The sequence below is a fragment of the Nonomuraea sp. NPDC049269 genome (genome assembly GCF_043197155.1).
Classification (GTDB): domain Bacteria; phylum Actinomycetota; class Actinomycetes; order Streptosporangiales; family Streptosporangiaceae; genus Nonomuraea.
Genome location: NZ_JBICSO010000009.1, coordinates 56,835 through 113,646, shown reverse-complemented (window position 1 = coordinate 113,646; position 56,812 = coordinate 56,835). Strand labels below are relative to the sequence as shown.

The window sequence follows — 56,812 nt, the reverse complement described above, 5'->3', positions numbered from 1 at the left end:
GCGCGGGCCCTCTGGTGGGCCTGGGCGATGAGCAGGTACGGCATGGCGTAGCTGCCGCCGGACATCGTCGCGAGGTCGACCCCCCGGGCGAGGTGGCGCGCGGCCTCGCCCGGCCGCTCCAGACAGGTCTCGCCCCAGGAGAGCGGCGCGATGAGCTCCACGTGCGGTATCAGGGCGTTGTCCGACGCGCTGTCCATCAGCCATCCGGCCCGCCTGCTGTACGCCCGCGCCGCGGTGATGTCGCCGTCCTGCAGGCAGGCCAGGGCCAGCACGGCGTGCGTCGCGGCGCCGAGCGCCGGATCGGCCGTTTCCGACAGGAGCCCGACGGCTTCGAGCGCGTGCCCGCGCGCCTCGCCCGGGTCCGCCCGCAACACCGCCACGGAGGCGCGCTCCAGCAGGAGCTGGGCGCGTAACCGCCGGTCATGCCCGGTCTGTCCGGTTCGCGCGCCCAACAGGGCACGTGCCTCGTCCAGCCGGCCGAGCAGCCGCGAGATCACGGAGGAGAAGGCCACCGCCGCCGTGGCCACCTCGTGCGGCAGGTGGATGACCTCCTGCAGGATGCGCCGGCTCTCGGTCAGCGAGCCCATCACGCCGGTGCCCTTGGCCAGGCAGGTGAGCAGGTGGCCGCGGTACGGCACGAGGTCGTCGCGTTCCGGCAGCACCCGCAGGGCGTCGCGGAGCAGCCGCACCGCGGTCGCCGGCGCCGAGTCCAGGTACGCGATGCCGGCGTCGCCCAGCGTCCGGGCGGCCTGCTCGTCACCGTGCTCGGCGTACCGCTCGGTGTGATGGGCGAGCAACGCCAGCGAGCCGTCGTTGCGGCGCAGGTAGCCGGCGGCCCGGGCATGCGCCGCGACGCGCCAGCCTGGGCCACAGGTGTCGTAGGCGGCGCCGCGTACCAGCGGATGGTGGAAGGTGAACCGCGCGCCCGCCAGCGTGCCGAGACCGTGCCGGCACAGCTCGTCCACGGCGGTGGCGGCGCTCGCGGCGTCGAGCTCGGCGATATGGGCGATGACGACGAGCGAGGCCAGCTCCCCGGCGACCGCCGCCGCATGGGCCGCCCGGCGGGCCGTCGGCGTGAGCCGGTCCAGCTCCTCGCGCAGCACCGCCAGCAGCGTCTGCTCCAGGGCGAGCGCCGCCCCGGGCCGGCCGTCGGCCAGTTCCGTCAGGGTGTTGTCGTCGGCGTCCAGCAACGCGCGCAGGAACAACGGGTTGCCCCCGCTGACCTGGTACATCAACCGCCGCCTGCGCGGGTCCGCGTCCGACGGCATGAGCGACGCGACCGCGTCCTCGTCGAGCGGGGCCAGGCTCAGCCGGGCGACGGCATCACCCGCCATCGGTGGGATCATGCTCGACCGGCAGGCGATGGCCAGCAGGAATCCGGCGGCCGGCGGGCGACGACGGAGGAACTCGGTCAGCTCCAGCGACGGCCCGTCCGCCCAGTGCAGGTCGTCGAGCGCCAGTACGACGCCGCGGTCGGCGGCCAGGTGGGTCAGGAGCGCTCGAATGCCTCGGTAGGTGTGATAGCGGTCCAACCTGCCGCGATCGGTGTCGCCCGCCGCGCCCGCCGCGCCCGCTTCTCCCGCCGACAGCAAGGTACGCAGCGCCGCCTCGGCGAGCTCACCGGGTCCGGCATCGGCGGTCGGAGCGCCGCCCGGTGCGTCGTGCTCGTCGGACAGCCGGGTGAAGGCGTCTACGTACATACCGAACGGGACGAGACGCTCGAACTCGGTGGCGCTGCCGGCGAGCACGGTCCGCCCGGCCGCGTGCGCCCGCTCGATCAGGTACCTGAGCAGCCGGGTCTTGCCCACTCCCGGCTCACCGTCGATGAGGACCAGCCGGCATTCACCGGCCGCCGCACCGGCGATGGCCTCCTCGATCCGGGCCATCTCATGGGACCGCCCGACCAGCTCGGACCACGGCTGCCCGACAGATCCCCTCGCGGCCGACCTGTCATCGGTCATGGCATCCTCCGGTCCATCCGGCGATGACGCCAGGACCCGTCGCACGGTCAGTCAAGGGTGCGAGATGATGATCATATAGATTCAGGTCGCTGTCCAGGCGCCCGCTCACATGCCCCGGCATGCGGAGAATCGCGTTGTCCGGCACGACGGCCAGCGGCTAGGCTCGCTGACAGCGGATGATCCTTTTGAGGAGCTGAGATGGTCGGTCAACCGAGCACGCGCTGACGTTCTGGGCCACCCCGGCCTGTCACCGCGTGCCGCATTCCGACTGCGGCACAGCGCACCTTTCCCTGCCCAGATTCTGTGGGCGTTCTCAGCGACTCAAGGACACCCTGTGCCGTTCGTTTCTCCTGCCGTGCTCGCGCGCCCGCCGGCGCGAGGCCGTCGATGAAGGCATCCGACCCGCCTCCGCCGAGCCTGTGGCATGACCGCGACTTCCGCCGGCTCTGGATGGGCCAGACCGCCTCCCAACTGGGAGCTCAGGCCTGCCAGGTCGTTCTGCCGCTCGTCGCCGTGGTCGCGCTCAGCGCCGACACCCAGCAAGTCGGCATCCTCCGCGCCGTCCAGCAGGTGCCGATCCTGCTGCTCTCGCTCTTCGTCGGTGCCTGGGTGGACCGCCGGCGCTCCCGTGACGTTATGGTGCTGGCCGACTTCGGCCGGACCATGGTGCTGGCCGTCGTACCCGTGCTCCACCTCCTCGGCCTGCTCGACATGCCGCTGCTTGTCCTGGTCGCCTTCCTCGTCGGTGCGCTGACCGTGTACTTCGACGTGGCCTACCAGGCCTCCCTCGTACGACTGGTGAGACGCGGCCAGCTCGCTCAGGGCAACAGCGCACTGGAGGGCAGCAGGTCCGCCGCGCAGATCACCGGTTCCGCGCTCGGTGGCGCGCTGGTGTCGCTCCTCACCGCGCCGATCGCCATCGTGGCGAGCGCGTTCTTCTTCGCCTTGTCCTTCCTGTCGATCCGGCGGATCCGCCGGATCGAGTCGATGCCCGGTCCCGCCGTACGGCAGGACCGCGTGTGGCGGCAGATCCACGAGGGTTTGCAGCTCATCGTCAGCAACCCCTTGTTGCGCGCTGTGGGGATCGCCTCGGCTCTCTTCCAGTTCTCCTTCGCCGCCCTGATGACCATCTATCTGCTCTTCCTGCCGCGCACGCTGCACCTGCCGGGCGCCGCTGTCGGGCTCGTGCTGGCGGCGATGGGTCCGGGCGCGCTGGTGGGCTCCCTGCTGTCGGCCAGGCTGCCGAGGCGATACGGCTACGGCGTCGTGCTGGTGTCCGCCGCGCTGATCGCCGATGGCGTGATGCTCTGCGTCCCCGCGCTACGCGGCTCCTCCGCCGCTACGATCGCCGCGCTCATGGCGGTCAACCTGCTGTTCGGCGTCTTCAGCCAGCTGGTCGACGTCACCATCACGACGGTCCGCCAGGCCGTCACCCCGATCCCGATCCAGGGCCGAATCGTCGCGACGATCAACTTCATCGGCATGGGCCTGACCCCGCTCGGTTCCCTGCTCGGTGGCTATCTGGCGGGCGCGCTGGGGCTGCGTACGAGTCTGTTACTGACCGCCGTCACGCTGGCACTCTCTCCGCTGTTCATGGCCCGGTCTCCGCTCGCCCGCCTGGGAAGGGACCTTCCCCGTACGGCGGGCGACCCGGACGGCTGATTCCGGGTCAGCACGTCGGTGCTCAGTGAGCGAAGGCCGGCTGTTCAGTCGAGGATGGCGGTGGCTTCGATCTCGACCAGGTGGTCGGGGACGTCCAGTGCCGCAACGCCTATCAGCGTGGCCGGCGGGGCCGGGGTGACTCCCAGTTTCGCGGCTGCCCGGGAGATGCCTTCCAGGAGTGGGGGCATCTTGTCGGGGGTCCAGTCGACGACGTAGAAGGTCAGTTTCGCCACATCGTCGAAGGTCCCGCCGACCTCGGCCAGGGCGGTGCCGATGTTGAGGTAACTCTGCTCGACCTGTGCGGCGAGGTCGCCTTCGCCGATCGTGACTCCCTCGGCGTCCCAGGCGACCTGTCCGGCGATGAAGATCAGCTTCGACCCGGATGCGATCGACACCTGCCGGTAGACATCGATCGTGGGCAATCCGCTGGGGTTGGCAAAGGTGATGGCCATGGTCCTGTCTCTCCTGCTCTCTTGTGGTTACTCAGGCACTATAGGAGACTGGCTGCTGACGTGGAAGAACGCACTTTTTCGTGACTGGAGAACCTCATGGTGACCAAGCAGCTCACAGGCTCGCCCGAGGATGCGGACCTGGCGCGTGCGGGCTCCTTGGCGCGGGAGATCTTCTCGGACGTGGCCAACAAGTGGGCGTTCCTGATCGTCGAGGGTCTCGGTGATCGCACCCTGCGCTTCAGTGAGCTGCGGAGTGAGGTCGAGGGCATCAGCCACAAGATGCTCACCCAGAACCTGCGCATGCTGGAGCGTTACGGCCTGGTCGAGCGCACCGTGTACGCCACCGTCCCGCCGCGGGTCGAATACACCCTCACTGAGCCGGGCCAGGCCCTGCGAGCGACGGTCGACGGGATGTGCGGCTGGACCCGCCGGTACTTCGGTCACATAGAGGCCGCCCGCCGTCGCTTCGACGCCTGACTTCCGCGGCCAACTCAGAATGGTCGGCCACGGTCACCGATGGAGGCGGATGTCCTCGATCGCGATGTCCAGCAGCCGGCAAGCCTGCTCGTCGTCATCGTGGTGCTCGGTGGCCAGTGAGCTGGCGTTGATGAGCGAGAGCAGGTCTTCGGAGAGAACGCCGGGACGTACGGCGGCCGCCTGTTGTGCTCGTTGCAGGAGTTCGCGCGCCGCATTGGTGATCATCGCCTATGGCAGGTCCGCTGACAGCTGGCGGCAATCGAGGCGTTCGGCATCGACATGGCTCGCCGGCACTGGGATCTGGGTGGATATGTCGGTAAGTCGGGTGACCAGGTACGTGGTCAGAGCCAAGAGCGTCAGGCTGTGGCCTGCGGGTGTCCGTACGCCCATTCCTCGAAGGTCGTGAGCGGGATGCCGAAGGCCCGCGCGTACTCCGGGCGGGCGGGTTGGCCGACCACGTTGAGGAATTCGTGTGATGTGACGCCCCAGCCTGGCATGCCCGCGGCGACAGCCTCCTCCATGGTCATGTCGGGTGTGGTCAGCTCGGTTCCCCAAGCGCGGGAGAGGACCTTGGCGATGTCGGTCATCGCCAGGCAGTCAGGGAGAGCCGGGTGTCGGGCTTCAGCACGGTCACCAGGCCACCTTCGAGGCCGCGGGGGAATAGGGACGCCACGGACGGAGGAAGTTCTCCATGAAGATCATGAAATGCGTTCAAGGCGGCCGCGGGTCAACATCATCGACTCGCGACAGGCCCGACGATCATCGCTACCCTTCGACAATGTCATCCCCTTACCGATCGCTTGGCGTGGTAGCGCTCGCGACAATCGTCTTGCTCACCACACCCTCGATCTCGCAGGCGCACCAAGCGCCCACGGTCGCGGAGGATCGCGTCTTACGGGTCTACGACAACAACATCGAGAACCTGGTGAGAAACAACGCCGACGGCACATGCACCCGAATCTCGGGCCCGGACCACCTCACGTCGATGCTCGTCGACGACAACGGTAAGACGGGCACCTCTGACGTGAAGGCTCCCGATCTCCTGATCGTGCAACAGGTGCGTGGCACTGGACAGGCCACGGCATACGCCGACCAGCTCGGGGCCAAGTTCGGCTATCCGGCGGGCACCTACAAGGCGCTCGTGGCCTGGGACGACCCCGAGGAGTGGGGCAGTACGCACAAGTGCAGCCAACAGGCGCTCGGCGACCTGAAGAAGAAGCAGACCAACGGGATCATCTACAACACCAGAACGCTGAGCCTCGCGGCAGGCGACATCTCCAAGTACTGGAGTGCGGGCTGGTTGAAGCCTGGAACACCGTACAACGGCGGGGCCGGGTGCACTCTGTACAAGCCGCCGGACAACGACGACGGCGCCACCAACGACTACAAATGGAAGCGCACCAGCGCGATCGCGGCGAAGTTCACGCTCAAGGAAACGGGGACGACCGTCTTCGCCGCGACCATGCACCTCCCGGAGGAGAACGGGGGGAACGCCTGCGCGGGCGATGGCTACACGGGCATCGCCAATTCCGGCATCCACGTCGGCGCGGACGCCACCACTCTGATGAACGCGTCAACGATCCGTGTGATCGGGATCGACGCGAATCGCACGGGCATCGCCGCCACAACACTCGGCGGTTTCGGCATGACCGGCTATGGAGCCAAGGCGACCGACGGGTCCAGGAAGATCGACTACCTCTTCGTCAAGGGCACCGTGCGGTCGTCGAGCGTTGATCACACGGTCGGCAGTACGAAGTCAAACCATCTCGCGCTGTACGGGTTCATCGAGTTCTGAACCCCCACGGCGCCGGTAAACGCTGGATCAGGCCAGATCGTGGCTGAGGTGAACAAGCGGAGCAGTGCCCCAGAAGCCGACCGGCCGGAGGAGTAGTCCAGTGGCGTTTCCCCAGGCGCGGGGGTCCGCCGGGCGTCCGAGAGTCCAGGTGAGGCGGAAGCGCAGCACGCGAGCTCTCTACACCGGTGTACTCGTTGCGGTCCTCTCGCCGGTCGCCTGACGGTAGCCGTCGAGGGTGGCCGGGACGCCGGTGTGGGGCACCCCGGCCAAGTCGACTTGGTCCGTGGGATGCGCAGGACCAGGCCGTCTCCGGGCGATCCGTTGAGATGTGGCTGTGCACGATATCTGGCCTTTGGGCACGATAGTTGGCCACAACGCTGGGCCTCGATACTGACCGGTGCGACGCCCAGCCGTAGGTGGCGGACACGCCGTTGGCCTGCCCGTGCTCTTCCCAGGTAGAGGCCTCCGAGGAGGCCGGTTCCAGTCCGCGTCCAGCTCTGACTACAGACACGGCGCCTGGCCCCCGGCCGACCACACCCGGTCGAGCCAGGCCGGCAAGCGATCACATGATGGGCATGAGCTTGCCGCCGGGCCGGCGGGACTGGCGGAGCTCGGCCGCCTCCTGGATCTGGTCGAGGGTGTAGGTGCGGGCGACCGATACGACCAGGATCTTTCGCCGGCCAGCCGGGCGAACTCGCCCAGCAGGTCGAAACGCAGGTCGATCTGGGTGATCCGGACACCCAACCCGGCTGCGGCGGCGAAGTCCGAGACGGTGAGGACGTGGTCGGGTCCCCGGCCGGCTCGATCAGGGCCGGCAGCGAGCCGCCGACGAGCTCTTGCGCCCGCGCGAGTTCCTGTTGCGACGCGTCGGGGTGATCGCCGCCAACCCGGCACCGGCCGAGCGCGACCTGATCAAGCTCGCTGAGTCCAGCGCGAAGAGGAGCAGCGCCCACCCCGCCCACCGCTCCGGGACCGGTCCCCGAGGAATGGGCGCATACTGGGCGCGCTCAGGACATTCCGTCCCATCCGCAAGCGGAACTCAAGGAGGATCATGTCCGCCACGATCAGGATCGCCGCCCTGGCGGTGGCCGCGTCCCTCTCTCTCGTCCCCGCCGTCGCTCCCGCCGCCTTCGCCGCCGCCAAGCCCAACCTGCGTGCCTGCTACGACGGCAACTGCAAGATCACCATCACCAAGAAGGTCTCGTTCCCGGTCGACCCCAGCTTCGGCATCACCAGGCTGACCCTCTCCTTCAAGGCCGGCCGCGTCTACGTGAAGGACAGCGGGCCGGGCGTGCGAGGCTCGGGGTACTTCGACGAAGGCGGATCGAGCACGATCAACGGCATCCTCATCTACGACCTGTCGGTGTCCAAGAAGAAGGCGGTACTGGTGCTGACGACGGGCTGAGACGCCCTGTGCCTCCGGTGACCGTCCGGCTGGAACGTCCGGGGCCGTCCGATCGTCATCTGAGAGGTGCGGACGCGCGGGCGATCTACCAGGTCGGACAGGCCGCGCTCCACGCGCTGGCCCAAGTGCTCGGCTTCCTCGGCTCGGCCAAGGGCGCCTCCACTTGGGACCTTTTGGGAGGCGGCCTGATCGCCGACGCCCGTCGAGCACAACCGGCTGCGCTTCGCCGACGAGGTCGCCTGGCACGCCCGGCGGGCCCTGGACGTCTTCTCCCGCGAACTCGCCGACATCGGCGTCTCCGCACGCGTCAGGCTGCCGGAAGTGGACACGCGGTGGTTCGTCGACACGTTCTTCGACAACATCATCACCGATGTGATGAAGCACCAGCGCATCGAGAACACCTGCGCCGAGGGCGAGCAGACGTCCCGATGGATCAAGGACATGGAGGTGCACCTGCGGCACCGTTGTCCAGACAACGATCGCAGCTGCTGGCCAGGGAGGAGGAACTGCTGCGTGGGGCGTCGAAGCGGGCGCCTTGGCATGGAGCTTCCTGGAGCCGAGAGACGTCCGCGGCCCGGCCGCAGACGCCCTGTTCACCTACGGTTCAGGGGATGTAGATGAGGAAGTAGTAGCCCGCCTGACGGTACCGGTCACCTTCGTACCAGCGGCAGGAGGCGAGCCCGGTGTACTGGCCGTTCTCGGCGGCGTCCAGGAGGCCCACTTCGCAGTCGTCCATGGTCGTGTAGTGACTGGAGTAATACCAGTCCGGCGGCAGCGGCGCCAGGACGTGCCTTGCGGCCGAGGCGGACGCGGGTGCGGCGCCGGCCAGGACGGTGGCGCCCAGAGCTGTCGCGAGCAGGGCTGCGGCGGATAAATCACGGATCTTCACGGAGGCTCCTCGACGGCCGGGGTGGGAGGACACCTTCAGATCAGCACTGATCGTCGGGAATGGGAAGCCTCCGTTTTCCATATCCCGGTCGTATGACCCCCTGCCTGTAACGGAATGTCGCCAGATCCAGGACGCCGCCTTCCTGCTACGCCGCGACGGGCCACGAGTCCCCGGCTTCTTCTACCGTCTCCGCCGCACACGATCCTCGACGAGCACTCAAGCCCTCCTCGACGAGGCTGCCGACTCTGGTTAAAGGGAGGCAAGCAGTCACACCCCGGCACCCCTTCCGCACCTGAGCCTGCCAAGCAAGCACAGTTCGTGATCATTAGCTTCGGATTCGCGCACGCCTCGCTACCGAGGGCCGGCCTTGACGTCGATGCCTGACGTGCACTCGACGCCCATTCGGTCATTGGGCCGCCGGAGGTGTGGGTGCGGGCGCCCGGCGGCGGCCAATGGCTACCGTCCCCCTGACAGGCTCGTCCTTATGGGCGCGGCCTAACGGGACTGCGGACCGCATATCGTCCGGCGAAACGCCCCAGGAGGTGCGATTTGCAGGCGGCCGCAAATCCTCATCGTCGAGGACGAACCCCCTGATCCGGCTGGACCTCGCTGAGCTGCTCACCGACGACGGCTACCAGGCGGGCGACGGCGAGACTGCGGTCTACCTCGCCAGGCCGTTGGCTTCCCGATATCGTGATCATGGACATCAAGCTGCCGATCTGTGACGGGATCGGCGCCGCCGCGCGGATCCACGCCGAGCGACTGGCACCGATCAGGGTCCTCGCCGCCTTCTTCCAGCGCGACCCCGTTGACAAGGCGCGAGTCGCGGGCGGCTACGCCCACCTGGTCAAGCCGTTCACCGTGGTTGAACTCCGGCTGCGAGGGAGGTCGACCGTGTCCCAGGCCGAGGGCTACCTGAACGGCCGGTTCGGCCTGTCGACGGGATGGCGGACTGGCAGCAGGATACCGCCATCGATCAGTGGATGCTGATCTCCCAGGTTGCCGCATAGGTCGTTGCCGGCAACGTGGTGCGAGATGCCGACGGTATGCCTGCGCCGGCCACGACCCAGATGGGTCCCGAGACGATCATCGTCGACGCTTACCTCACGATCTGCGACGAGCAGGCCGCCCGCCAGGCCTTCGAACTGACCACCACGGCCACCGTCCTCGACCTCCGGCCACGCTCCGCCGGGCTTGTCCCGCACCACACCTTTCGAACCGAAGCGCCACCAGCTCATTCACCTGGCAGGGCGTAGGGGAAGTCCTGCCCGACATGGGACAGCCATTCCTGCCAGGCAAATCGGGCGCAAGCAAGCGTACGATCTGCCGGATCGCCGCTGGCCCATTTTGGGGGCACCTGGTTGAAGGTCCGAGGCCAACTACGGTCTCAGATCGGCCAACTAGCGTGCTCAGCGACATGAGACACGTCACCTTGGATGGGAACGGACAGTAGTACAAGGCGCTACTGCCAACGTCAAGGCGTCCGGACAGAGGTTGTCTGGCGTCACTGAACATGACATCGGAGCCTGCGGGCTGACCTGGGCACTGTCATTTAGATCAGCATCTCATTTGTTCGACTGAACGACGTTCAAAATGACAGTACGATCCAAGCCCTGCGTGGTCAGTAGGCGCCGGGTGCCGCGGCGCCAAGGACCAGCCGACGAAGGTGCTGCAGGGTGATCATGACGTTGGCACGACGGTTTCGGGGTGGGTGCAGACCCCGGCTGTCAGGTGTCTCGTCCGGTCGTCCACACCACGGCGAGTCCGTCGTCGTTTCCCACGCCCCAGACCGTGGTGGAATCGGGCTGCCGGGCGATCGCCGCCAGGTCCGCCGGCAGCCGTAGGGTGGTCCGCTGCCGGCCGGACACATGCGTGAGCCGCCGCGCCGGCCAGTTGTTCAGCCACAATCCGCCACGGCCGTCGGGGACCAGTTCGCGGCCCTGGGGCTCGTCTTCCGCCGCGCCGAACCGCCACGACCAGCCGGATCCGTTCCAGCGCATCAGGAGTGGCTGGACGTGGAAGTCGTCGCAGTCCTGTCCGCACCAAACGAGCTGACCTGCCACCCATACCTCGCGCGGGCCGAGCACCGCGAGGTCGGAGATGCTCAGCGACGGCTGCGGCTCATACTGGTCGGCGTAGGGGATTCGCGGCAGAGGGATCTGAGGTGAGGGGAGGTCGTGCCAGCGCACGCCGTCCCAGCGAGCGAGCCTCGGCGCCCACCTCTTGGCTGAGTGGTCTTCCTCGGCACCCGGCCTGGTGCCGGCAACCCACACCTCGCCGTCCCCGCCCGCCGCGACAGCAGCCGGTTCCATCTCCAGCTTCCGTATGCTCGGCCTTCCTGCGGTCCACTGTGTGAGCACGGACCTCTCCTGCTGCTCCAACCGGGTCAGAAGCCAGAGCTCGTCGCCCGCCGTCGCCGCTGCGGTGCCCGGCTCTCCCTCCAACTTGGTCTCCGCCCACTTGCCCGCCGCCCCGTCACCGCCGTTCCACCGTGCCATGCAGGGCGGCTCCGTGACGAACCCCCCGATCACCGGTTTTCCCTCGTTCTTCCCCGTCACCCAGACGGTCCCCTCAGGGGAGGCGGTCACTTGGGTGAGCGTCTCGGCGCAGGCAGGGGCGGGAATTTCCTGCCAGGTCGTGCCGTCGTTGCGCCACACCACCCCGACTGCTGTGGGGCAGTGGGGTTCGGGGGGCAGGGATTTCGTGCCGACCACCCAAACGGTGCCGTCCTCCAAGGCGACCACGTCGTTCAACGTGGTGTTGTCCGCGAGCGTGGCGATCATCCGCCATCCCTCCTTGGCGGTCGTCCCCTTGGCCGGGGCAGGGGCAGGAGTCGAGGTCCTGGCGCAGGTGGGGAGCGGGGCCGCGCCGGCAGCGGGAGCAGGAGCGGGGGAACAGGCCGTGAGCCCGAGGAAGATGGCTAAGAGCAGTGGGAGGATGGCTCGCATCCGGATCACGCTACAGCGGAAGTCCTGCCGGGGGCCGGGATAGATTGACGGACAGCGCCTCGGCGGGCCACCGCGAAATGCGTGACCTTGAAACTCGACCGCATGCGGGTCACCTGTATCCCCGGCACAAAGCGGACAGACACCCGAAGTAGGCCGAGGTGCACCAGCTCCACCTGGCCGTTGACGAATCAAATGAATGGTCTTTTAATTCACTCATGGGGCGTATCGCTGGCGTCACCGCCGCTGAGACGCGGGTGCGGCTGCTGCAAGCCGCCGCCGAGGTGTTCGCCGAGCGCGGGTACGAAGGCACGCGTGTGGCCGACATCGCCGCGGCCGCGGGAGTGAGCAACGGCGCGTTGTATGCGCACTTCGGGTCGAAGGCCGAGCTGATGGTGGCCGCGCTGCGCGCGCACGGGCCTCGACTGATGGCGGACCTGTTCGCCGCCGATCCCGACCGGTCGATCGCGGAGCTGCTCGTCGCCGTCGGCCGCCGGCTGCCTCGCCGTCGCGAAGCCTGCGGGTATCTCATCGTCGAGGCGTTGGTCGCGGCCCGCCGCGACGAGGAGGTCGCCCAGCCGATGCGTGACTACGTCGGCGAGCGCGCTGACTGGCTCGCCGGGCTCGTGGGGGTCGCCGAGAGCGGTGGCGAGCTCGACCCCGCGCTGTCGCCGAACGCGCTCGCCCACTTCTGCCTCCTGATCGCGATGGGCAGCGCGCTCATCAGCCCGGATCTGCACGCGGTGAATGACGAGGAGTGGACCGCGCTGCTCACCCGTGTCGTCGCCGCGCTCGCGCCCACCGAGCCCACAGCACAAAGGGGAGCACAACAGTGAAAGTGCGGATCAGCTCCGAGCGATGCCAGGGGCACGGTCGCTGCTACGACCTCGCCCCCGACCTGTTCGGTGAGGACGACGAGGGCTACGGGCAGGTCATCGGCGAAGGCGTCGTGCCGCCGGACAAGGAGCGCGCGGCGCGCTTGGCGGCGTCCAACTGTCCCGAACGCGCGATAGAGATCCTCTAGGAGGCTCGCATGACCGTCGACGACCGCTTCGGCCAGGACTACCGGGAAACGCTGGAAGAGCGGTCCCACGGTGCCCGCAACGAGATCATCACTGGGCCGGTCACGGACTGGGCGACCGACTTCTCCCACGCCGAGCCCGAATGGGCGGCCGACCCGTACCCCATCCAGGACGAGCTGCGGGAGCGCTGCCCGATCGCGCACACCGAGCGGTTCGGCGGCGGGTGGCTGCCGACCCGCTACGAGGACGTGGCGGCCATCGCCTACGACACCGAGCACTTCTCGTCCCGGGCGATCATCATGAGCAACTTCCGTCCGCCCCCCGAGATGGCGCCCGTGGGGGGTACGCCGCCGATCTCCTCGGATCCGCCCTTCCACCACCACGCGCGCAAGTTGCTGCTGCCGGCGTTCACCAAGTCCGCCGTCGCCAAGCGGGAGGCGGCCACCAGAGCGTTCTGCCACACCCTCATCGACGCGCTGGAGGGGCAGGACGTCGTCGACGCCGCCCGTGACTATGCCCAGCACATTCCGATGCGGGTCATCGCCGAGATGCTCGGCTTCCCGCCCGAGGACGGGGCGCGCTTCCGGGTGTTCATCGAGAACGCGCTCGAAGGGGTCAACCTGCCGCCGGAGGAACGCCTCGTCCGGGCGCAGAAGCTGTTCGACTACCTGCTCACGCAGATCCGCGACCATGTCGACCACCCGCGTGACGACCTCACCACCTACCTGATCAACGCCGAGCTCGGTGGCCACAAGCTCGATCCCTCCCACGTGGCCGGCACGATGGCGCTGCTGCTCATCGCCGGCATCGACACGACGTGGAGCGCGATCGGCGCGTCGCTGTGGCACCTGGCCAAGACTCCCGCCGACCGCGAACGCCTGGTCGCCGAGCCTGGACTGCTGCCGACCGCGATGGAGGAGTTCCTCCGGGCCTACGCCCCGGTCACGATGGCGCGGCTGGTCAAGGAGGACATGCAGTGGCGCGGTGGCGACATGAAGGCCGACGACTGGATCCTGCTGTCGTTCCCGGCGGCCAACCGCGATCCCGCGCAGTTCGAACGGGCGGGTGAAGTCGTCATCGACCGTGAGGTGAACCGGCACGTCGCGTTCGGGCTGGGCATCCACCGCTGTGTGGGCTCGCATCTGGCGCGCATGGAGTTGCGGGTCGCCCTGGAGGTCTGGCTGGAGCGGATCCCGGCCTTCAACCTGGCCGACCCGGCGGCCGTGACCTGGGCGACGGGTCAAGTCCGCGGGCCACGTACCCTCCCGATCCGCATCGGGGTGTGATCGATGAGTAGGTCCTGTCGTCTCGTACGCGGTCGTCTAAATTTTTTCCGCGGGTGTGTCGGATGGCGTCGAGCGCGTTCGTAGCCAAGGTGAGAGGCCGGCAACGGGCCGGTCGCCACTCACCTGGCAAGGAGCGTGCACACCGTGGACCAGGAGATCGTGAGCGCCACCCTGACCGTCGCCGTGCCCGCCGCGAAGGTGTTCGCGGTGCTGGCGGACCCGACGGCCCATTCCGCGATCGATGGCACCGGTTGGGTTCAGGAAGCTGTCAACCAGGCGCCGCTGACCGAAGTGGGGCAGATTTTCCGGATGGCCATGTATCACGCCAAGCATCCAGACGGTGACTACCAGGTGGTCAACAAGGTCCAGGTGCTCGACCCGCCGCGCGCCATCGGCTGGCTGACGGGGTATGACAAGGGCGACGGTCATCTGGAGTTCGGCGGCTGGATCTGGCGTTACGACCTTGCGCCGCTCGGTCCGTCCGAGACCGAGGTCACGCTCACCTACGACTGGTCGGCGGTGCCGCAGTTCAGACGGGAGTTCATCCAGTTCCCGCCGTTCGGCCCTGAGCATCTCACCAACTCGCTGCACCACCTGGCCGAGCTTGTCGCCGGTAGGTGATGACAAGGTGCCGGCCGTCAGCCGCCGGGCTTGGTCAACTCCACGCCGTCGAACCGGAACACCGTGACGCGACCGGGGTAGTCGGCGACCGCCAGGAGCCGGCCGTCGGCGGAGAAACCAACCGCCTGGTACCAGGCCGACCATCTACCGGGTACGGCGAAGCGCGGCTCCAGCGGCTGTCCGGTCGCGACGTCGTGGACGATGACCGGGCCGCCATCGCGGGCCCCGGCGAGCAGGGTCCCGTTGGGTGACAGCGCGAAGTCCTGAAACCGCTCGAATCCGTCCCGCTTGTCCTCGATCGCCCAGCACAGGGCGCCGGAATCCACCGAGACGCCGAAGCACCCTGACATCGCACCGCTCGCGACGAGGATCTGCTCGGTCCTGTCGAACGCCAGTTTGTCGAACCGGCGGTTGATCCCCTGGAATCCCGCCGGGTAGGGGAACCGGGCGGCGAGCACTCGCTGACCGGTGTCGACATCCCAGATCTCGAGGTCATAGTCCGTATCGCGGTTGTCCGGGTCGTGGGTGAGGCCGAGGAGCCGGCCCGACGGCGACAGCGCGGCGGTGGTCTGGAAGCGCTTGCCCGCTGGAAGATCGAGGCACGAACCGCCGTCCGGGCCCAGCACGCGCAGCGCATGATCGCTGTCGACCACGACCATCCGCCGGCGGGCCGTGTCCCACCCTGGTCGGGTGTGGGGCAGGGGCTGGACATGGCCGGTGGCGAGCGCCACCGTGTAGCTCACCTCCGCCATGCTGCTCGTGTTGCGGACGGTGAACGTCAGGTGCGATCCGTCCGGTGCGAAGGCCACGGTATGGATGAGTGAGTACTGATACGCCTCGGTGTACAGCACCCGGCGGGCGCCGGTCCGCAGGTCCACTGTCTGCACATCGGCGCCGGCCTGACCGGTCTGGCCGGGGATGCCGCGGGCGACCGCGACGGTGTGGCCGTCCGGGTGCAGGGCGGTCGTCACGACGCCGTTCGTCGCCCGCGTCGCGCACTGGGCGACGACGTCGCCCGGTGCGGTCGCGGCGACGTCGCGGAGCAGGGCGTACCCGTCACGCATCTTCTCGGCGACGACCTTCTCCAGGGCCTCGCGCGCCGCGCGAGCATCATCGAACGGCTTCGCGCGCCCCTGAGGCTTCCCGGTGCCGGTCCACCAATTCCGGTGCAGCTCGGCCCCATCGGTCCGGAGTTCCAGGTACTTGGGCTTCGAGGTACCGGGATGAGTCAGGAGAATATGATCACGATTCACACGCGGCATCGTAGAGGCCTCCGATGCCGAGCAGGTCGCGAATCACTGTCATCGGCAGGTGCGGAGCATGTTGAGCAAGCTCACCTTCTCCTTCCGCGTCACGAAGAGCCGGTAGTGATGCTTCACCGTGATCCATGAGGTGGCGTACCGGCACCAATAGCCGCGGCGCGGCGGCCGCCAGCTCTGCGGCCCCTGGCCGCCCTTGGCGATGTTGGCGGAATGGCTGACCACTATCAGCTCGGGGCGGGTGAGGTCGTTGGCGAACGCGCGCCGCCGCGCCTGGCTCCATTTACTGGCGCCGGAGCGCCAGGCGTACGACAGCGGTACGACGTGGTCGACGTCCACCTGCTTCTCGCTCTTCAGCCGCTTGCCGTCGTACGGGCTGTACCAGACGCCCTTGACCGGCTGGCAGGCCGCGTTCCTGCGCACGTGTCGCCCGTCACGGGCCAGGACCACTTCTCGTGTCCCGCACCTGCCCCTGTGGTGCGCCCATCGGGGTTGGAAGCGCCGGTGGCTGTAACCGCGGATCGACAGGGGCCTGGCGACTTTCAGCTGGGCCAGCATCCTGCGGGCCACCGCCTCGGCGCCGGCTTGTGGCCGCTTGCCGGCGTCGGCGGACGCCTGCGGGGGAGCGGTGACAGCGGCGATCGGGATGGTCAGAAGGGTGAGTGCGGCGACTTGGATCGGCCGCCTCAAGAAGATCATGGTTCCAGCCATACCAGTCACTCCCCGCCGACGGCAGTGATATTCAAGAACGCGACTTACTCGCCAAGCGGAACTCGGCCCGCAGGCCCGCCGGTGCCAGGCGTCCGCAGAACTCGGGTTCCGCGGCGACCGCGTTCGGCGCGTGTAGGTGAAAGCGCTGGGCGATACGGGAGGTGGTGAGGGTGAGCTGGCGCATCGCCACCGCGGCGCCGAGGCAGTAGCGAGAGCCGGACCCGAACGGCAGGTACGTGCCAGGCGCCGGCCGCGCCGTCTCCCATCGAGCCGGGTCGAACTCGTCCGGCTGAGACCACCAGCGAGGGTCGCGGTGGATCAGGTACGGAGTGCACAGCACCTCGTCTCCCGGTCGTAACCGCCACTCGCCGAGCGTGATGGCGGTACGCGCGACCCTGGTCATCATCCACGCCGGAGGAGACAGCCGGAGGGTCTCCTTGACCACGGCCTCGGCCAGCGGAAGCCGCCCGTGCGGCGCGGCCCCGGCCGGCGGGCCGGCCTCGTCCGCGAGGTCGGCGGCCAGGCGCGGGCGGATGGCGAGTTCGCGGACGATGGAGGTCAACGCCGCCGCGGGAATGCCGTGCCCGCCGATCAGGATGCTCCACAACGTGGTGGTCACCGATTTGTCGGTCATCGTCGGATGTGCGCTGAGCAGTACGTCGAGCAGGTCGCGATGTGGGCGGTAGAAGTCGACGTCGTGGTCGGCGACCCGGCCGACGCCACGTCGCCGAGCGGGCTCGGCGCGTCTGGCGGAGACCAGCCGGGTCAGCGTCTCCATCGTGCGGCGGTGAACGCGGGCGAATCTGCGGTTGCGCGGCAACGGAACCCACGCGGGGAGCTGGTAGTCGGCGTCCTCGAACGGCAGCAACGCCGCGTGGTTGGCCGCGAGCAACTCGGGGATGCCCGGCGCGTCCTCGCCGAGGCACAGGTCGGCCACGGCGTGCCCGGCGAAGTCGAGCATCACCGGCAGCACGTCGACGTCGCGGCCCGCCGTCCGGTCGAGCACGGCGTCCAGAATCGCGACTGTCCGGCCGTCCATGCCCGCGGCCGCGGCATCGCCCAGGGCGGGCCGCACCACGCGGCGCGCCCGCATCCACGGGCTGATCATCTCGCCGGCCGCGTGCAGCGCCGACGAGCCGGCGAACGGCGTCAGCTCCGTGACGTAGTCGTGATTGGTGGCGGTCAGAACCTGATGGGTGAGCCGCGGGTCGATGGTGAAGACGACCCGCTCGTCGAAGGAGAACACGTCGCCGTATTCACGATGGTGGCGGCGGAGAAAAGAAATGCGGTCCTTGTCGTACGCGACGACGTTGCCCAGCAGCCAGTGGCCGCGAGGCCCTGGTGGGCGTGCCGTGTCCAACTGACGGGGTCTGTTTACTTGCCGTGGTGGTAGGGCCAGTAGATGTATCGGCCGCTGACCCGAGCCTTGCCGACAAGGCGGGCAGCCACCTGACGCAGCAGTCGCACGACTTTCTCACCGTCCTCACTGATCGAACCGGATGACGTGACTATGAATCACGTTTTTGGCCCGGTCAATCGTCGCCGCAGAATGTATGGGCGGGGGTTGTTTTCGGCTATGTCGTTATCAACCTTTCGACCGATCGGCCGCTGTAGCGGCTGTGGCTCGCATAGTAGGTTGCTTCAGTGCTGAAATGCCTACGACGTAAGGTCGTTTGGTTAGCCGTCGCCGGAGTCGTCGCCGCCGGGTCGCCGGTCGGACTCGGCTCGTCGTTCGCGTACGCCTCTGATTCGGGTAACTCCGTCATCGTCTGGGACGGCAACGCCCAGACAGCGATCTGGGACATCGCCGGTCAGCAGCCGCAAGTTCAGGCGCGCAGCTTCGCGATGGTGCACGGAGCCATTTACGACGCGGTGAACGCGATCGCCCGCACTCCCTACCAGCCCTACTTGATCGCACCGGCCGCCAACGGTGCCGAGTCGACGGACGCGGCCGTCGCGACCGCGGCCTTCCGCGTGCTGGACGCGCTGTTCCCGGCTCAGCGGGCGAGGTTGACGACGCAGTACGACGAGTCGCTGGCCGCGATTCCCGATGGCGGCGCGAAACGACGCGGCATCACCGTGGGCGCGCAGGCGGCCGACGCGATGATCGCCGCGCGGGAGAACGACGGGGCGTTCGGCAGCCAGACCTGGACCGTCGGCACCCAGCCTGGCCAGTGGCGCCCGGCGCCTCCCACCTTCGCCTCCGACGGGGCATGGGTCGGTTACGTCAAACCGTTCCTCATCCCCAGCGCGTCCATGTTCCGCACGTCCGGCCCGCCATCGCTCACCAGCCGCCGGTACGCCCGGGACTTCAACGAGGTCAAGACGATCGGCTCGGCGACCAGCACGCTCAGGACGGCCGACCAGACGCAGGCCGCGATTTTCTGGCACGATCGGCATCTGGCCGAATGGGAGATCAAGCGTCAGCTCGCGACGACGCAGCGACTGAACACGCTCCAGACGGCGCGGATGTTCGCGATGGTCGATCTGGCCGAAGCCGACGCCACGATCGCCTGCTTCAACGAGAAGGCGGCGTGGAGCTTCTGGCGGCCGGTCACCGCGATCCAGCTGGCCGACACCGACGGCAACCCGGACACGGTGGCCGATCCCAACTGGATGCCGCTGCTCGTCACGCCGCCGCACCCCGACTTCACGTCCGGACATGCCTGTTTCACCGCCGCGAGCATGTCGGCGTTGGCCTACTTCTTCGGCCGGGACGACATCTCCTTCAGTGGGTACAGCGCCGACTCGGGCACCACCCGGCACTTCCGCGGCTTCTCGCAGGCGCTCGCCGAGGTCGTCAACGCCCGCGTGTGGGGCGGCATCCATACCCGCACGGCCGACGTCCAGGGCGCGAAGATCGGCGGCCAGGTCACCGCCTACATGGCCGGCCACTACTTCCGCCCGAAGAGGTGACGACCCCGGCGACGCCGCCGGGGTCGCGTGCTCGTGTGGTTCGGTGCGGGCGGATGCCGGACGTCGGTGGCCGTCAGCCCGGGGAGCGCTCGGCCTGCGGCGGAGCCCAGAAGCGCTCGTAGTTGCCGACGGTCGACAGCGAGCGCGGTTCGGCCCGATCGAGGTACAGGACGCCGTTCAGGTGGTCGGTCTCGTGCTGGGCGATCCGCGCCGGCCAGCCGGACAGCTCCACGTCGTACGCGCGCCCGCCGCCGTCGAGAGCCGACAGCCGGACCCGCGCGTGGCGCGGCACGACGGCGGTCAGCCCCTCGACGCTCAGGCATCCCTCGTAGAACGCGTGGTAGCGGGACTCCAGAGGGGTGACGACGGGGTTGACGAGTTCCAGCGGAGGCTGGGGCACGCGCTCCCGCGCCGTGGCGATCTCCGGCGGCACGTCGGCGGGGTCCTCGATGACGGCCAGCGCCAGCGGGATGCCGATCTGCGGCGCGGCGAGCCCCACCCCGACGCCCGGCAGGTGCCGGAACATCGCGTCGAGCAGCTCGCGCAGTAGGCCGTCGGGGAGCTGGCCGTCGTACGGCTCGGTCGTGCGGCGCAGCACGGGGTCGCCGGCCTGGGTGATGGACCAGGGGCGGGGCGCCGCCAACAGGGCGTGCACCCGCTCGGCCAACTCCTCGCCGCCGCTCATCGGGGGCCACCGGTGGCGTACTGGGGTTCCATACGCAAGGGATCCTATCGGTCAGTAGTCGCTCAGCAGACGGTAGACCACGCCCGGGCCGAAGTCCCCATTCCCGATCTGGAAGGTCTTGATTTGTGAAGGAGATCACTCTTATAGTCGGAATGATGCACCTTTCATACGACTTAGAGGCATTGTGAGGTTTTCCGTCCTGTCGGTGTGGCTGGTTGAGCGGCTGCACATCGATCTCTGCCGTCTGACCGGGTCCATCTGTCGCTGATCGCGCTCTGACGTAGCGCTTGATCCCCTCGACCCCGTACCACCCCCTTTCTGCATGCCCTCTTAGGCATGCCGTCTTTCGGAGCCTTCCTCATCGTGAAGAGATTCTCTTTCTCCCTGCAGCTGCTGCTGGGCCTGGTCGTGGGTGTGGCCCTCGGCTTCGCCGCCCGCATCTGGGACCTCGCCTGGCTGGCCACCACCCTGACCGAAGTCGGATCGATCTTCGTCCAGCTGCTCAAGCTGGCAGTGCCGCCGCTGGTGTTCACCGCCGTCGTGGTCAGCGTCGCCAACCTCCGCAACGTCAACGGCGCGGCTCGGCTGGCGGGCAAGACGCTGTTCTGGTTCCTGGCCACCGGGCTGATCGCCGTCATCGTCGGCATCGGCCTCGGCTTGATCATCAACCCCGGTCAGGGCGTCACCCTGAGCACGGCGGGCGCGAAGGCGCCCGAGCACGTCGGATCCTGGGTCGACTTCCTCACCGGCATCATCCCGACGAACATCGTCACGGCGTTCACCGAGCTCAACGTCCTCCAGATCGTCTTCCTGGGGATCGTCCTCGGTGCGGCGGCCCTCGCGATCGGCGAGAAGGCCGAGCCGTTCCTCACCTTCAGCCGCTCGATCCTCGAACTGGTCCAGAAGGCGCTGTGGTGGGTCATCCGCCTGGCCCCCATCGGGACCGCCGGCCTGATCGGCAAGTCGGTCGCCACCTACGGATGGGACCTGCTCGCGCCGCTGGCGAAGTTCGGTCTCGGCGTCTACGTCGGCTGCTTCATCGTCCTGCTGGCCGTCTACCCGGCGCTGCTCTCGCTGGTCGGCAAGGTCAACCCCATCACGTTCTTCCGCAACGCCTGGCCCGCGATCGAGCTGGCCTTCGTCTCCCGCTCCTCGGTCGGCACGCTGCCGCTGACGCAGAAGGTGACGATCGAGCGTCTGGGAGTCGACCGCGACTACGCCTCCTTCGCCGTGCCGTTCGGTGCGACCACCAAGATGGACGGCTGCGCCTCGATCTACCCGGCGCTGGCGGCGATCTTCGTGGCGCAGGTGTTCAACGTCCACCTGGGCGTCGGCGAGTACCTGCTCATCGCGTTCGTCTCCGTCGTCGGCTCGGCCGCGACGGCCGGTCTGACCGGCGCGATCGTCATGCTCACGCTGACGCTGAGCACGCTGGGCCTGCCGCTCGAGGGCGTCGGCCTGCTGCTGGCCATCGACCCGATCCTCGACATGATCCGCACCGCGACCAACGTCGCGGGACAGATCGTGGTGCCGGTCCTCGTGGCCCGTGGTGAGGGCCGGATCGACGAGGCGGTGCTCAACGCGCCGCCGCAGCCGCTCGACGAGGCTCCGGCGAGCGCGCCGCGCACCTCCGGCGAACCAGCGATCGCCTGACCAAGCCTGACCAGCCTGACCAGCAGACGGGGCCGCCCACGCGAGGGCCGCCCCGTCTGTTCATGTTCCGGCAGGCGCTCCCGGTGGTCAGGTTCGCACGATGACGGCGCTGTCGATCCCGTTCCACGCGAGGTTGGCGTTGTCCAGCAGGAGCTTGTCCACGTCGATGGAGTGCTCGCTGGCGTCCGCCGGGTCGGCGACCTTGAACGTCGTGGGATGGACGGAGCCGTCGGCGTGGACCACACCGCCGTAACCGGTGATGGTCACATAGTGCCGGAGGGTGGGCGTCGAGCTGTTCCACCACGGCAGTTTGCCGGGGATCACGAGGACCATCACCGGTCTGCCGCGCGACAGGGACGTGACGATCCGGTTGATGCCCGCCTCATACGTCTGGCCGTTGGAGACCGCTATCTCCTCCCACTTGTACTGCCAGTCGGAGGCCGGGATGTAGGAGTTGATGACGGCGGGGATCCTGCCCGGCATGGTGGCGCCGAACAGTGTCTCGCCCGTCTGCAGCTTGTCGGCCAGCTCCGACTGCGGCGGAGCCGAGATGCCGATGGTGGCGAGCGTGGTCTGCACGGCGCCCGGGCCGCACCAGTTGCCGCGCTCCTGCTGCTTGGCGGAGAGTCTCATGTCCAGAGCCCGTACCGGGAGCTGCCACGTCCCCGCGATGCCGAACTTGGCCTCGGTGACGACGTAGGGGCGCCTGAGGTCGGTGAACGCGGTGTAGCACGCCCGGCTGGCGTTCGTGGTCATCGTCGGGCACGAGTCCGAGATGTCCGGACCGTCGCCGCCGAACCAGAGCCGCAGGTTGACCTGGAAGTTGGTGTACGCGCCCGGATTGATGAAGGCGACGGCGCGAACCTGGGTGCGGTTGCCGTTGAACTCGAGGCACACCTGGTAGGCGGTGCCGTTGTGGACGCGGGTCTCGCTGCAGGTGGTGTTCAGCGTGGTCGGGTATTCGTGCCAGATCCCCGCCTGCGCGGGGAGCGCCGGGACGGTGATGACCGCGAGTGCCGTTCCCATCAGGATCGTGAGTAACGCTCTGATCATTCTTTGCACGGGTATGTTTCCTCGTATATCGGTTCAGGCCGAAATGCTCAGGGCTAATGGATGGCGAGCCGGTACAGCCGCTCGTTGATCTTGTAGTAGAGGTTGCCGAAGCCGTCGGCCGTCAGCCCTTCCGCACCCGAGACCGTCAGCAGCACGGTCAGCGCCTTGGTCGACTTGTCGATCTTGAAGATCTGGTCGCCGGCCGTGCCGTACACGTGGCCGGGATCCTGGGCCACGGTCAGCAGTTCCCCGTCACGCCAGGCCAGACTGGACTTGGCGGCGTAGTCGGGGTCGGGGAACAACCGCGTCGCCGTGATCGCCTCGGGCCGGGCCGGATCGAGGGTGAGCAGTGAGCCGCCCGCCAGGCCCCAGAGCTCGCCGTCCACCTCCGTGAGGGCCGTGACGGCCTTGGGCGCCGTCAACGGGAGCGGATACGGGCGCACGGCACCGGTGGCCGGGTCGTAGGAGAACAGCGTGGCCGACGCTCCCGGCGCGTAGACGGGGTCGACGCCCAGGGCGCCGCGCGTGGAGGTGCCGCCGAACACCTTTCCGCCCGCGTAGGCCAGCGAGACGACGGCCTGGTTCGGCACCACGCAGATCGTCCGCCCGGCCGTGCCCTCCTTCCACATGGTCAGGGCGCCGCTGCGCTTGCCGTACTTGGGCACCGTGCCCATGTAGACGGTGCCGTCCGGCCCGCCGGCGAGCGCGTACGGCCGGTCCTGCGGCGGCGGCCCGTTGCCCGGCTCGCAGTCGTCGGCTTTGTCGCCCGCCTCGCCGCCGGTGTACCGGAGTGTGGGCGGCCAGGGACTTGCGGGGTTGTAGCTGTAGAGCTTGGCCGAGGGATAGGCGCCGATGTAGAGCAGGCCGTTGTGCGCCAGCAGGCTGTCGGTCTGGCTGAGCCCGTTGAGGGTCTTCGTGTCCGGCCGGTTGTCGTCGCCGTCGCCTCGCAGCGGGTCGTAGATGCCGGTCCCGCCGGTCAGGTAGCCGCCGGTGTAGACACGGCCGTCGGGTCCCGCGCCGAGCGCGTTGATCGCGGCGGGCAGTACGGGGGTGCCGGCGACGACTCTGCTGCTCCAGGCGCCGCTCGCGGTGTCGTACTTGAAGATCCTGGTGCCGTCCGAGGCGGCGCCGAGGCCGACCAGGGTGCCGTCGGCCCAGGTGTAGCCGGTGACGTCGAGTCCGGGCCGGACGGAGGTCGCCTGCACGGATCCGGTGGCCACGTCGTAGGAGTGCAGCAGGCCGTCCTTGACGAACCACACCTTGCCGTCGCGGGCCGGCGAGTGGTGCAGGTCCACGTCGGTGATCGCGGCGTCGGTGGTGGCGGCGTACGAGCCGTCGGCGTTGCGGGCGACACGCAGGACGAGCAGCGTGCGGTCGATCCAGGCGAACAGCCTGCCGCCGGTCCAGGTGAGCCCGCCCACCATGGAGTTGTGCGCGTAGGCCGCCGGAAGCAGGCTGTCCACCCGCCCCGTGACGTTGTCGAACCTGACCAGCGCGGCGTTCGTGCCGGTGCCCAGGTACGTGGCGTTGGCGGCCGGGTCGTGGGCGATGCTGCGCACGTACTGCGCGCCGGTCACGATGGGCACGCTCCCGATCGTGGTGAAGGCGCCGTTGTCGTACTTGAAGTAGCGACCGTCGTTGTAGGTGCCGCCGTACACCTTCCCGCCCGCGCCTGGCTCCAGGTCCCAGATGAAGGAGTAGCCGCCTTCCGCCCGCCCGAGGTCGGTCACCGTGGACTGGCCGGGGACGTGCCGGTAGAGCTTGGAGTTGGGATAGGTGCCCAGGTAGACGCTGCCGTCGGTGGCCGTGGCCGCCGCCCAGCCGCCGACGGTGGGCGTGTCCGCCGAGTCGGGAATGGTGATCTTCCGGGTCACCTTCTCGGTGGCCACGTCGATCACCGCGAGCTGCGGGTTGGCGTCTTCGGTGCCGGTGTAGAGGGCGTACGCGCTTCCGCCCGCGAACGTGGTGGCGTTGGGCACGCTGCTCTCGATCTGCACGCCCAGATCGGTCACGTCCTTGGTGATCAGCACCTCGTCCCAGTAGGCGGTGCCCACGTCGGCCACCCCTGAGTAGATGAGGGCCGAGACCGTGGCCGTGCCGGTGGGCGCGACCCCCGAGGCCGTGACGCGGTTCCACCGCCGGCCCGTCACCGCCGCGTTCGCGCCACCGGACAGGAGTTTGCCGGAGGCGTCCCTGAAGCGCAGATACAGCTGCGCCGTGCCGCTGTCGGCCCAGACGACGGCGTTCAGGGTGTAGCGCGTCCCCGCCGCGGCGGGCAGGCCCGGCAGGCTCTCCCTACCGTAGGCGGCAGCGGGGTCGGTGTCGGTGACGCGCGCGGTGGTGCGCCCGTCCCAGGCCACGGCGTCGACGCCGCCGGGGCTGTGCGAACCGCTCCAGCCGGTGAGTCCGTCGTCGAAGCCTCCGTTGGCGATCCGCAGGTCGGCCGCGGACGCCGGTGCGAACGGCGCCGCGAGCAGCGTCACGAGGAACGCCACCGCCACCGCCCCGCGCAGGGCGCGCCTCACGCGCCTCCGCCTGTCCTGCGGTCGGGCCGCCGTCTGGCGTGCGGCTTGATCCGCCACGCTAAGGGGCCCTCCTCGGAAATCTGCACAGCGCCACCTCCACGGTGTGTTCGTTTGTGCTCGATTACGGTCATGACCGTAACTTCGCGAACGTGGCGCGTCAATGCCCTGTACGTGTCAGCGGCACCGAAGTATGAGGCTCACGGGTGCCGGGGCGACGCCGCGGGCTGCGGGATCTCCGGCGAATCGGCCCGCCTGCGCCGGATGAGGTACTCGGCGGTCGCGAGGGCGGCGGCACCGAGCAGTACCTCGCTGACAGTGGAGATGAGACGGCTGGCCAGGGCCACCACCGCGGCGGCCGGAGCGGGCAGTACCACGGTCAGCGCGGCCGTGAGCACCGCCTCGCGGACGCCGATCCCGTCGGGGATGAACACGCTGGCGATGCCGATCGAGGTGGCGAGCGTGAACGCGCCGACACACAGCATGAGTGAGCGGGGCGGAGACGCCCCCATCGCGATGGCCAGGGGCCACAGGTGCAGCCCGGTGACCACCCATGACAGGCTCTGCCAGACGATCGCGAGCCGCACTCCCCGGACGGAGGCGGCCGTGGCCGCGGAGGGGCGGCGCAGCAGCCGCAGCAACAGCGCGGAGCCCTGGTTGACGATCTGCGGGCGCACCAGGACGAGCACGATCAGCACGGCGGCTCCGCCCAGCCACGCCGCCCGCGCGCCCAGGAGCTGCACGCCCGCGAGCAGCCCGACCGTGAACCCGCTCAGCAGCACCAGGCTCATGACCAGCGCCGCCGTGGTCATCAGCCTGCCGAAGGTGACGCCGTTGGCCGTGGCCACCTTGGCGGTGGCGATCATGCCGGGCACCCGTCCGGGCACGTACTTGGACAGGAAGCCGACGAAGAAGATCCGCACCACGCGCGGCTCGCTGACCGGGGGGCCGATCTCCAGCAGCACGACGCGCCAGCCGAGGAACCCGAGCGACAGTCCCGCCATGCTCGCCAGCAGCGAGCCGCCGAGCAGGAGGCTGATCTGCCCGGCGTCGCGCTGGGTGAGCAGGACGCCGACCACGCTCCAGTCCAGCCGGGACATCGTCCACGCGATCGCGGTCACGACGGCGAGGGCGAACGCGGCGACCAGCGCCAGCTTCACCGGACGCGGCAGCCGGGGCAGCCTGATCGATCTCACTCGCGCGTCCCGGCCGACGGTGCCGGGGACAGGCCCGTCCTGATCGGCTCTCCCCGCCGGCGGCTCAGCTCGTAGGCGACGCGCAGCAGCCCCACGCTGGCGCCGAGGAAGAAGGCCGTGTGGAAGCAGAGCTGCATCCAGCCGACCCACAGCCCGAAGCGGGCGCCCCGGTAGCGGCGGGCGAAGCCGATGAAGGCGCGGTTCATCCAGAGGAACACCGCGAGCGTCGCCGCCGGCACGGCCAGCAGCCAGGGGCTGACGAGCGCGAGCGGCAGGGTGAGGAACGTGGCCGTCGCCGAGGCGGAGGAGACCCGGGGCGGTTTGCGCTTGCTCTGGCCCGTTCCGATCATGCTGAGCTGGAAGCCGACCTTGCCCTCACCCCGCAGCCGCCGCGCCCGTACCATGATCACCGGCAGCGTCGTGGACCGGACGAACCGCTCCGTCAGGCACCCCCAGAACCGGTCCTCGTCGTCGGCCTTGGTGACCACGGAGGTGGTGACGACCAGCCGGTAGCGGGCCGGGACGCGCGTGCCGAACTCGAAGTCCTCGCCGTCGCGCAGCCGTTCGTCCAGCCCGCCCGCCTCCTCGAAGACGTGGCGCGGGATCAGGGTGCAGGACAGGAACGTCGCCGTGGTCTGGCTGCGCTCGTAGTGCTCGCACAGAACGCGATAGCGTTCGACCGGGCCGTCGTCGTACAGCGGCTCGATGTCGTAGATGCCCTGAACCATGCCGCAGTCCGGCGTCTCCCGGTACGCCTTGACCGCGTTGCGTATCGCGTCAGGGGCGAGTGCCGTGTCGGAGTCGACGAAGAACAGCAGCGGAGCCGTGCTGCCGGCCACCCCGAGGTTGCGGGCCCCCGCCGGCCCCTGGTTGCGTGGCGACTCGACGATCGTGCACGGGAAGCGCCGGGCTATCTCCAGCGAGCCGTCGGTGCTGACGTCGTCGACCACGATGACCTCGACCGGGCGGTAGGTCTGCGCGTACACCGACTCCAGGCAGGCCCGCAGGGTTTTGCGCTTGTTGTAGTTCGGCACGATGACCGCGACGTCACCCCGCCAGGCCATCTCGTCAGGCATATCCGTTCCCTTTCGTCGGTCGGGTCGTGCCGGTCAGGACACCGACACGACCATGCGCTGGGCCCGATGGTCGGACAGCCGCTCGGCGCCGGGCAGCTCGTAGCTGTGCACGGTCACGTCGGGACTGGTGTACAGCCAGTCGATCCGCCACAGCTCGGCGGTCCCGGCCAGGTAGGTCGCCGGATAGAGGGACGAGAGCGCGGGCGTCCTGTCGATCAGCCGCTCGGGGAGCAGGCGGCGGATGCCCATCGCCGGGGAGGTGTTCAGGTCGCCGGCGAGCACGACGGGATGGGGGTTGGCCGCGACGTCCGCGCCGATGGCCCGGTAACTCGCCTCCCGCCGCAGGGTCTTGCTGAAGGCGACGTCCCGGGACTCGGCGTCGTACAGCCGCCATTCGAGCGGGGGCTGGGCGATCTGGGGGTCGTAGAAGGAGATGACCGTGCCGTTGACGTCGATGTCGGTGCGCAGCGTCTCGACCGTGTAGCCCTCCGGCCAGCTCCGCAGCGCCTCGGGGATCTCCTTCTGGTCGGACGGCAGCCAGGGGCGCAGGTCCAGGCCGCGATGCACGACGATCGGGAACCGCGAGAGCGTGATCTGCTCGCCGGACACCGCGACCTGGTAGCCGGGGAACTCGCGGCGCAGCTCGGCCAGCTTGTCGATGCGCATCGCCAGGTCGGCGGTCCAGCGCTGGGACCACATGTCCCCGGCCTGGGTGTTCACGTACAGGTACTCCGTCAGCAGGTAGACGTCGGCGTCCAGCTTGTGGAGGTAGCCATAGAACTCGGGTGAGTACCGGTCGCCGTCGGCCGTGCGCCAGTCCTGGTCCCAGAACTCGGTGTTCCAGGCGGCCACGGTGATGGCTCCCGGGCCCGCGGGCGGCGGCGTGTACCAGAGAGTGGCGTAGTTGACCCCGCTCGACCCGGCGCCCAGCACCGCGGTGACCACCAGCAGCGACATGATCCGCCAGCGCACCGGCCGGGCCAGCGGCGCCACGACCAGCAGCAGCGCGGGAACCACCAGGAACAGCGGCGGCGGTATCAGCTCGATCGGGGCCCACAGCGAGGTGCGCCCGCTGGCCAGCAGGTGGCAGAGCACGAAGAGCAGCCACGCCACCGAGGCGGTCACGACCAGCTTGGTGCCCCAGCACCAGCGCCGCCGCGGGCGGATGAAACGCCTGACACGTTCCGCCCAGGACCTTTCCGGCTGGGGCGGCATGGCGGTGAGCCGCTGCTCGGTCACCGCGTCCCCGTCGCTCATCAACACCATCCTCGGTGGGTGGGCCGGTGTCGAACGTACTGAGGAGTTCTTGTCGCATCCTTGTCAGTTCGGCGCGACAAGAAAGGGGCAAGCCGCCGTGCCTAGCGTGAACCGGACGCAAGGTCTGACACGGCCAATGGAGCGCATCATGAGTCGGGAGCACCCCCTAGTCTCGGTCATCATCCCCAGCTACAACCGGTCCGACGTGTTACGACTCTGCCTGGATGCGGTGGAAGAACAGACCTATCCGCATATCGAGGTCATCGTGGTGGATGACTGCGGCACTGAGGACGCTGCGTCGGTGGCCGCGTCCAAGGGCGCCAAGGTGGTACGCACCGAGGTCAACGGCGGTCCGACCCCCGCGCGCAACCTGGGCGCCGAGCATGCCACCGGGGAGATCCTGTTCTTCCTCGACGCCGACATCGCCCTCGACCCGGACGCCGTGGCGAACGCTGTGCGGATCTTGGAGTCCCGCCCGCGGATCGGCGCCCTGGGCGGCATCCTGGGGCCCGAGTCGCTGGTCTCCCAGAGCCTGGCCGCCCAGTACCGCGCCCTGCAGATGCACCGCTGGTGGATGCCCGCCCACCGGCCGACGCTCGAGCTGCACGCGGCGGTGCTCGTGGTCCCCGCCAAGGTCTTCGCCGAGATCGGCCCCTTCGATCCGCGGCTGCGTGAGACCGTCTCCTCCGACTACCGCATCCGCGTGACGCGGTCGTACGAGGTGAAGCTGAGCGACGCGATACGCGGCCGCAAGGACCACGACGCCACCGTGGGGACGATCCTGCGCAAGGTGCTCCGCCGCGCCCGCATCAGCGCGCTGGACTGGCACAAGGGGGAGACACCCGGGGACTCCGTGCCCCGCGCGGTCGGCGGCGTCCTGCTGCTCGCCGCCGTCCCGGCGCTCGCCCTGCCCGTGGTGGCGGGCCGCGCCGGCGCACTCGTCCCGCCCGCGCTGGTCGCCGCCGCCATAGCCCTGGACGCGGGCACCTACCGCGCCGCCTACACCCAGCGGGGACTCGCGTTCGGCCTGTACTTCGCCGGCGTCCACCTCGCCGTCACCTTCACCGGCGCCCTCGGCGGAGCGCTCGGCGTCCTGCAGCGCTTCGCGCTCGGCCGCCGCCTGGAGAAGCCCGCCCGCATTCCCGCGGCCCAGGACTGAACGGCCATGCGGATCATCGGCTTCGGCCGGACGAGGGGAGAGGAGCGCTGATGACGCCGCAGGTACGGCCACTGGTCTCGGTCATCGTGCCGAACTACAACTACGCCCGCACGCTCGACCTGTGCCTGAGCGCGCTGGAGCGGCAGACGTACCCGCGCATCGAGGTGATCGTCGTCGATGACCGCAGCACCGACGACTCGGTGGAGATCGCCCACCGGCACGGGGTGCGGGTCGTGGTCACCGGCACCAACATCGGCGCCCCGGCGGCGCGCAACCTCGGTGTCGAGCACGCGCGCGGCGAGGTGCTGTTCTTCCTCGACTCGGACCTGGCGCTGGCCGAGGACGTGGTCGAGCACGCGGTGAACCTGCTCACCGCCGATCCCACCCTGGGGGTGGTGTGCGGCACCTACGACCCGGAGCCGCTCATCCCCGACGGCCTCGTCGAGCGGTACCGCAGCCTCCAACTGCACTACTGGATCTCCGGTGACGAGGGCGAGATCACCACGATCTACTCCGCGCTGTTCGCCATGCGGGCGGAGGTCTTCCGCGAGGTGGGCCCGCTGAACCCCGCGCTGCGCCACAGCGAGAACGCCGAGTACGGCCACCGCGTCACCCAGCGGTACCGCATCGTGCTGGACAACAGGATCAGGGGCAGGCACGACCATGACGACCGGCTCAAGGTGGTGCTGTCGAAGTTCTTCCACCGCGCGCGCCTGCACATCCCGCTGTACCTGCGCCGCCCGGACTTCAACGGCGGCCCGGCCAACAGCAGCCGCGGCTGGGGCTCGCTCGCCGCGCTGTTCGCCGTGCTCACCGCGCCGCTGCCGGTGGTGCTCGGCCCGGCCTGGCTGGCCGCGCCGGTCGTGCTGCTGGCCGGCTCGATAGCGGCTGACCTGGGCATGTACCGCTTCGTGTGGCGCTACGCCGGCCCGCGCTTCACCCTGTACTTCACCGCGGTGCACTTCCTGGTGAACGTCACCGTCGCGGTGGCGGTGTTCGCCGGCGCGGCCCAGTGTCTGCTGTCCAGCAGGTTCCGTCGCACGTACGATCTCACGTCGGCCGAGGTGTGAGCGATGACCGAACAAGGGCCCCTGGTGTCGGCGATCGTACCCAACTACAACTACGCCGCCTCACTGAAGCTGTGCTTGGGCGCGCTGCGGGAACAGACCTACCGGCCGATCGAGCTGATCGTCGTGGACGACGGCAGCACCGATGACTCGGTCGAGGTCGCGCGGCGGCTCGGCGTGCGGGTGATCCGCACGGAACGCAACATGGGCGTCGCCGGTGCGCGCAACCTCGGCGTCGCGCACGCGAGCGGGGAGATCCTGATATTCGTGGACTCCGACGTGGCCCCCTACTCCGACGCCGTCGAGGTGGCTGTTGGCATGTTGGCCGCCGATCCCGGGCTCGGCGCGGTGTGCAGCATTCACGATCCCGAGCCGCTGATCCGCGACAGCCTCGTCGAGGAGTACCGGGCGCTGCAGTACCACTACTGGACGGCCAGCTCCGAGGGGCCGATCTCGTTCCTGTTCCCGGCGCTGATGGCGATGCCGCGCCGCGTGTTCGACGACATCGGGCCGTTCAACACCCGGCTGCGCGAGACCGAGGAGGTCGACTACGGCCACCGCCTCACCCAGCGGTACGAGATGGTGCTCACCACCGCGGTGCGGTCGCGGCACGATCACGACGACAAGCTGTTCAAGCTGCTGCGCAAGCTGTACCGGCGGGGGCGCGCCCGGGTGCCGCTGTACGCGCGCCGGCGGCGCTTCGCCCGCGGGTTCGAGACCTCCAGCCGGGCCGGCGGCAGCCTCGCCGCGCTGGCGGCGGTGGCCGCGTTGCCGCTGGCGGTCCCGTTCGGCCCGGCCGGCGCCGCGCTCGCGGTCCTCGCCCTGGCCGTGTCGCTGCTGGCGGACCTCGGCATGTACCGCTTCGTGCTGCGCAGGCGCGGGCCGCTGTTCCTGCTCTATTTCGGCGCCGTGCACTTCCTGGTGAACGTGACCATCGCCGCCGGGGTGGCGGCCGGGGTCGTCCGGTGGCTGTGCTCGGCGAGGTTCCGCCGGCTCTACGACCCCGACCTGACCATGCGCCACTCGGCCACCGGCGAGGCGGCCACGTGACGGCTCCCCTCCGGGCGCCCGACGCCACGCAGGCCGCGACGCGCCGCCGCGATTCTCGGCGGGAGCGGCGGAAGATCCCGCTGGTGCTGTGCGCGGCGATCGCCTGGCTGGTGTTCGTGGTGTCGCACCGTGTCCTGTCCGGCCGGGTGTGGTGGTGGCAGATCCCCGAGCTCGTCCCGCCGCTGGCGTTGGCGGTCGTTCCCGTGGTGCTGCTCGTCGCGGCCCTGGCGGCGCGCCGCGCGCGCCGGGCGGCCGCCGTGGTGGCGCTGGCGTCCTTGATGCTGGGTGGGGGCGCGAGCGGGCTCAACCTCGCCTCGCTGTGGCACCGCCCCGCCCCGGCTCCATCGGACGCGATCAAGGTGTTCTCCTGGAACACCTGGTACTGGGACCAGTCCGTGCCCAGCGCGATGCCCCCGCCCACCGGCACGCCCCCACGGGACGTCGCCGCCTTCTACCGCTACCTCCGCGCCCAGGACGCCGACGTGCTGCTGCTGCAGGAGTACGTCTACTTCGGCGCGGACTCCCGGCCGATTCGGGTGAACGACCTGGACCGGCTGCGCCGGGAGTTCCCCGGGTTCCACATCGCCGCGGCGAGCGAGATGGTGACGCTGTCGCGGTTCCCCATCGTTCTGGAGCGCGGCCTCGACCTGCGTCCTGAGGCGGAGGACAGCCGGGACACGCCCGTGCCGCCCGGCTCCGGCTGGCCCGGCTTCTACACGGTGAAGACGCTGCGCACGGACCTGCGTGTCGGGAACCGGACCGTCTCGTTCTACAACTCCCACATCAACTCGCCGGTCGACCCGTCCGCGGGCGGCCTCGACCTCTTCAGCCTCAACCGCACGCAGCACGAGGCACGCAAGGCCAACCTCCGCGCACTGGCGGCCGACATCGAGGCGAACCCGCTGCCCGCCGTCCTGGCCGGGGACTTCAACGCCTCGCCCGCGATGGGCATCCTGCGCCTGGTGCCGGGGCGGATGGCCGACGCCACCCCGGCGCTGCGCTCGCTCTACCCCGCCACCTGGGACGACCGGTGGCCGTGGTGGCGGATCGACTGGGCGTACACCACGCCGGAGATCACCGTCCACGAGTATCGGCTGGTCCGCTCGGACGGCCTGTCCGACCACAGCGGGCAGCGGCTGGTCCTCTCGCTCAGCCGGTGACCTGGGCGTACAGCAGGCCGGGCCGCCCGGCCGGCCGGGTCAGCGGGTCCGGGCCGGCACGCAGGATCGTGAGATGCAGCGCACGCAGCTCCGGACCCGGCTCGATGCCCAGGTGGTCGGCGAGGTAGCCGCGCAGGCGGGCGTACAGGGCCACCGCCTCCGCGCCGCGTCCGAGGGCGTACAGGCCGCGCATCAGCATGCTCGCCAGGGGCTCCGCGAGCGGGTAACGCGGCACCAGCGGGGTCAGCTCGGTGACCACGATGTCGGGCCGGCCCAGGCTCAGGTGCGCCTGGGCCCAGGTGCCGATGGCGCCGACGAACTGCTGCTCGATGCCGTACCGCATGCGGGCGGCCCACTCACCCGGGATGCCGGTGAGCGGCGCGCCGCGCCACAGTTCCATCGCCTCGGTCAGCAGCCGGGTCCGGGTGAAGTCGTCGCAGGCGCGTAGCTGCGCCTGCTTGGCCAGCCGCCGGAACCGGTAGGCGTCCACCCGCTCGGGGTCCACATCCAGCGCGTAACCGCCGTTCCGGCGCTCGATGGAGATCCGGGTCGCGGTCAGCGCCTGCCGCAGGCGGGTGATGTGGGCGTACAGCGAGTCGGTCGCCCGGTCCGGCGGATCGTCCCAGACGCGCTCGATCAGTGTGCGGAGCGACACGGGGCGGTCGGCGTCGATCGCCAGGGCGGCCAGCACCGCGCGTCGCTGCGGTGGACCCAAGGGGACGCGGCGGTCACCGACGGTCACCTCCACCGGTCCCAGTAAGCGGACGTCCATCGCCTTCCTCTCACAATCGTTGTCACAGGTGGACGGCCGTCGCCAGAGACGGGTGGTGGACGAGCACGAGCGTCACACCCAGGGTGGCGGCCCACAACATCGAGTTCGCGACCATGACACGGTCGCGCAGCAGCACGCGCACCGGGTCACCGCCCTCCTTGTCCAGGAGCTGCATCTGCAGGTACCGGAAGAGGGCGAAGAGCGCGAAGGGAGTGGACAGCATCATCGCCGTCTGGCCGTGCTCCGGGCCGAACGGCCCCTCGTCACGCAGGTACATCAGGCCGGAGACGAGGGCGAGCACGGAGGCGATCTGCAGCAGCCAGTTGGTCAGCTCCATCGAGTAGCCGCGCAGCGCGGGCCGGTGGACGGCCCCGCCCTCCAGCAGTTCCTGGCGGCGCTTGCCGATGAGCAGCAGCAGGGACATCGAGAACACCGTGATCAGCAGCCAGGAGGGCACCCGGTCCCCGGTCACCTCGTACCCCTGCACGACGCGCAGGACGAAGCCGGCCGCGACCGTGCCCACGTCGACCAGCGGAATGTGCTTGAGCAGGCGGCTGTAGGCGACGTTGAGCACGAGATACACCAGCACCGGCCAGGAGGACACCGGGTCCCGGGCGACGATGGCCGCGAGCACCGCCAGCAGGACGGCGCAACAGGCGCCCGCGGTCAGCACCCCCACCCGGCCGGACGCGACGGGACGGTCGCGCTTGACGGGATGCAGGCGGTCGCGGTGCCGGTCGACGATGTCGTTGAGGATGTAGACGGCGGCGGAGGCGACCATGAACGCCACCGTGGCCCAGATGATCCCGACCACCTCGGCCAGGGTGGGGGAGGGCGCGCCGATGAGCGCCACGGGCACGAGAAGGATCGCCTTGGCCGCGTGGGACGGGCGGATCAGGGCGGCCAGGTCCGCGACCAGGCGGGTGCGGGTTTCCACGGGCCGGTCCGGCGTCGCTTCCGGACGCTGCGGGCTCTCTGGGACGTCAGCCGATTCGACAAGGCGCATGCTTTACCCCGATAGCTCAGAAGAAGACCTTCGCCAGCGACAGCGCGCCCTGCCGCCACGCGTCACGGCTCGTCGCACCGCTGCTCGATGAGGCGGCCGTGCGGTGTTCCCGCCACCATGCGTACGTGCGGAGAATGGCGTCCTGATTGGACAGCCGTGGACGGAAGCCGAGCCGTTCGCGGGCCTTGTCGATGCTGACATAGGAGTCGGCCAGCAGCTTGCGCGCCAGCCGCCCGTACACCGGGGACAGCCGGCTGCGCTCCAGCAGCCGGAGCCCGGCCAGGGCCGGTCCAGCGGGCAGCGAGACGACCCGCTTGCCGTGGCCGGCCGCGTCGAGAACCGTCTGGAAGTCCTCACGCAGCGTGCCGAACTCGGCGGCGGCCAGGTTGTAGGTGTCGTCGGCGACGTCGGCCGGCGCGTCGAGCACGATGGCCACGGCGTCCACCAGGTCCTCGATCGCGAACATCTGGATGCGTTTGTCCCCGCTGCCGAGCACCGGGAAGTTGCGGCCCTCCTCGGCCCACTCGAAGAGCATCGCGAACAGGCCCATCCGTCCGGGACCGAGGAAGGTCTTGGGGCGCAGGATGGGCACGCACATGCCGTCGGCCCGGTACTTCTCCGCCAGCTCCTCGGCCGCGGCCTTCGCCCTGGTGTAGGGGTCGACCGGCGCGCGCGGATGCTCCTCCGGCGTGGGCACGAGCGTCGGCAGCCCGTACACGGCGGTGGAGGAGATGTGCACCAGCCGCGCCACGCCGGCTTGGCGCCCGGCCTCCAGGACGGTGCGGGTGCCGCCCACGATCAGGTCGTGGATCTGCTCGGCCGGGTAGCTCGGCAGCGCGCCGGCGCAGTGGACGACCGCCTCCGCCCCGGTCATGGCCTCGGTCATCAGTGACAGGTCGCGTACGTCGCCGATCCGGTGCCCCGCCGTCAGCAGCGGGTCTTCCTGGGGGCGCAGGTCCACCCCGAGCACGTCGTGGCCGTCGAGCACGAGCCGGCGGGCCAGGTGGCCGCCGAGCATCCCGGCGCTGCCGGTGACTACGACCCGGCGGGCCATCGCGATCCCACCTTCTCTCGCACGAATCCCGCGAGCAGCCGCGGCAGGCCCTTGGCCAGCGTCTTGTCGAGGCTGTCCAGGAAGTACTCGACGTCTTCCTGTTCGATGGCGAGGGTCGGCGCGACGACGAGGGGGTTGTCGGCGTTCGGGCTGTAGTACGAGACGATGCCGTGCTCGCGGTAGAGGTCGGCGATGACCGAGAGCGTGATCAGCTTGGTGCGGAACTGCGGGTCGCCGGAGAAGCCGGGCGCGAGCTTGGCGGCCAGGTCGAGGACCTTGGGCCCGCCGCACAGGAACACGCCCCACAGTGCGCCGACCCCGCTCACCCGGCCGACCACGTCGGGGTGGCGCTTGTGGATGGTCTGCAGGCCGGGACCCAGGATGCGCTCGATCTGCCGGGCCCTGGCGGGATAGTCGTCCTCGACGACGATGTTGACGGCCTCGATGGCGGTGGCGGTCTCCTCGCCGAACCCGTAGTAGGTGGTGCTGTGCAGGATGACGTCGGAGAGCCGGTCGTAGGCCTTGCGGAAGACGGGCTCGCGGGCGGTGTACCCGGCGATCGACGCCTTGCCGCCGCCGAGGGACTTGGAGTAGACGAGGAGGTCGGGCAGCAGGTCGGGGTAGCGCATGAAGTAGAAGAGGCTGCCCGTCTTGCCCCAGCCCGTGTAGACCTCGTCGAAGATCAGCATGATGTCGTTCGCGTCGCAGAGCCGGCGCAGCTCGTACAGGTCGCTCTCCGACCAGCAGCGCATGCTGGACGCGCTGAACGGCTCGGCCATGATCGCGTAGACGTCGCACCCGCCGTCGGGGGTGCGGGCGGCCTCGACGGCCGCGCGGACGGCCGCGATGTCGCCGTAGGGGTAGACGACGATGCCGGGGAGACCGGGGAAGCGGAAGGAGTTCTCGGACGATCCGGTCAGACTGCCCGCGCCCAGGGTCTTGCCGTGGAAGCTGATGTCGGAGCGGAGGATGGTGTCGCGGCGCCCCTCATGGTACTTGTACGCCATTTTGACGGCGCCCTCGTTCGCCTCGGCGCCGGAGTTCGGGAAGTAGGAGATGTTCAGGTCGCCCGGCAGCAGTTCGGCGATGTTGTGGCTGAGGGCGGCCACGTACGGCGAGAAGAACGCCTTGTGCACCTCCATGCGCCGGCTTTCGGCGAAGCGGCGCCGCGCCTGAAGGATGCGGGGGTGGTTGTGGCCGTGGTTGAGTACGCCGACGCCGCCGGTGACGTCAAGTACCTTGCGGCCGCCGCGGATCTGGATCCAGGCGCCCTCGGCGCTCTCGACGAGTTCCCGGCCGAAGCCGAAGGAGGTCATGAGGTTGACCTGACTGCGGCTGACGTACTTTCTGTACAGCTCTTGGACCTGTTTTACCGTGAAACTTTCACACTCGTCCACGCCGATCAGTTCAGACACGTGCGCCCTTCCCCGTTCGCGCGAATTCGGCTGGTGCCCGGCCTTCTTCTCGGCGGTGAGAAAAGGTGAGACATGTCGCCAACAATGTCGAATCCGCCTATACCCCGAACCATACAAATTTGTGTAGGTCGGCGGCGGGCTGCGCGACGGCGAAGGAGAAAAAGCGGCCGGGGGCGGATCGCCGGATATTTATCAGTCAGATCTCGCGGTGAACGTGGATGATTTCCCACGTGCGGGGCGGCAGGCCCCTCGTGGTCATGTAGGCGGGCGGGATCCAGACGCCCCGCCGCGCCCGCCGGACGGCCTGCGCCTGGTCCTCCTCGGTGTCCTCCTCCCTGGCCCGCTCGCGGGCGAACAGGCGGAGCAGGTCGTGCATGCGGTACCGGTCGTGGCCGTACGCGTCCAGAAGCTGGGCTTCCGCGAGGTGGTCCAGCAGGTCGGCGGTGCGCGGCTCGGGGCGGTCGGCCAGGGCGGCGGCGGCCGCGACGCTGATGCCGCCGCCGGTGCCGGTGCCGCCGAGCAGGCTCAGCAGCCGGAACATCCGGGAGGACTCGGCGTCCAGGCTCCGGTAACTCATCATGAAGTACGCCCGTACGGCCTGGTCGTCGGCCTGGAGCTCGGACAGGCGGCGGTCCTCGACCGCCAGCCGGTCGGCCAGGGCGCGCAGCGACAGTCCCGGCCGGGCGATCAGCCGGGCGGCGGCGATCCTGATCGCCAGCGGCAGCCCGGCGCACAGCCGCACGATCGCGCGCGCCGCCTGCTGCTCGGCTGCCACGCGCTCCTCCCCGATCAGGCGGCCGAGCAGCGTGGAGGTCTCGTCCTCGGCCATGACGCCGAGACGGAAGTGCGAGGCGGCGTCCAGCGAGGTCAGCATCCTGCGAGCGGTGACCAGCACGCGGCAGGTGGGACTCGCGGGCAGCAGCGGGCGCACCTGCGCGGCGTCGCGGGCGTTGTCGAGCAGGAGCAGCAGGCGCCTGCCGTCGGTCAGCGAGCGGAAGCGGCCCGCGGCCTCGTCCAGGTCGGGCCGCCCGGCCAGGTCGTCGCCGAGCGAGCGCAGCAGGCGTGCCAGGACGTCGGCGGGGTTCAGCGGCGCGACGCCGGGTGTGGAGCCGTGCAGGTCCACGTAGAGCCGCCCGTCCGGGAACCGGCCCGCGACCTGATGGGCGACGTGCACGGCCAGCGCCGACTTGCCGATCCCCGCGGCGCCCGTGATCGCCGAGACGGCGGTCGTGTCGGAGGCCGAGGTCAGCATCGTACGCAGGCGGGCGATCTCGGTGGCCCGGCCGGTGAAGGCGGCCAGGCCGATGGGTAGCTCGGCCGGGGCCCGGCGGGCGGCCACCGCACGCAGCGGCGTCAGGGCGGGGTCGTCGGCGAGGATGCGCTGGTGCATGCGGATCAGGTCCGGGCCGGGATCGATGCCGACCTCGGCGGCCAGCGTCATCCGCGCGTCCTGATAGATCGTCAGCGCGTCGGCCCTGCGGCCGGAGCGGTACAAGGCCAGCATGAGCTGTGCTCTGAGCCGCTCGTTCAGCGGGTCTTTGCGGGTCAGAACCTCCAGATCGGCGAGCATCTCGCCGTGCCGGCCGAGCGCCAGCCGGGCCTCCAGCGAGGCGTCCACGACGCTCGCCCTCAGCCGCTCCAGCCGCGCCGTCTCGCAGCGCAGCGGCGTGGGCAGGGGCAGCTCTTCCAGGACGGACTCGCCGCGCCACAGGCAGAGGGCCCGGGTCAGCCGTTCGAGCGCGACGTCATGGCGTCCGGCGGACAGCGCCCGCTGCCCCTGCGCGGCGAGATCCTCGAACAAGGTGACGTCGACCTCGCCAGGCGTGACGCGCAGCACGTATCCGTTGGAGCCCGCCTCGATGCGGGAGGGGGAGCCGAGCGCCTTACGCAGCGCGGAGATGTAGGTGTACAGGTTCGACTCCGCGGTGGCGGGAGCGCACTCGCCCCACAGCCAGTCGAGCATGCGCCGGCTGGGGATCGCCTTGCCGGTGTTGAGCAGCAGGGCGGCCAGCAGCACCCGCTGTTTTCGGCGTCCGAGCGCGATCGGCCTCCCATGAGAGGTACGAACCTCGATCGGCCCGAGGATCTTGAAATCCATACGACCACCCTGCAGTGCGCGGCCTTCACCGACAGGAACCGCACGATTGCACACGGATCTTGATTTGCCGCGACCAATGATCGACGGAAGCGACCTTGGAAGGGTACTTCCTGGAACGGAATAAGAAGATTACGCGTGCCGAATAGCCGGTGGCCAGTGCTGTGGGAGCGGTTCCACGCCCGGCTGAAATTTATTTGCGCATCGATATGTGTGGCGCAAGGAATCCGTCTCGGCCGGTGCGCCCGGGCGTGATTCGCCATACGCGGTCCTCACACGGCCATTCTCGTGCGGTTACCGTACCTGCCTGTATCACATTCAGAGCTCTTGAGACTCTGGCCCGCGACGCAGTGTAGGCCGTCTGGGCCCCACATGGGCATCGTGCACGCGGTCGCCTCCGGCGAGTGGGGGACACTCGTCAACCCCGGCTGGACTGAACAGGGCGGCAACAGGGCATTACGCAGACATTTGCCGGAAGATCAGGACATGCCTCGCCCGGTTGCCGTGCTGTCGGCCACACTGTCGGGAAATGAAGTCAGTCATGGGATCGCCGAAGCAAGGTCGGCGGTGGGTCACTTGGGTGGTGTCGCTCCTGGCATTGGCCGGCTGCACCGAGGCGGCATCGCCGAAGGCCGCCAGGACAGTGACCGTCGATTGCGGCCGGATCGGAGGTAGCGGTCGGACGTTCTATGAGAGCAATCCGACGTACACGGATCCCCTGGACGACGGTGCGGACTGGCCGCCGACCTCGCCGGAGGAGCAGGGGATGGATTCCGCTACGTTGCGTGTGGGGCTGACCAAGCTCGGGAACAACGCGTCGTTGTTCAGCGCGCTGGTCATCCGACACGACCGGCTCGTGACCGAGCGATATTTCCACGGCAGTGGCGCGCAGCGGAGCAACAACATTCACTCGGCGTCGAAGAGTGTTCTGCAGGCGCTGGTGCACATCGCGATCGCGAAGGGTTACATCGGAAGCCTGGACGACCCGGTGGTCGGCTACCTGCCGGAGTACTTCGGCAACGCGTCGCCGGACAAGAAGAAGATCACCCTCCGCCACATGCTGACCATGAGGTCGGGTCTCGACTGGACGGAGGATTCGACCGAAAGCCAGGTCGAGAAGGCATCGGACTGGGTTCAGGCGATTCTCGGCCGTCCGCTCGTGTCCGTCCCCGGAACGGCGTACAACTACAGCACCGGCAATACGCATGTGGTCTCGGCCGTGCTGCAGAAGGCCACTCACATGGGCACCTGCCAGTTCGCCCAGCAGTATCTGTTCGGGCCGATGGGCATCACGGCCGAGCACTGGGGCCGAGACCCGCGCGGTGTCTTCTCCGGCGGGTACAACCTTTACCTGACGCCACGGGAGATGGCCAAGTTCGGCCTGCTCTATCTGCACGACGGCAAGTGGGGTGGCGAGTCGCTCGTGCCACAGAGCGCGGTGCAGGCGGCGCAAGCCCGGACGACACAGGTCGATGACACATTCGCCTATGCCGAGGGCTGGTGGAGGCAAACCATCTCCGGACGCTCGACGTACTTCGCCTGGGGATATGGCGGGCAGTTCGTCTATGTGATCCCCAGCGCGGACATCGTGCTCGTGACCAGCGAGAACACCGGCAACAACAGCATCAACAAGGAGATCGACTCAAGGGCGTTCCTTCGCGACTACCTGCTGCCCTCCATAACCGGACCCTGATTCCGGTGGTGACCAGGAGCTGCCCAGCGGTGTCGGGGCCCGCACCGTTCATGGTGATCAGGCGCCATGTCCGGTGTGTGCATGCCCGCTTCCCGGTCATGGTCGACAGATCACGTTGAGGACCCGAGGTCAGTCAGTCGCTGGGTCAGACCCTGCATGGAGGCGCTGTCAGTCGTTGATCGTGTTCCCGTGGTTGCGGCGCTGGACGTACAGGCGGTTGCCCTGCGGCCCTGTCCATTCCACCCGCACGATCCCGGGCACCGCCGTGTCGGCGACGCGCGACGGGTCGGCCCAGTAGCCGAATCTGGGGTTGCGGAAGAACGTCGCCCACAGCCGGCCGCTGCGATCCGCGAAGATGTTGTTGTGGCCGGCCCCGACGCCCAGGGTCCACCGTCGCGAATACGGTCCCTCGAAGTGGTCGGAGACGGCGACGACCGCGTCGTAGTGGTATTGCTCGCGACCGGCGCCGGCCGGGTCGTAGGCGTAGCGGGTGCTGCCGTCGGCGTTGGTCGAGGATCGGTTCCAGGCGGCGTGCAGGAGGTAGTACTTGCCGCCGTGCTTGAAGACGTACGCGCCTTCCAGATACGGCTCGGGTGAGTAGGGCGTCTGCTGGAACATCGGGAGGTTGGTGGTCGGGACGATGTCCTCCATGTCGTCCCGGAACTTCGCGTACAGGTTGTTGTGCAGGACGAGCCAGGCCTCGTCGCCTTCGGAGTAGAGGCCGCCGTCGATATGGTGGTAGGCGCCGGGCTTGATGAAGGCGGGCCCGCCGATGAAAGAGTCGCCGAAGGGCTTTTCGAGGTTGCCTCGGACGACGCGGTACGGGCCTTCGACCCCGCCCTCGCTCACGAGCATGAACGAGCCCACCTTCTGCGAGTGATCGCCCATGCAGGCGACGATGTACCACTTGCCCCGGAAATAGTGCACTTCCGGGGCCCAGACATCGCCGCGCTTGCCGAACTGGCCCTCGTCGGTCCAGTACTCCTGCCACGGAGCGACGACCGTGCGCCCGGCCCGGTTCTCGTCGGCGAACTCGGGCGACCACACCTTGCCCCTCTCGGCGCCGGGGCGGATGCCGGTGGTGTCGGCCAGCCTCCACGGCCCGCGCAGGGACGGGGACGTCCACACGAAGACGCCGTCGTTCCACGGGGCGGCCCCCGCGAGCCCGGCCGACCGGGTGGTGCCGGTGGCGACGTAGATCGGGCGACCCTTGACGACGAAGCAGTTGACGTACGTGTCCCGCATCCAGACCCGGCCGAGTTCCTTGTCCCGAGGGCGCAGCTCCAGCGGCAGGATGAAGGAGTTGTCCTTGCGCGGCCACAGGTCGAGCCGGGTGTCGGCGAGGTCGTAGGGCTCGGGGTCCGGCCAGTTCGACGGGTATCCCGTCGCAGCCGCCTGCGCGGCGGTCGCGGGCAGTGCCGCCGCTCCCAGAACGCCGGCGGCGCCCGCCAGCAGGGACCGTCGGTTCACGTTCAACCTGTTCTCGGAACCAGTCATCAGTCACGTCCTTCACATCAGCGCGGCCTGCGGCGAGTGTGTCCAGTTGCTAAAATGTCGTCAATAACCCGGCAAAAATTGCCGACAATCGCACAGGTAGGTCGGCGGCTGAGCGGCGGGACTTCAGGGGTATCCGCCAGGGCGGAGCACCCTGCTCACCGAGCGCCGGAACGCGGCTCGCATCCCCATACGCCGGATAGGTCCCATGCGGCCATATTGGTCATTTAATGCCGGTGCTCTTCGCTAAGATCTTCAGCGGCAAGGCTGTAGCGCAGAGGTCGTCGCGCCTTACAGCAGGTTGGAGGACGTCGGTTCGAATCCGACCAGCCTTGCCCCAAATCGGGGAAGTCATCGGTGGGGGTGTGGGTGTCGGTCGTCGATCCTGACTTGACCGGGACTCCGTCGCTCGGATCAGAAACCCTCCCCAACCAGGCCGAGATCGAGACCTGCCTGCGGGTGATGGCCCAGGCACGCGCGGCGGATCCGGCCGATCCTCAATGGGCGGTCGTGCACGAGGCCGCAGCGCACTTGTACCGGACGGGGAAGAAGACACGGAAGGCGTCGCGGCACGCCGAGCGCAGGCGACGCGACCGCGAGGTCACGGCGGCCGCAGCGCGCTATCAAGAGCAGGATCCATCCCCCGAGCTCGTCCCGCCGGCAGCCTCGACAGACCCCCGGGATCAGGTCGGTTCCGCAGAGCCGGATCCGCCGGGTGACCGGTCCGCGCCGATGCGGCGCACGCTGGTGGGCACGCGACGCTGTTACGTCTGCAAGTCCGCCTACCAGCAGGTGCATCCGGAATACCACCTGCTGTGCCCGGATTGCGCAGAGGAGAACCTGGCCCGTCGGCACGCCCACTGCGACCTGCGTGGCCGCCGGGCGATCGTGACCGGGGGACGGGTGAAGATCGGTTTCCAGCTGACGCTGAAGCTGCTGCGCGACGGCGCGGACGTCCTGGTCACCACCCGCTTCCCGCGGGATGCCGCCCGTCGGCTCGCGGCCGTGCCCGACGCCGAAGCGTGGCTGGACCGGGTACACGTCCATGGTGTCGACCTGCTCGATCTGGCGGCCGTCGCGGGTCTGCTGGAGTTCGTTCAGCGGCGTTCCAGTCATCTCGACATCCTCGTCAACAATGCGGCCCAGACGATCCGCCGGCCCGCCGTGTACCACCGCGAAGTGCGCGCGGCGGAGCGCGCGCCGCTGAGAGGCCTGGCCGCGCGGATCGACGTGGCGGACGTATCGGGTACAGCCGCGCCCGCCGTCGCCGCGCGGCTGGGACCCGCGCCGGCGGTCGCGGCTCCTTCGGACTCCGGGCAGGCCGTCACGCGGCGGGACGCCCTGGAGGCGCTGTTCCCCGCCGGGCGGACGGACGAGACCGGTCAGCCGCTGGACCTGCGCGACCGCAACAGTTGGAGTCTCCGGCTACACGAGGTGGACCCGGCCGAGTGGCTGGAGGTCCAATGGGTGAACTCCTTCGCGCCCTTCCTGCTGACGTCCCGGCTGCGCGGTCTGCTCGAGGCCTCGCCGTGGCCAGACCGGTACGTCGTGCAGGTCTCGGCGATGGAGGGCAGCTTTTCCCGAGAGCAGAAGACCGTCCGCCATCCGCACACCAACATGGCCAAGGCCGCCCTGAACATGCTGACCCGCACCGCCGCCGTGGACTATGCGGCCTCGGGCATCTACATGAACAGCGTCGACACTGGCTGGGTCACCGACGAACGCCCCCATCCGGACAAGACCGCTCAGCGGGAGGCGGGGTTCCGCCCGCCGCTGGACGTCATCGACGGCGCCGCCCGGGTCTACGACCCGATCGTGCGCGGTGTGGGCGGGAACCGGGTGTCCGGCCTGTTCTTGAAGGACTACCGACCGGTGGATTGGTGATGATGGAGCCAACGCCCGTACGCTGCCCCGCGATCGAGCACGTTGACGTGCCGCCGGCCGATCCGGTGGACCTGGGTCCGCTGGTCTCCCGGCTGGCCGCACCGGCCCCGGTGGCGGCCGACGAGACCTTCCCGCTTGGCACCGTACGGCCCGATGGCCGGGTCGACCTGTGCAAGCAGGGCCTCGGCCCGGCTGGTGCGGCGCGGCTGCTCCCGGCCGCGGTGGCTTCGCCGCACGCCGTCCATCTGCTGCTGGGCACCAACGCCATCGGGAACGACGGAGCCCGGACCATCGCCGACGCGCTCGTTCCCGGCCACGGCCTGGAGACTCTCTACCTCGGCTGCAACCGCATCGACGCGGCAGGCGCCGAGGCGCTCGCCGGTCGACTGGCCACGGACACCACCGTGCGCGCCTTGTGGCTCAAGCGGAACCCGGTGGGCGACGACGGAGTCCGCGCCCTCGCCGCGATGCTGCGCCAGAACACGACGATCCGCACTCTCGACCTGGTCAACACCGGGCTGACACGGGAGGGACTGCGGGCGCTGCTGGTCGTGCTCACCGAGCGGCCGAACCCGGTCGAGCGGCTGTTCCTGGGCGGGAACGGGCTGGGCCCGGAGTCCGGCGACCTGCTGGCCGCGCTGATCCGGGACGCCGGGGTACGCGAGCTCTACCTTCCGGCGAACCATCTCGGCGACGCCGGTGCGGCCACGCTCGCCGCGGTGGCCGACCCCGCCAAGCCGGTGCGCCTGGGCCTCAGTGGCAACGGCATCGGGCCGGACGGTGCACGCGCGCTGGCCGACGCACTCAGCGGTATCGAGGCACTCGACCTGGGACGTCCGCCATCGGAGCGGAGCCTCGGCGCACCCGCGAACGTCACCGGAGACACGGGCGCGGCCATGCTGGCCGCGGCTCTGCCCGGCAGCCCACTGCGTCGGCTGGAGCTGCGCCGGACCGGGATCACCGGTCATGGCGCCAAGGCCCTGCTGGCTGCCGTTCCCGACGACACCTGCCTGGAATACGTCGGGTTCGGCCCCGGCGTGCCTCGCCGGGTGAAGCGTGTGCTGGCGCCACGGCTCCGTCCCGCCGCCCGGACCCATCCGGACCTGCACGCGATCGGGAGCCTCTACCGGTGAGCGCGGCGCCCCCATCGGCCGATCTGCCACCTCGTACGCCGTCCCGTTCGTATCCGCCGCACGAGGCGTCCCGGTTGCGGCGGATCCGGCGGTACGCGGTGCCCCCGTGGATGGTCGATCAGGCGACCGAACGACGGCTCGCCGGCGACTGGCGTGGCGCCTGCGCCGCCGCCAACGTCGATGTCACCTTCGACCTGGCCGACATCGCGAACGCGCACGGCGACGCTGTCGTTACGGCGCTCGAGGACGACCTGCGCACCTTCGCCCCGGACCTGCTGCGCTGGCACCTGCCCCGCCTGGACCGCGGGCGTACGACGATCGTGCCCGACCAGGTGATGGTCCTGGGGCGGCTGGGTGAGGCCTCAGACGCCCCGTACCTGTACCTCGAGACGCCCCGCTGGATGGTGCACGGTCCGCAGCGGCTGCGCCTGCGCGTCGGGCCGGTTCACCAACCGGACACCTATCTGGAGACCGACTGGGCATACAGCGCGTTCTGGCGCAATGTCGTCCAGGACTGGAGCTCGTCGCGTCACCTGTGGGATGTGCGCCATGCCGACGACCTGCGTGAACGCTGCGGCGGCGACAAGGCTCGGGCTCCGTTCTTCCACAGCGACGGCACACCGCGCAGGGCGGAAGAGCTTCCCACGGCCGACCCTGGCCGCGCGGACCCGGCGTCGCTCACCGAGTGGGTCACGCTGCTGCACGAACGCGGCGAGGTCGAAGCGGCGTTCGCGGCCGTCGGCATCGATCTGGACGCCGTGCCGCTCGAGATCGAGCCCTATTACGAGGTGAATCCGCTCGACGTTCTCGCGCGGATGCCCCTTGCCTTGACCCGGATGGAGGCGGAGATCCGTCGCCTCGCGGCCTCAGTGGGAACCGACCGTTTCTGGCTTCCCTACCGACAGTACGCGGCGCTCCTCTTCGAGACCGACGGACTGGATGTGGGGCTGCGCGTCCGAGTCGTCGAATTCGAGATGGGCACGGAGCCCGCGGACACGGTGCTTCCCGAAGCGTGCTGGCGCCGCCTGCCCGACCTTGATCTGCTGCGGGACGGCTATCCGCCGGAGCGGCTCCATCCGCTCGTACGCGAGGCCCTGTTCCCGAGCCGCGCCGCGCACGGCGTTCCTGTGGGGTCGTCCGGCCCGGAACTCCCGAAGCCGGTCCGGATCCGCTGCCGCGGCGAGTGGCACGAGGTTTCCTTCTGTGACGGCGTCCTTCACATCCCGCACAGCGCGGAGGAGCAGCAGCGGGAGAGCGCCATGCGGGCGTTCGGGGGCGCGATCGCCGGATGCTTCGCCGCACGGCACGCGTGGACGTCCGGAACAGGACGGCTGCCCAAGGCCCTGCGCGACCAGCGAGGAGAGCTTTTCTCGCTGGTCCAGCACGGCGACCTCCCAGGAGTCCTACGGCTGCTGAACGCCGGCGTGGATCCACGCGTCCGTGATGGCCGACGGCGCACCCTGCTCCACATGCTGCACTTGCTCGAGCCGGGCGTCGATCCAAGGGCGCCGGACCGGTTGCGACGCCTCGACCACGATGGTCTGCTCGGGCGGCTCCTGGCGGCGGGCCTGGACATCGATGCCAGGGATGAGAGCCGGCGCACGCCGCTGTTCTCCGCGATCTGCGGGGACGGTTCGGTGGCGCTCGTCCATGCGCTGCTCACCGCAGGGGCGCGGATCGACCTGACCGGCGAGATCCACGGCGAGCCCGTTTCGCTCCACCGCCTGATCGACTGGCTCGAACGCGATGACCTGGACTTCATCACGGATCGGATCGAACGCGAGCATCCGGAACTCGCCGAGGAAGAGTGAACGCCGTCAGCACGCCAGTTCCCGCCCCCACAGCCGGTGCACCAGCGCCGCGCCGCACGCCGTCGTACCCACCGGACGAGGCGTCGAGCCGACGGCGGATCCTGCGGTACGCCGTTCCCCGGTGGATGATCGAGCGGGCCACCGAACGACGTCTCGACGGAGACTGGCGCGGCGCCTGCGCGGCCGCGAACGTCGACGTCGCGTTCGACCTGGCCGACATCGCCCGGGAGCATGGCGGCGCCGTCGCGGTCTCTGTCGAGGACGACCTCCTCCATTTCGCACCGGACCTGCTGCGCTGGCATCTGCCGCGCGTCCTGGCGGGACGTACGACGATCCGCAACGGTCAGACGGTGACATTGGGCCGTTACCCGGATGCGGCCAAGGTGGCGCAGTATCTGCACGTCACCACGCCGACGATGGTGGACGGGCCGCAGCGGCTACGCCTGTGCTTCGGCCGGATCGACCATGCCGTCAGCTCGGGCGCTCATCGGCACGCCGTCCATAACTGGACCGTGCTGCGGCACCTGTGGGATGTACGGCACACCGGCGCGCTGCTGGAACGCCATGGTGGCGGAAACCGGCCGCCGTTCTTCAACGCGGACGGGACCCGGCGCGCCGCCGAGGACCTGCCCACGGCTGACCCCGGTCCCGCCGACCCGCCGGCCCACGCCGAATGGGTGACCCTGCTGCATGAGCGAGGGGAGATCGAGGCGGCGTTCGCCGCGGCGGGGATCGCGCTGGATCCGTCACCGCTCGAGACCCGCTGGGGCGCCACGATCGATCCGTTGCTTGTTGTGGAAAAACTCCCGCTGGCGCTGACCAGGCTCGAGCCGGAGACCCGGCTGCTCATCCGCGAGGGCTTCGGGCGTCGCTTCCAGATTCCGCATCCCTACGGCAGTTCCCTGCTGCTCGAAGGCAGCAGGTGGGCCGGCAAACTGCGGATCCGGATCATCGACCCCGAGGAGATCACCGGCACCCCGGTGCTGCCCGAGGCGTGCTGGCGGCGGCTGCCGGACCTCGACGTACTCCGGCATGGCGACGCGGATCCGGACCGGCTGCATCCGCTGGTCCGGGACGCGCTCTTCCCGCTGCGTGCGGACCCCGCCGATCCGGTCGGACCGCCAGAACCGCGGCTCCCGTCCCCGGTTCGGGTGAGATGCCGCGGTGAGTGGCACGAGGTGTGCTTCCAGGACGGCGCGCTGCGGGTGCCGCACAGCGCGGACGAGCAGCGGCGAGAGCAGGCGATGCGGGCGTTCGGCGGCGCGGTCGCCGGCTGCTTCGCCGTGGCGCGGGCAGTGTCCTCCGGCGAGGGCCGGCTGCCGAAGGACTTGCGGGAGCAGCGGCGGGAGCTGTACAGCCGCGCCCAGCACGGTGACACGCCGGGAGTGCTCAGGCTCCTCGACGCCGGGGTCGACCCGCGGTTCCGTGACGGTCGGCGCCGCACGCTCCTGCACGCGCTGATCCATCTGGACCACGAGGTCCTGCTGCCGCGCCTGCTGGGGGCCGGGGTCGACCTCGAGGCCGTGGACCACAACCGGCGCACGGCGCTGCACGTGGCGGTCGGGGACAACGGCTCCGTCGCGCTGGTACGGGCGCTGCTGGCCGCCGGAGCGAACCCCGACGTCGCCGACGACGCGGGCCAGTCGCTCTCCCAGCTCATCCGCTTCTACGAGCGCACCGACCTGGACTTCCTCCTGGCCCTGCTGGACCGGGACCGCCCCGCTGGATGACGTGGAAGGACGACGAACAGTGAACGTCACCGACGAGGACTTCGCACCGGATCCGCTGGCCGCGGCCGACGAACTGGTCCGCCGGCTCGGCTCCCAGCGAACGGAGCCGGCCGCGAACCCGCAGCTGGAGGCGCTGTCGCTCGCGGTGTCGGCGAACCTCCCCGTGCTGCTGTGGGGCGAGCCGGGAATCGGCAAGTCCGCCGGCCTCCAGCAACTGGCCGCCGGGCTCCGCCTCCCACTGGAGACGGTGATCGCGAGCGTGCACGAGCCCTCCGACTTCGCCGGCCTTCCGATCATCGGTGATGATCCGGCCACCACCGGGGTGCCGATGGCCCCACCGGACTGGGCAGTGCGGCTGACCGCGGCCGGGCGCGGGCTCGTGTTCTTCGACGAGCTGTCCTCCGCTCCCCCTGCCGTCCAGGCAGCGCTGCTGCGGGTCGTCCTCGAACGCCGGGTCGGCAGCCTGCCGCTCCCGGAGTCGGTCCGTGTGGTCGCCGCCGCCAACCCGCCGTCCAGCGCCGCGGACGGCTGGCACCTCAGCCCGCCACTGGCGAACCGGTTCGTCCACCTGCAGTGGACGCACGACCCGCGGACGGTCGCACGAGGCATGGCCGGAACCTGGCCGGCCGTGCCCTTGCCGCTCATCGACCCGGCCCGGGTGCCCAGCGCGGTCGCCCGCGCCCGCGGGGTGGTCTCCGGGTTCCTCACCGCACGGCCCGGCCTGGCCCACCACCTGCCCGGCGACGCGGAGAGCCGGGGCCATGCCTGGCCGTCGCCGCGTACCTGGGAGATGGCGCTGCGCCTGCTGGCGGTCGGGTACGCCGCCGGCGCCGACCAGAAGGCGGTCGCGGCCGCGGTGATCGGCGCGGTGGGCGACGGCGCGGGTCTGGAACTGCTGGCCTACCTCGAACAGCTCGACCTGCCCGACCCGGACCGCGTTCTGGCCAATCCGGCCGCCTTCGCACTACCGGAGAGGGGCGACCGGCAGCTCGCCTTCCTGACGGCCGTGGTCTCAGCAGTGCAGAGCGACCTCACGCGGCGGCGCTGGGAGGCCGGCTGGGCGGTGCTGGCCAAGGCCGTCGACGCCGGCGTACCCGACGTCGCGGCCCGGGCCGCCGCGGATCTCGCGGCGCTGCGCGACACCGACTGGCCGGTGCCGAGCGGCATCGACGCCTTCCTCGATCTGCTCCAGCTGTCCGGCGCGCTGCCGAGCGCCTCCTGACCCATGGCCGAATTCGACCGGGTCAAGTTGCTCGCCGCGCGGTATCTCGCCGCGAGCGACAGGCCGTACCTCGCCTCCGCGCTCTACTCGCTGACGGTTGTGCCGAGCAGCGCCGTGCCGACGATGGCCGTCGACCGGCACTGGCGGTGCTACGTGTCACCGGCGTTCGTCGCGGCGACGTCCGTTCCCGAACTCGCGGGCGTATGGATCCATGAGCTGGCTCACGTGCTACGCGACCACCACGGCCGTGCGGACCGGCTACCGGCCACCGACCAGCTCGACCGGCTGCGCGTGAACGTCGCCCAGGACTGCGAGATCAACGATGACCTGCTCGCCGACGGCCTGACGCTGCCGGAAGGCCGGGTGGAACCCGGCACCTTCGGGCTGGCGACCGGACGGCTGTTCGAAGAGTATCTCCCGCAGCTGCCACCGTCCGCCGTCTGCTCCGACTGCGGCTCCGGCGCCCACGGCTCACCGGGTGATTGGGAGATCACCGGTGACGGCGGACCGGGCGTCAACACGGTCGAGGCCGAGGCTCTGCGTCGGCATACCGCCGAGGCGATGCGCGCCCACCGGCGCAACCGCGGCAGCCTGCCGGCCGGCTGGCAACGCTGGGCGGACCAGATCCTGGAACCGACGGTCGACTGGCGCCGCGTGCTCGCGGGCGCCGTACGGGAGGCGGTCGCCTGGGCCACCGGGGCGGTCGACTACACCTACCACCGCCCGTCCCGCCGCACCGCCGCACTGCGCGGCGTCGTGCTGCCGAGCCTGCGCCGCCCACTACCGGTCGTCGCGATCGTCATCGACACCTCGGGGTCCATGGGCGAGGACGACCTCGCGGCGGCCCTCGCCGAGGTCACCGGCGTGCTGCGGGAGGTCGGCGTCGGCGGCAATCGGGTCACGGTGCTCGCCTGCGATGCCGACGTGCGGACCGCTGCGCGAGTGACGTCCGCGCAGCAGGTGAATCTCGCCGGTGGGGGCGGCACCGACATGCGGGTCGGCATCAGGGCAGCCCTCGCCCTGCCCGAACGGCCCGGCGTCGTGATCGTGCTGACCGATGGCTTCACTCCATGGCCCGAGGCACCGTCGTCGTCCCGCCTCATTGCCGCGCTCATAGGCGCGGACCCACCGCCCCCGCCCGCCTGGGTCGAGGCCATCCGCGTTCCTCGAACCGCTGACGCGTGATACGCCTGCCGGTCCGTACCTGCAGACAAGATCACGTCTTGTGTTTGCTCGCCTGCTCTATCTGATCATGCTCCGGGTGTTCAGCCGGCTGATTACGCTGAGCCGCAGCCAAGCGTCGAAGGACGCGGAGATCATGATGTTGCGCCACGAGGTGGCGGTGCTGCGGCGGCAGGCCGGGCTCCCGAAGCTGGACTGGGCCGATCGGACCGTTGCTGTGGCCGGGATTCTTCCCATCGTCGTGTCGGCCTGTGCCGATGCCTGCCGCGCTGTATCGCATAACGCGAGCAACCATCGAGCAACCATGCGTCCGTGACCGTCGCCATTATGTGCCCTTTGTCTCATATCTCGGCACGCTTGTGGTGGGCCAGGTGTCCGTGACGAGGCCCAGCCCCACGGCAGGTCGAACGCGTACGAGCAACCAACGAGCAGTCATCGGTAAGCGATGTGCGTCTGCTCGCCAGGATGACTTGTAGTCGCTTCGAAGGCGATGCAGAGATCCTGCTTGATGTGCATGGATGTGATTTTCGGTAGGCGCAGTGTCAAGACATACGAGGAGTGGCTGCTGAGTAGTTGAGTCAGTGGCCCAGTTGGTGACCGCCCCGAAGACATCGGTGAGCCGGAAGGCCAGATGCGCATTTCCACCTGGGTATCCCCGGCTAATTACTCATCATCGAAGGTTGTCATCTCCGTCCCCTGACATGTGGTGGACCTTGACGCCGGATCGACAGCGGGGGTCGCCGATCGTGTCGTGCAGACGGGTGAACAGGTCGGGACGGATAAGTAGATCCGCTCCTTCGGCTGCAGGCAGGAGCGGTTCGTAGTTACCGTCGTGGACGAGGTGACCGTGCCACTGGCGGCAGACAAGTGCTTGGCCTGCGGCGTCGCTGAGGCTGAAACCGCAGATGCCCTCCGTGGGTTCAAGGCCGAGGGCTGCCACGACGCTGGGGGCGGGCGCGAGTACGTAAAAAGGCAGGCCGAGGCCGCTCAGGGTGCGTGGGCGAGGCGCGTCTATCAGGCGAGTGGCACCAGCGTCAGTGAGGGCCGTCAACGCTTGGTCTCTGGTGCTGATGTGCTCGGCTGCTGACTCGATCGTAAGGCCGAGATGCGCGCGAACATCTATTGACGGCCTCTACAGCGCAAGGTCTATCGGCATGGTTATTGACGGGCTTTCCTGTCCCCCTCACCGTCAAAGGTGTCGGACAGGTGGGCGGCTCTCCGATAGGCGTGGACGGCTGCTCCATCGGTCATGAGGTTCGCCAACCGCACGGAGAACCAGGTCATGACGGTGTACGTCGTAATTCTCAGAGGACGCAGGCCGAACTTGCAGGCGCTCGGAAAGGCGAGCGAGCTTGTCAAAGAAGTCATACGGCCCATTATCGAAGTAGTTGCCCGACCCACGGACGCGCACATCAACGATGTCGTGAATCGTCTCGTTGGGCAGGTCGACGAATTTGACGCGCACATCGGTATCGATCTGGCATTCGATACCAGACCTCTCGCGCCGAGGTTCGGCGAGTCAGGGGCGAGAGAGGCCCTGCGGATTCTCGCCGATGAGTTCGACGCGTACTCCTTTCGCCCGGTCATCCACACAGACGACCCGCCCGAGGATCTTGATGAGGTGAGGCACGCCGCCGCCGAACAGCACAAGGGTGTATGTCTGCGCGTGGCCGAGCCCTTCGCGTGCAAGCTGAGCGACTCACGTATTCTTCTGGACCAGCTTCACGCGGTCGGCGAATCGGCGGGGCGTGCCGATGTGGTGCTCGATTGCGGCCACGTGTGCTCGGCCGCCGACACGTGCGCTGGGGTGGCTGGCCCGCTGCTGCATTTGCGTGAGCATGACTGGCAGGTCACCGTCGCGGCGGGCTCATTCCCGCCGCCTCCTCCGAAACCCTTCATCCCGGCACGGCAACCTCGGGTGAGCCGGATTCCGAGGCTGGAGGCCGACCTGTGGACCCAAGTGAGGGAGCGGTGGCCCGAGGTGGGCTACGGCGACTACGGAGTTGACTACCCCGGCGGCGCACCGGTCGACGACGGGGCCAGGCCCGACCCCAATCTGCGCTACACCACCGGCCAGCAGTGGTCTGTGTATGCCTGGCCGAAAGAGGGCGGCAAGCACACCTCCTTCTTCAAGCTGTGCAACGCCCTGGTCGGATCTCCTGACTGGCCGTCGGCTGGGCCGGACTTCTCCTGGGGCGACCGCGAGATTGCCAGAGCGGCCCGCGGCGACGGCGGCCCTGGCGGCGGTAGCCAGTGGAAGGCGTATTCCCTGTCGCACCACCTGGCCGCCGTCGTGGACTCCCTCAACGGGGCACGCACAGAGTGACTCTCACGCGCCGTCGATTCCATAGCGGGCGTGAATGGCCTCCAGCCAGGCCACCGCCAGAGCCGCGACCTGAGTAACCCCGTCATAGACCCGTTTCCGCTGCTCGTCGCGCTCAGGCGCTGGCGCCGGTTCGTACACCTCGGCGGCGACCTGGCCAAGCTGGGCCATCAGCGCCACCAGCCGCCCGCGATCCTTTTCGTACAGGTCCGCGCCGACGGGGGCGCGGCGGCCCCGTTCACGCTCGCGCAGGACATCGTCGAACGCGGCGCCCAGCCGCATCCTGGTGGCGTGCGCCTGTACCGCCTCGACGAGGAACTCGGCCACCTGCCGAGGGTGCGTCGCGTCGGCGATCTCGAAGTACAGGGCGTTCTGCTCCTCATCGCCAGCGGTCACCGCCCAGGCGCCGTGGTCGTCTTTGTCCGGGTTGGACTGGCCCGGGACGACGGTCCAGGAGGCCAGGTCGACGGTACCGATCTGCTCGGGAGCAGGTATCGGAGTGGTCATGATCATCACCATCTCGAACGTGGTTTCGGTTATGAACGTACGCTCCGATGTCGGCCGAAGCGACAACGGGATGCGTGGTTCAGTGGCCCATCGTGCCGGGATTGCATGATCAGGGTCGTGGAACTGCCACGCGGGTTGTGTGGCGGGTCGGCGACTTGACAGCCTCCTTTGGTCGGTGGCGCGCTGGCCGATACGCGTGCGTTCGGGGTTTGGGAACTTCCTGGTGCCGTGTCCCGCTCGGAAATATAATTTCGGCTCTGAGCTGGTGTTTTGCTGCATGATCAGGGCGGCGGCTGGGACCATCGCGAGGTGTTGGTGTCGCTTGTCTACCGGTTGGTGCGAGGCTTGTACGTCCTGCTGGCGGTGCTGGTCCGCGCTGATCTGTCCAAGGACGTTGAGCTGCTGGTGCTCTGTCACCTCATCCGCTACGTCGGCTGGGACCCCAAACGGCCTCGTCCTCTCCACCATGCAACCCTTGGCCGCTGTGAAGATCTTGCCCGCCACACCGACAGGACGGGCTGGACCTGTCCATCAGCTCGCTCTTCGCGGTGGGGGCGATCGCGGTGGGCGTGCCGATGAACCCTGCCGCGAGCAGGTCCGAATGCACCGTTGCCGGAACCGTCGCCGGAATGGGGCCACGGGTTCGGCGGTCCGGCGGGATCCGGTCGGCGGCAGCTTCAACGGTCTATCCGGAGTGGAGGGCCATGCGGCTGAGCATGGTCATGAGAGCTCGCGCGAGCGGATGACGTTGGCGTACCAGCGGCCGCTGTCCTTCAGCGTGCGGACCTGGGTGTCGTAGTCGACGCGGATGATCCCGAAGCGTTTCGAGTATCCATACGCCCATTCGAAGTTGTCCATGAGCGACCACAAGAAGTAGCCGCGCACATCGACACCTTTTTCGATGACGTCGAATACTGCCTGAAGGTGCCGCCGGATGTAGTCGATCCGGTCCTCGTCGTGAATCATCCCGTTGTCGACGGTGTCCGGGAAGGCGGCGCCGTTCTCGGTGATCATGAGGGGTTGGTTCGGGTATCGCTCATGAAGTTCGGTGAGGAGGTCACGGAGGCCGTCTGGATCGATGTTCCAGCCCATCTCGGTCAGAGGGCCCCGTTGGGTGAGGAACTCGACGCCTTCGGCACCGGGCCAAGGAGAAGCGGTCGAGCGGCCATGTCCGTCAGACCGCTCCCGACCGCCTGACCCGTCCGACATCCGCACCCGGTTGGTGTTGTAGTAGTTGACGCCCAGGACGTCGATGGGCTGGTGAATGATTTCCAGATCCCCATCCTGGACGAAGGACCAGTCGGTGATGTCGGCCGTCGTTTCCAGGAGCCGGTCGGTGTAACGACCCTCCAGCATCGGCCCCAGGAACGCGTCGTTCGACAGCGCCTCCACTTTTGAGCGCGCGGTCTCGCCACTCGGGCCGTCCGGGCGGAACGCGTGCAGGTTGAGCGTGACGGAGAACTTTGCGTCGGGTTTGACCTCCGAACGCATCGCCTGGATGGCCAGGCCATGCGCGCGGTTGAGATGGTGCACGGCCAGCAGCGGCTCCAGCCTGCTCGTGCGTCCGGGCGCGTGCACGCCGCTGCCGTAGCCCAGGTAGGCCGAGCACCAGGGTTCGTTGAGCGTGGTCCAGGTGTCGACACGGTCCCCGAGCGCGGAGCTGATGACCCGCGCATACTCGGCGAACGTGTCGGCGGTGGCTCTGCTGGTCCACCCTCCCTCATCCTCCAGGGGTTGGGGGAGGTCCCAGTGATACAACGTCGCCACCGGGCGGATGCCGCGTTCGAGAAGTCCGTCGACCAGGCGCGAATAGAAATCGACGCCCTTGTGGTTGGTCGGGCCCACGCCGGTCGGAATGACCCGCGGCCAGGCGATGGAGAACCGGTAAGCCTCGAGTCCGAGCTCGGCCATCAGGTCGAGGTCGGCGTCGAGACGGTGGTAGTGATCGTCGGCGACGTCTCCGGTGTCGCCGTTGAACGTCCGACCGGGCGTGTGGCTGAAGGTGTCCCAGATCGACGGGCCGCGCCCGTCCTCGGTGGCGGCGCCTTCGATCTGGTACGCGGCCGTCGCGGACCCGAAGACGAACTCGTGGGGAAACCTCACTGGAGCTCCTCGCGAAAGGTTTGAGTCATGGCGTCACGGCCGGGGATCGACGTAGGCGTCATCCGCCTCGTACCGCACAGAGGCGACTTCGACCGTGCCGCTGATGGCG

The 56,812-nt window shown here is 69.2% G+C and carries 51 protein-coding genes and 1 tRNA gene (2 of these 52 only partly in view); 28 read left to right on the top strand and 24 right to left on the bottom strand.

Features of this window, described 5'->3' with window-relative positions; translation table 11 throughout:
• A protein-coding gene (locus ACGFNP_RS43700; protein ID WP_393328846.1) for a helix-turn-helix transcriptional regulator crosses the window boundary here: on the bottom strand, positions 1–1,961 show its 5' portion. 916 nt of this gene lie to the left of the window's left edge; the window shows 1,961 of its 2,877 coding nt (coding positions 1–1,961); its start codon is at positions 1,959–1,961; its stop codon lies off the left edge, out of view.
• Positions 1,962–2,348: 387 nt separating this feature from the next.
• Between ACGFNP_RS43700 and ACGFNP_RS43695 the strand changes: the two genes are divergently transcribed.
• Entirely contained in the window at positions 2,349–3,623 is a 1,275-nt protein-coding gene (locus ACGFNP_RS43695; RefSeq protein WP_393328844.1) for an MFS transporter, read from the top strand.
• Between the two features lie 44 nt (positions 3,624–3,667).
• On the opposite strand, the gene ACGFNP_RS43690 is transcribed toward ACGFNP_RS43695, so the two are convergent.
• A complete protein-coding gene (locus ACGFNP_RS43690; protein WP_358322054.1) occupies positions 3,668–4,075 on the bottom strand; it encodes a RidA family protein in 408 nt (135 codons plus the stop codon).
• Positions 4,076–4,171: 96 nt separating this feature from the next.
• Here ACGFNP_RS43690 and ACGFNP_RS43685 point away from each other — a divergent pair, with 96 nt between their 5' ends.
• Positions 4,172–4,552: a helix-turn-helix domain-containing protein gene (locus ACGFNP_RS43685; protein ID WP_358322051.1), complete on the top strand. Its 381-nt coding sequence runs from the start codon at positions 4,172–4,174 to the stop codon at positions 4,550–4,552.
• A 33-nt stretch (positions 4,553–4,585) separates the two neighbouring features.
• Here the strand turns inward: ACGFNP_RS43685 and ACGFNP_RS43680 are convergent, their stop codons facing one another.
• Complete coding sequence (locus ACGFNP_RS43680; RefSeq protein WP_393328841.1) at positions 4,586–4,777, bottom strand: hypothetical protein; 192 nt, start codon at positions 4,775–4,777, stop codon at positions 4,586–4,588.
• 131 nt (positions 4,778–4,908) lie between these two features.
• Positions 4,909–5,139, bottom strand: a complete 231-nt coding sequence (locus ACGFNP_RS43675) for a hypothetical protein (protein WP_393328840.1) — start codon at positions 5,137–5,139, stop codon at positions 4,909–4,911.
• Between the two features lie 104 nt (positions 5,140–5,243).
• Between ACGFNP_RS43675 and ACGFNP_RS43670 the strand changes: the two genes are divergently transcribed.
• Positions 5,244–6,347 (top strand): hypothetical protein, encoded by a 1,104-nt coding sequence (locus tag ACGFNP_RS43670; protein ID WP_393328838.1) that lies wholly within the window; start codon positions 5,244–5,246, stop codon positions 6,345–6,347.
• Between the two features lie 1,051 nt (positions 6,348–7,398).
• Positions 7,399–7,752 (top strand): hypothetical protein, encoded by a 354-nt coding sequence (locus ACGFNP_RS43665; protein WP_358322040.1) that lies wholly within the window; start codon positions 7,399–7,401, stop codon positions 7,750–7,752.
• A gap of 604 nt (positions 7,753–8,356) precedes the next feature.
• Here ACGFNP_RS43665 and ACGFNP_RS43660 read toward each other — a convergent pair.
• On the bottom strand, positions 8,357–8,641 hold the full coding sequence (locus tag ACGFNP_RS43660; RefSeq protein WP_393329367.1) for a hypothetical protein: 285 nt from the start codon (positions 8,639–8,641) through the stop codon (positions 8,357–8,359).
• Here ACGFNP_RS43660 and ACGFNP_RS43655 point away from each other — a divergent pair.
• The 3 genes from ACGFNP_RS43655 (at position 8,586) to ACGFNP_RS43645 (ending at position 9,897) form a co-directional block, all read left to right on the top strand.
• On the top strand, positions 8,586–8,894 hold the full coding sequence (locus tag ACGFNP_RS43655) for an S-4TM family putative pore-forming effector (RefSeq protein ID WP_393328836.1): 309 nt from the start codon (positions 8,586–8,588) through the stop codon (positions 8,892–8,894). The genes ACGFNP_RS43660 and ACGFNP_RS43655 overlap by 56 nt on opposite strands.
• Before the next feature lie 446 nt (positions 8,895–9,340).
• Positions 9,341–9,631 carry a hypothetical protein gene (locus ACGFNP_RS43650; RefSeq protein WP_393328834.1) on the top strand — a complete coding sequence of 97 codons (291 nt, stop codon included), beginning with the start codon at positions 9,341–9,343 and terminating at the stop codon, positions 9,629–9,631.
• A 56-nt stretch (positions 9,632–9,687) separates the two neighbouring features.
• Positions 9,688–9,897, top strand: a complete 210-nt coding sequence (locus ACGFNP_RS43645; protein WP_393328832.1) for a hypothetical protein — start codon at positions 9,688–9,690, stop codon at positions 9,895–9,897.
• A gap of 471 nt (positions 9,898–10,368) precedes the next feature.
• On the opposite strand, the gene ACGFNP_RS43640 is transcribed toward ACGFNP_RS43645, so the two are convergent.
• Positions 10,369–11,589, bottom strand: coding sequence for a hypothetical protein (locus ACGFNP_RS43640; protein ID WP_393328830.1), 1,221 nt, complete (start codon positions 11,587–11,589; stop codon positions 10,369–10,371).
• Between the two features lie 215 nt (positions 11,590–11,804).
• Here ACGFNP_RS43640 and ACGFNP_RS43635 point away from each other — a divergent pair, with 215 nt between their 5' ends.
• The 4 genes from ACGFNP_RS43635 (at position 11,805) to ACGFNP_RS43620 (ending at position 14,515) form a co-directional block, all read left to right on the top strand.
• The gene (locus tag ACGFNP_RS43635; RefSeq protein WP_358322031.1) at positions 11,805–12,422 is read left to right on the top strand and encodes a helix-turn-helix domain-containing protein; all 618 of its coding nucleotides are present in this window, start codon (positions 11,805–11,807) and stop codon (positions 12,420–12,422) included.
• On the top strand, positions 12,419–12,610 hold the full coding sequence (locus ACGFNP_RS43630) for a ferredoxin (RefSeq protein WP_358322028.1): 192 nt from the start codon (positions 12,419–12,421) through the stop codon (positions 12,608–12,610). Before ACGFNP_RS43635 ends, ACGFNP_RS43630 begins: the two co-directional genes overlap by 4 nt.
• A gap of 9 nt (positions 12,611–12,619) precedes the next feature.
• Positions 12,620–13,894, top strand: coding sequence for a cytochrome P450 (locus tag ACGFNP_RS43625; protein ID WP_358322025.1), 1,275 nt, complete (start codon positions 12,620–12,622; stop codon positions 13,892–13,894).
• Between the two features lie 135 nt (positions 13,895–14,029).
• Positions 14,030–14,515: a hypothetical protein gene (locus ACGFNP_RS43620; protein ID WP_393328828.1), complete on the top strand. Its 486-nt coding sequence runs from the start codon at positions 14,030–14,032 to the stop codon at positions 14,513–14,515.
• Positions 14,516–14,532: 17 nt separating this feature from the next.
• On the opposite strand, the gene ACGFNP_RS43615 is transcribed toward ACGFNP_RS43620, so the two are convergent.
• The 3 genes from ACGFNP_RS43615 to ACGFNP_RS43605 are packed head-to-tail and all read right to left on the bottom strand — an operon-like array spanning position 14,533 to position 17,845.
• Positions 14,533–15,768, bottom strand: coding sequence for a WD40 repeat domain-containing protein (locus ACGFNP_RS43615; RefSeq protein WP_393328826.1), 1,236 nt, complete (start codon positions 15,766–15,768; stop codon positions 14,533–14,535).
• A 48-nt stretch (positions 15,769–15,816) separates the two neighbouring features.
• Positions 15,817–16,473, bottom strand: a complete 657-nt coding sequence (locus ACGFNP_RS43610) for an HNH endonuclease family protein (RefSeq protein WP_393328824.1) — start codon at positions 16,471–16,473, stop codon at positions 15,817–15,819.
• A 43-nt stretch (positions 16,474–16,516) separates the two neighbouring features.
• Positions 16,517–17,845, bottom strand: coding sequence for a cytochrome P450 (locus tag ACGFNP_RS43605; RefSeq protein ID WP_393328822.1), 1,329 nt, complete (start codon positions 17,843–17,845; stop codon positions 16,517–16,519).
• 284 nt (positions 17,846–18,129) lie between these two features.
• Here ACGFNP_RS43605 and ACGFNP_RS43600 point away from each other — a divergent pair, with 284 nt between their 5' ends.
• The gene (locus ACGFNP_RS43600; protein ID WP_393328820.1) at positions 18,130–19,401 is read left to right on the top strand and encodes a phosphatase PAP2 family protein; all 1,272 of its coding nucleotides are present in this window, start codon (positions 18,130–18,132) and stop codon (positions 19,399–19,401) included.
• A gap of 73 nt (positions 19,402–19,474) precedes the next feature.
• Here the strand turns inward: ACGFNP_RS43600 and ACGFNP_RS43595 are convergent, their stop codons facing one another.
• Positions 19,475–20,086 carry a peptide deformylase gene (locus ACGFNP_RS43595; protein ID WP_393328818.1) on the bottom strand — a complete coding sequence of 204 codons (612 nt, stop codon included), beginning with the start codon at positions 20,084–20,086 and terminating at the stop codon, positions 19,475–19,477.
• A gap of 184 nt (positions 20,087–20,270) precedes the next feature.
• On the opposite strand from ACGFNP_RS43595, the gene ACGFNP_RS43590 reads away from it, so the two are divergent.
• A complete protein-coding gene (locus ACGFNP_RS43590; protein WP_358322211.1) occupies positions 20,271–20,354 on the top strand; it encodes a putative leader peptide in 84 nt (27 codons plus the stop codon).
• Between the two features lie 95 nt (positions 20,355–20,449).
• Positions 20,450–21,739, top strand: a complete 1,290-nt coding sequence (locus ACGFNP_RS43585) for a dicarboxylate/amino acid:cation symporter (protein ID WP_358322005.1) — start codon at positions 20,450–20,452, stop codon at positions 21,737–21,739.
• A gap of 87 nt (positions 21,740–21,826) precedes the next feature.
• Here ACGFNP_RS43585 and ACGFNP_RS43580 read toward each other — a convergent pair whose 3' ends face one another.
• The 5 genes from ACGFNP_RS43580 to ACGFNP_RS43560 all read right to left on the bottom strand — a co-directional run bounded on the left by ACGFNP_RS43580 (position 21,827) and on the right by ACGFNP_RS43560 (position 28,843).
• Complete coding sequence (locus ACGFNP_RS43580) at positions 21,827–22,765, bottom strand: C39 family peptidase (protein ID WP_393328816.1); 939 nt, start codon at positions 22,763–22,765, stop codon at positions 21,827–21,829.
• An 80-nt stretch (positions 22,766–22,845) separates the two neighbouring features.
• Complete coding sequence (locus ACGFNP_RS43575; protein ID WP_358321999.1) at positions 22,846–25,317, bottom strand: hypothetical protein; 2,472 nt, start codon at positions 25,315–25,317, stop codon at positions 22,846–22,848.
• A 197-nt stretch (positions 25,318–25,514) separates the two neighbouring features.
• On the bottom strand, positions 25,515–26,510 hold the full coding sequence (locus tag ACGFNP_RS43570; RefSeq protein ID WP_393328814.1) for a lysylphosphatidylglycerol synthase domain-containing protein: 996 nt from the start codon (positions 26,508–26,510) through the stop codon (positions 25,515–25,517).
• A complete protein-coding gene (locus tag ACGFNP_RS43565) occupies positions 26,507–27,586 on the bottom strand; it encodes a glycosyltransferase family 2 protein (RefSeq protein ID WP_393328812.1) in 1,080 nt (359 codons plus the stop codon). The genes ACGFNP_RS43570 and ACGFNP_RS43565 overlap by 4 nt, the downstream gene beginning before the upstream one ends.
• A 33-nt stretch (positions 27,587–27,619) precedes the next feature.
• Complete coding sequence (locus ACGFNP_RS43560) at positions 27,620–28,843, bottom strand: endonuclease/exonuclease/phosphatase family protein (RefSeq protein ID WP_393328810.1); 1,224 nt, start codon at positions 28,841–28,843, stop codon at positions 27,620–27,622.
• A 148-nt stretch (positions 28,844–28,991) separates the two neighbouring features.
• Between ACGFNP_RS43560 and ACGFNP_RS43555 the strand changes: the two genes are divergently transcribed.
• The 4 genes from ACGFNP_RS43555 to ACGFNP_RS43540 are packed head-to-tail and all read left to right on the top strand — an operon-like array spanning position 28,992 to position 33,279.
• Positions 28,992–30,002 (top strand): glycosyltransferase family 2 protein, encoded by a 1,011-nt coding sequence (locus tag ACGFNP_RS43555; protein ID WP_393328808.1) that lies wholly within the window; start codon positions 28,992–28,994, stop codon positions 30,000–30,002.
• Between the two features lie 50 nt (positions 30,003–30,052).
• A complete protein-coding gene (locus ACGFNP_RS43550; protein ID WP_393328806.1) occupies positions 30,053–31,072 on the top strand; it encodes a glycosyltransferase family 2 protein in 1,020 nt (339 codons plus the stop codon).
• A gap of 3 nt (positions 31,073–31,075) precedes the next feature.
• Positions 31,076–32,119 (top strand): glycosyltransferase family 2 protein, encoded by a 1,044-nt coding sequence (locus ACGFNP_RS43545; RefSeq protein WP_393328805.1) that lies wholly within the window; start codon positions 31,076–31,078, stop codon positions 32,117–32,119.
• Positions 32,116–33,279 (top strand): endonuclease/exonuclease/phosphatase family protein, encoded by a 1,164-nt coding sequence (locus tag ACGFNP_RS43540; protein WP_358321978.1) that lies wholly within the window; start codon positions 32,116–32,118, stop codon positions 33,277–33,279. The genes ACGFNP_RS43545 and ACGFNP_RS43540 overlap by 4 nt, the downstream gene beginning before the upstream one ends.
• On the opposite strand, the gene ACGFNP_RS43535 is transcribed toward ACGFNP_RS43540, so the two are convergent.
• From ACGFNP_RS43535 to ACGFNP_RS43515, 5 genes are all read right to left on the bottom strand, one after another.
• Entirely contained in the window at positions 33,269–34,051 is a 783-nt protein-coding gene (locus ACGFNP_RS43535; protein ID WP_358321975.1) for a BTAD domain-containing putative transcriptional regulator, read from the bottom strand. The genes ACGFNP_RS43540 and ACGFNP_RS43535 overlap by 11 nt on opposite strands.
• A 22-nt stretch (positions 34,052–34,073) precedes the next feature.
• Complete coding sequence (locus ACGFNP_RS43530) at positions 34,074–34,988, bottom strand: UbiA prenyltransferase family protein (RefSeq protein ID WP_358321972.1); 915 nt, start codon at positions 34,986–34,988, stop codon at positions 34,074–34,076.
• An 85-nt stretch (positions 34,989–35,073) separates the two neighbouring features.
• Positions 35,074–36,111: an NAD-dependent epimerase/dehydratase family protein gene (locus ACGFNP_RS43525; RefSeq protein WP_358321969.1), complete on the bottom strand. Its 1,038-nt coding sequence runs from the start codon at positions 36,109–36,111 to the stop codon at positions 35,074–35,076.
• Entirely contained in the window at positions 36,093–37,427 is a 1,335-nt protein-coding gene (locus tag ACGFNP_RS43520; protein WP_358321966.1) for an aminotransferase class III-fold pyridoxal phosphate-dependent enzyme, read from the bottom strand. Before ACGFNP_RS43520 ends, ACGFNP_RS43525 begins: the two co-directional genes overlap by 19 nt.
• Before the next feature lie 295 nt (positions 37,428–37,722).
• Positions 37,723–39,624 (bottom strand): BTAD domain-containing putative transcriptional regulator, encoded by a 1,902-nt coding sequence (locus ACGFNP_RS43515; protein ID WP_393328802.1) that lies wholly within the window; start codon positions 39,622–39,624, stop codon positions 37,723–37,725.
• A 763-nt stretch (positions 39,625–40,387) separates the two neighbouring features.
• On the opposite strand from ACGFNP_RS43515, the gene ACGFNP_RS43510 reads away from it, so the two are divergent.
• Entirely contained in the window at positions 40,388–41,314 is a 927-nt protein-coding gene (locus ACGFNP_RS43510) for a serine hydrolase domain-containing protein (protein WP_393328800.1), read from the top strand.
• A gap of 168 nt (positions 41,315–41,482) precedes the next feature.
• Here ACGFNP_RS43510 and ACGFNP_RS43505 read toward each other — a convergent pair whose 3' ends face one another.
• The gene (locus ACGFNP_RS43505) at positions 41,483–42,784 is read right to left on the bottom strand and encodes a family 43 glycosylhydrolase (protein ID WP_393328798.1); all 1,302 of its coding nucleotides are present in this window, start codon (positions 42,782–42,784) and stop codon (positions 41,483–41,485) included.
• A gap of 287 nt (positions 42,785–43,071) precedes the next feature.
• Here ACGFNP_RS43505 and ACGFNP_RS43500 point away from each other — a divergent pair.
• The 9 genes from ACGFNP_RS43500 to ACGFNP_RS43460 all read left to right on the top strand — a co-directional run bounded on the left by ACGFNP_RS43500 (position 43,072) and on the right by ACGFNP_RS43460 (position 54,096).
• Positions 43,072–43,143, top strand: a tRNA-OTHER gene (locus ACGFNP_RS43500).
• A gap of 55 nt (positions 43,144–43,198) precedes the next feature.
• Positions 43,199–44,692 (top strand): SDR family NAD(P)-dependent oxidoreductase, encoded by a 1,494-nt coding sequence (locus ACGFNP_RS43495; protein ID WP_393328796.1) that lies wholly within the window; start codon positions 43,199–43,201, stop codon positions 44,690–44,692.
• A complete protein-coding gene (locus tag ACGFNP_RS43490) occupies positions 44,692–45,825 on the top strand; it encodes a gala protein (RefSeq protein WP_393328794.1) in 1,134 nt (377 codons plus the stop codon). The genes ACGFNP_RS43495 and ACGFNP_RS43490 overlap by 1 nt, the downstream gene beginning before the upstream one ends.
• Complete coding sequence (locus ACGFNP_RS43485) at positions 45,822–47,636, top strand: hypothetical protein (protein WP_393328792.1); 1,815 nt, start codon at positions 45,822–45,824, stop codon at positions 47,634–47,636. The genes ACGFNP_RS43490 and ACGFNP_RS43485 overlap by 4 nt, the downstream gene beginning before the upstream one ends.
• On the top strand, positions 47,633–49,366 hold the full coding sequence (locus ACGFNP_RS43480) for an ankyrin repeat domain-containing protein (RefSeq protein ID WP_393328791.1): 1,734 nt from the start codon (positions 47,633–47,635) through the stop codon (positions 49,364–49,366). The genes ACGFNP_RS43485 and ACGFNP_RS43480 overlap by 4 nt, the downstream gene beginning before the upstream one ends.
• A gap of 19 nt (positions 49,367–49,385) precedes the next feature.
• Positions 49,386–50,588, top strand: a complete 1,203-nt coding sequence (locus ACGFNP_RS43475; RefSeq protein ID WP_393328789.1) for an AAA family ATPase — start codon at positions 49,386–49,388, stop codon at positions 50,586–50,588.
• A gap of 3 nt (positions 50,589–50,591) precedes the next feature.
• Positions 50,592–51,773 carry a VWA-like domain-containing protein gene (locus ACGFNP_RS43470; RefSeq protein ID WP_393328787.1) on the top strand — a complete coding sequence of 394 codons (1,182 nt, stop codon included), beginning with the start codon at positions 50,592–50,594 and terminating at the stop codon, positions 51,771–51,773.
• A 40-nt stretch (positions 51,774–51,813) separates the two neighbouring features.
• Positions 51,814–52,086, top strand: a complete 273-nt coding sequence (locus tag ACGFNP_RS43465) for a hypothetical protein (RefSeq protein ID WP_358321938.1) — start codon at positions 51,814–51,816, stop codon at positions 52,084–52,086.
• Between the two features lie 966 nt (positions 52,087–53,052).
• Positions 53,053–54,096, top strand: coding sequence for a hypothetical protein (locus ACGFNP_RS43460; RefSeq protein ID WP_393328785.1), 1,044 nt, complete (start codon positions 53,053–53,055; stop codon positions 54,094–54,096).
• A 3-nt stretch (positions 54,097–54,099) separates the two neighbouring features.
• On the opposite strand, the gene ACGFNP_RS43455 is transcribed toward ACGFNP_RS43460, so the two are convergent.
• The 3 genes from ACGFNP_RS43455 to ACGFNP_RS43445 all read right to left on the bottom strand — a co-directional run.
• Positions 54,100–54,600 carry a hypothetical protein gene (locus ACGFNP_RS43455; protein WP_358321934.1) on the bottom strand — a complete coding sequence of 167 codons (501 nt, stop codon included), beginning with the start codon at positions 54,598–54,600 and terminating at the stop codon, positions 54,100–54,102.
• A 720-nt stretch (positions 54,601–55,320) separates the two neighbouring features.
• Positions 55,321–56,703 (bottom strand): GH1 family beta-glucosidase, encoded by a 1,383-nt coding sequence (locus ACGFNP_RS43450; protein WP_393328783.1) that lies wholly within the window; start codon positions 56,701–56,703, stop codon positions 55,321–55,323.
• 33 nt (positions 56,704–56,736) lie between these two features.
• On the bottom strand, positions 56,737–56,812 hold the 3' portion of the coding sequence (locus ACGFNP_RS43445) for a family 43 glycosylhydrolase (RefSeq protein ID WP_393328781.1). 1,433 nt of this gene lie beyond the right edge of the window; 76 of the gene's 1,509 nt are visible here — the last part of the coding sequence; its start codon lies beyond the right edge, outside the window — the gene reads right to left on this strand; it ends in the stop codon at positions 56,737–56,739.

What these genes read in the sequence shown, in the direction of transcription:
- ACGFNP_RS43645 (WP_393328832.1), top strand. Translation starts at nt 9,688, where the DNA reads ATGCCTGCGCCGGCCACGACCCAGATGGGTCCCGAGACGATCATCGTC.
- ACGFNP_RS43510 (WP_393328800.1), top strand. Translation starts at nt 40,388, where the DNA reads ATGGATTCCGCTACGTTGCGTGTGGGGCTGACCAAGCTCGGGAACAAC.
- ACGFNP_RS43595 (WP_393328818.1), bottom strand. Translation starts at nt 20,086, where the DNA reads ATGAGCGGCGGCGAGGAGTTGGCCGAGCGGGTGCACGCCCTGTTGGCG.
- ACGFNP_RS43665 (WP_358322040.1), top strand. Translation starts at nt 7,399, where the DNA reads ATGTCCGCCACGATCAGGATCGCCGCCCTGGCGGTGGCCGCGTCCCTC.
- ACGFNP_RS43455 (WP_358321934.1), bottom strand. Translation starts at nt 54,600, where the DNA reads ATGACCACTCCGATACCTGCTCCCGAGCAGATCGGTACCGTCGACCTG.
- ACGFNP_RS43610 (WP_393328824.1), bottom strand. Translation starts at nt 16,473, where the DNA reads ATGATCTTCTTGAGGCGGCCGATCCAAGTCGCCGCACTCACCCTTCTG.
- ACGFNP_RS43560 (WP_393328810.1), bottom strand. Translation starts at nt 28,843, where the DNA reads ATGAGCGACGGGGACGCGGTGACCGAGCAGCGGCTCACCGCCATGCCG.
- ACGFNP_RS43640 (WP_393328830.1), bottom strand. Translation starts at nt 11,589, where the DNA reads ATGCGAGCCATCCTCCCACTGCTCTTAGCCATCTTCCTCGGGCTCACG.
- ACGFNP_RS43515 (WP_393328802.1), bottom strand. Translation starts at nt 39,624, where the DNA reads ATGGATTTCAAGATCCTCGGGCCGATCGAGGTTCGTACCTCTCATGGG.
- ACGFNP_RS43535 (WP_358321975.1), bottom strand. Translation starts at nt 34,051, where the DNA reads ATGGACGTCCGCTTACTGGGACCGGTGGAGGTGACCGTCGGTGACCGC.
- ACGFNP_RS43635 (WP_358322031.1), top strand. Translation starts at nt 11,805, where the DNA reads ATGGGGCGTATCGCTGGCGTCACCGCCGCTGAGACGCGGGTGCGGCTG.
- ACGFNP_RS43565 (WP_393328812.1), bottom strand. Translation starts at nt 27,586, where the DNA reads ATGCCTGACGAGATGGCCTGGCGGGGTGACGTCGCGGTCATCGTGCCG.
- ACGFNP_RS43550 (WP_393328806.1), top strand. Translation starts at nt 30,053, where the DNA reads ATGACGCCGCAGGTACGGCCACTGGTCTCGGTCATCGTGCCGAACTAC.
- ACGFNP_RS43490 (WP_393328794.1), top strand. Translation starts at nt 44,692, where the DNA reads ATGATGGAGCCAACGCCCGTACGCTGCCCCGCGATCGAGCACGTTGAC.
- ACGFNP_RS43680 (WP_393328841.1), bottom strand. Translation starts at nt 4,777, where the DNA reads ATGATCACCAATGCGGCGCGCGAACTCCTGCAACGAGCACAACAGGCG.
- ACGFNP_RS43525 (WP_358321969.1), bottom strand. Translation starts at nt 36,111, where the DNA reads ATGGCCCGCCGGGTCGTAGTCACCGGCAGCGCCGGGATGCTCGGCGGC.
- ACGFNP_RS43685 (WP_358322051.1), top strand. Translation starts at nt 4,172, where the DNA reads ATGGTGACCAAGCAGCTCACAGGCTCGCCCGAGGATGCGGACCTGGCG.
- ACGFNP_RS43650 (WP_393328834.1), top strand. Translation starts at nt 9,341, where the DNA reads ATGGACATCAAGCTGCCGATCTGTGACGGGATCGGCGCCGCCGCGCGG.
- ACGFNP_RS43580 (WP_393328816.1), bottom strand. Translation starts at nt 22,765, where the DNA reads ATGGGAACGGCACTCGCGGTCATCACCGTCCCGGCGCTCCCCGCGCAG.
- ACGFNP_RS43695 (WP_393328844.1), top strand. Translation starts at nt 2,349, where the DNA reads ATGAAGGCATCCGACCCGCCTCCGCCGAGCCTGTGGCATGACCGCGAC.
- ACGFNP_RS43690 (WP_358322054.1), bottom strand. Translation starts at nt 4,075, where the DNA reads ATGGCCATCACCTTTGCCAACCCCAGCGGATTGCCCACGATCGATGTC.
- ACGFNP_RS43625 (WP_358322025.1), top strand. Translation starts at nt 12,620, where the DNA reads ATGACCGTCGACGACCGCTTCGGCCAGGACTACCGGGAAACGCTGGAA.
- ACGFNP_RS43670 (WP_393328838.1), top strand. Translation starts at nt 5,244, where the DNA reads ATGAAGATCATGAAATGCGTTCAAGGCGGCCGCGGGTCAACATCATCG.
- ACGFNP_RS43460 (WP_393328785.1), top strand. Translation starts at nt 53,053, where the DNA reads ATGACGGTGTACGTCGTAATTCTCAGAGGACGCAGGCCGAACTTGCAG.
- ACGFNP_RS43470 (WP_393328787.1), top strand. Translation starts at nt 50,592, where the DNA reads ATGGCCGAATTCGACCGGGTCAAGTTGCTCGCCGCGCGGTATCTCGCC.
- ACGFNP_RS43545 (WP_393328805.1), top strand. Translation starts at nt 31,076, where the DNA reads ATGACCGAACAAGGGCCCCTGGTGTCGGCGATCGTACCCAACTACAAC.
- ACGFNP_RS43555 (WP_393328808.1), top strand. Translation starts at nt 28,992, where the DNA reads ATGAGTCGGGAGCACCCCCTAGTCTCGGTCATCATCCCCAGCTACAAC.
- ACGFNP_RS43675 (WP_393328840.1), bottom strand. Translation starts at nt 5,139, where the DNA reads ATGACCGACATCGCCAAGGTCCTCTCCCGCGCTTGGGGAACCGAGCTG.
- ACGFNP_RS43520 (WP_358321966.1), bottom strand. Translation starts at nt 37,427, where the DNA reads ATGACCTCCTTCGGCTTCGGCCGGGAACTCGTCGAGAGCGCCGAGGGC.